Here is a 56031-nt window from a genome sequence, read left to right on the forward strand (position 1 = left end):
CGAGACTCTGATCCGAGCCGCGAGCAGTCGCGAATCTCCCTCCGCTGTCGAGGACCAACGCAGAGGACGCAAGCTTACCTAGGACCTCATCCGAACGGAGCAAGCGTCAAAACGGCTCGCATGCTACTGAGCAGATGAAATAGCCATTCACAGTTCAAACAGCTTCGGCCGGGACGAACAGCGGCGCTCGCAAGAGCGACGAGCCAGCGGCGCATTGCTAACCAGTGCGAAGTTCGAAACGTCAAACTCAAGTTAATTCTTGCGAAAGGGAGTGACCTCAATGGCTACTAGAACCATTCGCGTGTGGTGGAAGTCCGTCGCCACCGGCTGGCTGAATTTCAACTGGGATCCGATCACCTCGCAGTCGGTTGTTCACATCTCCGCCTGCGAGTGGAAGCCGAGCACCACGATCGGCGGCAAAAGCAAACACCGCGGCGCTGCACCGATTTTCGTAAAGAATATTCGCCCTCATGGCAGCAACGTTGAAGCGAACGGCGTCGAGTTCTTCGCACAAGTTGAATGGGGAACGCCTCTCGACGTCGTGTTCGACATCACTGTCTTTGATAACCCCGAACAGGAGCATACCATCTAGCCTCGTTTCTGATCTTCGGCGCTGCCGGTCAAGGATGCACCGGCGCGCCTATTATCGGCAGTGTGCGCTCGCGCATTCCGCCGCAGAGTGGATATGCGCCACTGTCGGCCATGATGTCATGCGCTCCAAGGGAGCTTGACGGACTTAGGCAGACAGGCGCTCGCCATGAAAAAGCAGACGGATCTTGATTTAGGTGGAAGCTGGACTTTCGAAGCAATTCGGAAGTTTGCCGGCGCGGCCACGGGGGGAGAGGTCGCTGCTATGCAGGAATCATTCAGGCGCCAAGCCGAGCTCTTTCGGCGTAACGGCGACGCCGGCCGCGCCGCATTTTGGGAGGCGCTGTCCAATAGGATTGCCGACGCGGCTGACCTATCAGACCGGCAAGCGCGTGAAGCGCTTCCCGCGTCTGATGCTGCCTGCAGCGTGCCCCCATAGTCAGCACGAAAGCGCCTAAGGCCACACTAAGCCGAAAAGTCAGTTAAGCGCACGTTCGCACAGGGATGCTCGATTTGCTCGAGCAGCAGCGAGCGTGAAGCTGAAAAGCCAGCGCACGTAAGCCGTTGACGATAATCGCGGCGGAGAAACCAGTCATGAACTTTTATGTTTTCCTGGCCCCAAGCCATCAGTCGGCGACGGTTCACAAAGGATCTTGTCCTCACTGCAATGAAGGCAGGGGCCAGCGAAGGCCGGGACTAAAAGCAAATCTCGCTACGGAATGGCTTGGCCCGCATCTAGATAGCAACAATGCGTTTGCAATCGCTCGCGAATCCGGCGTCAAGAATGTCACGGGATGCGGGCACTGCAAGCCTGAGAATACAGTTTAGAAACTACTCGCGCCGGACTTCTCTCTCCCGAACTCCAATATTTGGAAACAGGGAAACAAGATGGGGGGCTCAAGCCACTTTGGCAGCAGCGAAATGAGTGATGAAGCGGTAGCCGCCATATTCCGGCCTCATCTTGCCAGCTTGGATACCGGTGATACCTGGCGAGGAGATCGATGCCTATCGTCGCGAGCGATGCATCCTTGCGACAAGGATTTGTATGAGCTCGAATATCGCCGCTCCGTCGCGACGCTTTTTTCTCGGCGCCATCACGCCAGTATTGGCGGCGGTCGCTCTAGGACCCGCCGTCGCCAGCATCGCCGTCGTCGGCGATAGTCTCGCGTCCGGCTGCCCATTCCACACGCTGTCGTGTCGCCCCTTCGAGGTGATAAACTTCGCCAAGGGCGGCGCGCGGCTCGCGGATATCGCCGGGCAGTTGGAGCGTGCGCAACGAAAGCAGGCGCAGAGCTTCATCATCGACGGAGGTCTGAACGATCTTTTCGCCGCCGCCGCCTCGATCCGTGACATCGAACGCGATTTCCGCGGCGTCCTGCAAGTCCTCAATCCGGGCGCTTCCGCGATCTTCACCTTGATGCCTTACATCGCCCAGAGAGAGACAGCGCCGCGCATTGATGCAGCGAACGCAATGATGGCGGAGCTTTGCCGAGAGCGAGGCATTGAGGTGTTGGACCTTAATCCGCATGTCTCGCTCAATGGCGTGCGCCGCGCAGAGATGAGCGACGATGGGGTGCATTTCACGCCACGCGCCAATGCGGTGTGGATCGCGGCTCTTCGGGAGAAGTTGAGCGATCAGCTATTCCTCGACAGTGGGAGATTAGCGAAAATCTTGCTCGCGCCGAGCTGACCGCGGTCGAGCACGACGAACATGTCGCCGAGTGGACCAGGCTGGCCAATCTTCAATCGTCTCAAGTTATGCTAAATGAGACGAAGCGCTCTGGCGGCCGTGGCCCTCGCCACGAAGTCGGGGTCCGCGCCGCTGTTCGCGATCTCGGCATAGACCGCGACAACGCCCGACGCGCGACGGAGGTTGCCAACCGCTCCCCGACCCCGCCGGCCTCTATTCCCGGCATTCGTTTCACGAGCCTTTCGACGAGCGCGTTGGCGACGGCGCCACGCGCCCGCGCGCGTTATTGAGCTCTCGGCTTCGCGGTCGAGTCCTTAACGCACTTTTTCGCGAAGCTCGTCTTGGCGGCGCCCGCCAACTTTTTCTCGACGGCGGCGGCTTCGCAGGAAGCAGCGGCGGTGTCCCTTTCGCACTTTTTCATGAAGCTGTTCAGCGCTGCGCCGTGCAGTTTTTCGGTCGGAATTTCGTCACGTTCTACGCGATTGCATAGCCATGGCTGGCGATGTAAGTAGTGGTGTCTGCTATCTTTTTTGGCGCATCGCATGCAAACTAGGCGCGACATTTGCCACATGCTCGGTGCGTTGGCCGCGGCGCGTTGCGGAGACGCGCGAGGGCAGACGGCCTCATTGAGGCTCACCCGGAGCGATATGATGAAAATCGATCTCCCCGTCGTTGTCATTGGCCAAAGTCATACTTACGCTTTGAAAAATGGCATAGAAGCTAATATAAAAAGCGGTGTTTTTGCAGAAAACTCTGCCAAGTTTAGTTTTATCAACACATACGATTTTGCTGATTATTTCAAAGGCGGCGGCGTAGCGGCTGAGTTTATGGAAAAGTTCGACAGAAATTCTCACTTTGTCTCAATGTTTGGCGGCCAGCTGCACAATATCTTCGGGCTTATCGAGCATCCCATAAAATTTGATTTTTTCTGCGACAACTCGACTGTGAACTCGATTGATGTAAGCCGCACAATCATTCCTTACCAACTCATGAAATTGCATTTCAGAAAAACCTTGGACGTCTTTCCTTTCCATGCAATGAAGCAATTAAAAGAATACTTCACAGGAAAAAACATTCATCTTTCTTCTCCCCCGCTCATTGCCTCAGAAGATTGTATAAGAAAAACTACTGTGTACTTTAGAGACAAGCTGGCAAATGGAATTGCGCCGATCTCGCTTAGAAAAAAACTATACGATTTGCATTCCGACGTGGTTTCCTCTGCATGCCGCGAGATTGGCTTCACTTACATATACCCGCCGAACGAAGCGGTCGATGCGTCCGGCATGTTGCTAGAAAAGCACTGGGGCGACTCAACCCACGCAGCACCCTCTTATGGTCAAATTCTTCATAGGCAAGTTCTGGAGGCGCTATCGTCATGAGTTCGCGCACACATCCTTATTTCGGCCGTCCCGACTATCAATTTTGGAAATCTGCGTCTGGCTCCCGATTGTCGTCGGAGCTTGACCCAGTCGTCAGCACGTCGTTTCGGATCAATTCCGACGCGAAGATCGTGACCGCCGGCTCCTGCTTCGCACAGCATGTCGCCAGGCATCTGTCTCAGGCTGGATTCACACACCACGTCACGGAACCAGGGCACCCGATCATTTCAAAGGAAGCGCGCGACGCTTTCAACTACGGCGTCTTCTCGGCGCGTTATGGAAACATATACACAGCGCGGCAACTGCATCAGTTACTTAAGCGAGCCTATGGGTTGTTCACGCCTGTCGAGCAGGCGTGGACGCGCACCGGCGGCGGCGTTGTCGATCCGTTCCGGCCACAAATTCAACCGGAAGGTTTTCTCCACGAAGAGGAATTGTCCGCTGACAGAATGCAGCACTTCGCCTGTGTGCGCCGTGCAATCGAGGAAATGAATGTTTTCGTGTTTACCCTCGGCTTAACTGAATGCTGGATGGATCGTCGAGACGGCGCAGTGTTTCCACTCGCGCCCGGAATTGCCGGCGGCATTTATGATGAGGGGAAATATACGTTTCACAACATGGACGTGGCTGAGACGGTCGAGGACATGAACGCCTCATTCGGCCTAATCCGCGCCCGGAATCCAGACGCGCGATTCATCGTCACGGTTTCGCCCGTTCCTCTTAACGCAACGGCCCTGCCCCGACATGTCGTCGTATCCACGACATACTCAAAGTCAGTGCTACGCGTCGCAGCCGAACAGATCTGTTCGACCTGGCCACAGGCTGATTATTTCCCCTCGTACGAAATTATCACTGCTCCAACCGTCAGAGGCGCATACTTCGCCGATGACAGCCGGACGGTCACGGAAGCTGGGGTTGAACACGTCATGCGTAACTTCCTAAAACACTACGGAAGCGCCGCAACGGCTCCCATGAAAAAACCGGAATTTCCCCAAGAAGACGCTCACAAGACTGAGATGGAGAAGATTGTTCGGGCGTTATGTGACGAGGAGGCGATTTCAAACCGTTAACTCGTTCAACGGCCAACGCTATATCGTCGCGGTCAGGATGCGCGCCGAAACTTCCATTCCCGGTCGAAGCGCCAGCTCGCGATTATCGACCTCGACGACGACGTCGACGGACGCGCCCGATTCTGTTCTGCGCGCCTCGGTCACCTTTCCTGAAAACGTCCGGCCAGGGACCGACTCGCTTGTCACGACCGCCTCTGCGCCCGGCGCGATCGTCAGAGCGCCCTCCCCCTCCGCCCTCACATGAAGGCGAATGGTCTTGGCGTCGCCGATCATGAACAGCGGCGCGCCCGCTTCAACGCGCGCGCCGACTATCGCCGCCCGCTCTAAGACGACGCCTGCGACCGGCGCGACAATCTCTGCGCCGGCTCGACCCGCTTCCGCCTTCGTCACTGCCTCACGGCGCAGAGCTACTTCCGCTTCGGCGCGTTCGACTTGCGCTTGCGCGCGCGCCAGAGCGCGACGCGCCGCGCTCAGCGCCTTGCGGCTGGCGGCGCGACGCCCTGAACGCGCCTCTCGTCTGTCGAGATTCGCCTGCGCTCTCGCCTGCGCGCGCTCGCGCTGCGCCAATTGCGACTCCGCCGCCGCCAGAGCGCTTTTCTCGCGCGCCAGAGCGTCGTCGGAGGAAGACGGCGCGAGCGTCGCGCAAGTTTCGCCCTTCTCCACTTGCGCGCCGACGTCGCAAGAGAGCGTCGCGACGACGCCTGCCGCAGGCGCATTGATCGGCGTCTGCGCGACCGGGGCGACCACGCCGCTGACGACGACCGTTCGACCAGCTGACGCTTCTTCGCGCGTGAGACTGACACGCGTGTGAAGATAGAATGCGCCGCTTACGACAATGATGAGGAGCCCCAATAAACCGGCGACGACAGGTCGGAACCAGTCGCCGGGCGCCACGACAGCGGCTGCGCCGGTCGCCGTCGCCGCCGGAACGCCGCGAGGCGCAGGAGCCCTGGCAGGAGAACGGAAAATGGCCTTCTCCACCTCGACGAGCAAGAACAGCACGACGCTCGCGCCCGCAATATGCCACCAGATCTCCGGGTCGAGCGGCGTGCTGTTGAACAGCGCCTGCATAAAGGGCGCGTAGGTGAACAGCGCCTGCAGCATGACGACGATGGCGACGGAAATCAGCACCGCGCGGCTGCCGAACAGGCCCTTCATGGAGAGTGACGACTCGGAAAGGAAACGCGCGTTGAAGAGATAAGCGACTTCGCAGGCGACGAGCGTGTTGACCGCGACCGTTCGCGCGCTGTCGAGTCCCATGCCCCGCGCCTTTTCCAATTCGTAGAGGCCGAATGTCGCGAGCAGCATCAGGAAAGAGACGAAGACGATGCGCCAGATGAAGTAGCGGGAGAGGATCGGTTCGCCCGACGGGCGTGGCGGGCGCAGCATCACGCCCTTGGTCGGCGGCTCAAACGCGAGCGCAAGGCCGAGCGTGACGGCGGTGATCAGATTGATCCACAGGATCTGTACCGGCGTCACCGGCAGAGTCTCGCCCATGGCGATCGCCGCGATCACCGTGAGGCCCTCGCCGCCATTGGTCGGCAAGATGTAGAGGATCGTCTTTTTCAAATTTTCGTAGACGACGCGGCCCTCATGCACCGCATGTACGATCGATGCGAAATTGTCGTCGGCAAGCACCATCTCCGCGGCCTCTTTCGCCGCCTCGGTGCCTTTGACGCCCATCGCGATGCCGATGTCGGCGCGCTTTAATGCAGGCGCGTCGTTGACGCCGTCGCCGGTCATCGCGACGACTTCGCCGCGCTTCTGCAACGCCTGAACGAGTCGCAGCTTATGTTCGGGACTGGTGCGCGCGAACACCGTCGTGGCGCTTGCCGCCTCGCCGAGCGCCTCGTCGCCGATCGCGTCGAGGTCGCGTCCGGTGAGCACGGAGTCCGGACGGTTGAGTCCGAGTTCGCGGGCGATGGCGATCGCCGTCGCGGCGTGGTCGCCTGTGATCATTTTGACGGACATGCCGGCAGTCGCGCATGCGCGGATCGCCTCGACGGCCTCGGGGCGCGGCGGATCAATCAGGCCGATGAGACCGACAAAGACGAGTCCGCTTTCAACGTCGCCGAATGCGAGTTGCTGCTGACCCTCTTCGGCTTTCTTGGAGGCGACCGCCAAAACCCGCTGCCCGCGCGTGGCCATCTCAATGATGCGGTCGAGCCAGCAGGCGTAGTCGAGCGGACGTTGCTCTCCGCGCACGTCCTGCTCCCAGAAGCACATTTCGAGCAGCCGCTCGGGCGCGCCCTTGACGAAAATGTAGCCAGCGCCGTCATGGTCGTGATGCAGCGTCGCCATGAAGCGGTGCTGCGACTCAAAAGGAATCTCGTCCGTGCGCGGTAGCTCCAGCGCCAGCTTTTCCCGATTGACGCCGCCTTTGACGGCGGCGGCGAGCAAGGCGCCTTCGGTCGGATCGCCCTCGACGCTCCAGACGCCGTCCTTCTCGCGCAGCACGGCATCGTTGCAGAGCGCAAGCGGCCGCAGAGCCGCGGTCAGGTGAATGTCGTCGCGCACCACGACATCCTTGCCATTGCGCAGGAAGCCGCCGTGCGGATCATATCCCGATCCGGTCGTGTCGTAGGTCCCGCCGGAGATGACGATCGAGCGCACGATCAATTCATTGAGCGTCAGCGTGCCGGTCTTGTCCGAGCAGATCGTGCTCACCGCGCCGAGCGTCTCGACCGCCGGCAGTTGGCGGATGATCGCCTTGCGCCGCGCCATACGCTCCACGCCGATCGCCAGCGTAATGGTGATGATCGCCGGCAATCCTTCCGGGATCGCCGAAACCGCGAGCCCGACCGCCGCCATGAACATCTCGCCGGCGTCAAAATTCCAGACCAGCGCGCCAAAAGCGAAAACGGCGGCGCACACGACCAGAATGACGACCGTGAGCCAGCGCGCAAACTCATCCATGCGCTGCAATAAGGGAGTGGTAAGCGTTTCCACCTCGGACAGCATGGCGTTGATGCGCCCGATCTCGGTCGCGGCCCCCGTGGCGACAACAACGCCCGTCCCCTGACCGTAGGTCACGACGGTCCCCGAATAGGCCATCGGCGCCCGATCTCCGAGCGGCACATCCGCCATGACCGGCGCCGGGTCCTTGTCGACCGGCAGCGACTCGCCGGTGAGCGCCGATTCCTGCACTTTCAGAGATTTGACCCGGATGAGACGGATGTCCGCCGGAACCTTGTCGCCCGATTGGACATAGACGATGTCGCCAGGCGCGACGTCGGTCGCGTCGATGACGACGCGCTGCCCGTCTCGAATGACCGTCGCATGGAGCGACAGCATGTTGCGGACGGCCTCCATGGCCTCTTCGGCCTTGCCCTCCTGAATGAACCCGATGACGGCGTTGATGACGACGACCGCGACGATGACAGCGGTGTCGATCCAGTGCTGCATGAGCGCCGTGACGAGGCCGGCGGCGAGCAGCACATAGATGAGCACATTATGGAACTGCAGCGCGAAGCGCATGAGCGCGCTGCGTCGCCTGCCGGCCGGGAGGCGATTGGGGCCATGGACGGCGAGTCGCCGTTCTGCCTCAGCCTTGCTCAAGCCCGAACGCGTCACGCCCAGGCGCTCAAGCGCCGCATCGGCTCCGATTGCCCAATATTCCTGACCTTCGACCGAAGGCTGCATGCTTAGTGTTCCTCCTCCGCGGCTTCCCCGCGGTCACCGCCGGCCGCGCCGAATTGTTGGCCGGACGGCCGAACCGGCGCCGTATCACATATTTATGGATATCTGGAGAGGTTTGGCAGCGCCAGGTTTGTGGCGAAGAGTGCGCTGCCGAGGAGGCTAGAAAGTGTCGTTTGCGATGGAGCGCACGCACACGTCGCTGACGGTTTCATCGGTCCGCTTCAATCCGATCCACGCGTCGACCGCTGCCGAGTCGAAACCGGCCTCGCAATGATCGCCAATGCGCATCAGAGGGCGACGGATGAGCACCGGATCGAGCATCATCATCACCAATGCTTCCTGCGGCGTGACTTTCTCGAGGTCGATTTCGCCGGATTTGATGCGCGGCGAGGCGGCGTTAAACCATTCCGGCAACGGCTTGGAGCCGAAATAGGGACGCAGGCTCGACGGGCTCCAGGATTCGCTCAGAAGGTCCCGAACCTCGACCTCATGTCCCGAGGCGCGCAGCAACGCCTTTTGCCGCGCATTGCCGGCGCAGCCCGGCTTTTCGTAAAAGATGACATGAGCCATCCGCGACCCCTCACATTGCGGCCCACCAGTCGCTGACCAGAGCTTAGCGTGAAATGGTGCAGCGCGATACGGCTTCAAGCGAACAAATTGCGAGCAGCGCCGGGGGCTTTCGCCGCTTCAGCAGGCAAAGGCGAACTAGCGCGAGAGCCCCCAGACCATATTCACGCGCGCCGAGAGACGCTGCAGGCCCGGACGCACAGGAATCTCGGCTCCTCCCGGCGGTGCGGCCGCCTGCGCCGCATAGGCGCGCGGACGCGCGTCGATCTCCTCGAGCGGACGAATTTCGATGACGCGGGACAGCCGCAGTCCGGCCGCCTCCGCATAAATCTTCGCCTGCCGCTCCGCATCCTTGACCGCTTCGCGCCGCAGTGCGTCAAGCCGCTGCTTGGGATGCGCGATTTCGAAATCAATGCCTTCGAAGCTGTTAACGCCCTTGTCGATCAGACCGCCGGCGATCTCGCCGGCCTGTTCGACCCGCGTCACCCGCACGTGCAAATCGTTTCGTGCGCGGAAAAACTTTTGTGATGGCTTGGGTTTGCCTGTCTTGGGGTCTCGCTCTTCGGCGGTGACGGGCGTGAGCGTTACGCCCTGCGTCTGCACTTCAGCGTCGGGAACGCCTAACTTTTTGAGTTCGGCGAGAACCGCTTCGACCGCGCGCGCATTGTCCGCCGCGGCGTCGGCGGCCAGCGGCCGTTCGGTGACGACGCCGAACCGCAAGATCGCCAAGTCAGGCGCGACGTCCTCGTAAGCCTCGCCAATGACTGAGAGATTTGGAACGCCGTCCTTCAGCGTGTCGGCGTTCCCAGCAGCCGTGAACAGCATCAGGCCGAGCGAAAGTGCGAAGAGCAAACGAATCATGGCATATCCTAACAAAAGCTGCGCATCAAAAAGCTCATCAAAGCCGTAAAACCGCCGGCTAGCGTCGCTAACCCGAACCAGCATACAGAAGCGGCGCTCCATCGCAGCTTCGCGTCCGCTCGAAAAGGCCTCATGCCCACGCTTTATCATCACCCGCTCTGCCCCCATTCGCGATTTGTCCGGCTCGTCCTGTCCGAATATGGAATAGACGCAACGCTCATCGAGGAGCGCGTGAGCGACCGCCGCCCAGAATTTCTCGCGCTTGATGCTGCCGGCCGCACGCCGGTTTTCGTTGACGATAACGGACTTGTCGCGCCCGGCGCCAATCTCATCGCCGAATATATAGACGAGACCTATGGCGCCGAACGTGGCGCGCAACGACTCCTGCCGCAGGAAATGGCGGCGCGCATCGAAACGCGTCGACTCGTCGATTGGTTCAACGTCAAGTTTTTCGACGAGGTCACGAACTGGCTGATCACGGAGAAGGTTTACAAGCGCTTTGCGCCTCCGGGCGGCGCGCCCGATATGGACGTGGTGCGTGTGGCGCGGGCTAACGTCCGGCACCATATGCGCTACATCGGCTATCTCACCAATGCGCGCAACTGGCTCGCGGGCGATCGTTTGACCTATGCCGACTTTGCAGCGGCCGCGCATATTTCCTGCGCCGATTATCTTGGCGATGCGCCGTGGGACGAGGACGAGGCTGCGAAACACTGGTATCAGCGCATCAAGTCGCGTCCCGCGTTTCGTCCGCTGCTCTCTTATCGGGCTCCAGGACTTACGCCCGGCCGCTACTATGCGGAACTGGATTTCTAGGCGTCGCGGAGTGGTCGGCGGCGCCAGATTCGAAGGCTCGAGGGCCACTGTCGCGAGGTTGCGGCCGCGCTTGACAACCGTGGGGTGGAGTGAGGCAAGTAGCCTCAATACGGGACCATCGAATGAGCGCACCCAACGAGCGCGAGAGCGAAAAGGTTGAGCCGAAGCTCGCCGAAGGCGGCGAACCATCGCCCGCACTGCAGCGTCGGATCCGGCAGCAGGAAATATTGGCGGAGCTCGGCGTCTCGGCCCTCCAAGGCGCTTCGCTCGATCAGCTGCTGACGGATACAGTACAACTTACGGCGCAAGGACTGGATGCGGACTTCTGCAAAGTGCTGGAGCTGCTTCCGTCCGAGAACCAGTTTCTGGTGCGCGCCGGCGTCGGCTGGTCTCGCGGCGTGGTGGGCGTCGCGAAAGTCGGCGCGGATCTCGACTCGCCCGCTGGATACGCATTGCGCAGCGGCCAACCGGTCATCTCTAATCACCTCGAAAAGGAAACGCGGTTCAGGACTCCTGAGTTGCTGCGTCAACATGGCGTCCGCCGGGCGATGAATGTGATCCTGCAGGGTGACGGAAAACCTTATGGCGTCCTTGAAGTCGACAGCCGGTCGCCGGCCGATTTCAGGGAGCAGGACATCGCTTTTCTGCAGGGCGCCGCAAATCTTCTTGGCATGGCGATCGAACGCGAGCGAGAAGAGCGCAAGCTAAGAGCGGCGCTCGCGCGCAACGAAGCGTTGCTCAAAGAAATGAATCATCGCGTGAAGAACAGCCTTTCCATCGTCGGCAGCATGCTCCGCCTGCAAGCCAACGACGCAGGCGATGAGCAGGTGTCCGAACTTCTCAACGAAGCCTCTCACCGCGTGGAAGCGATCGCAAAGGCGCATGACCAGCTGTCTCGCGGCTCGGACGTCGATTGCATGGACGTTGGCAAATACATTGAAGCGCTGTGTCACGATTTGGATGAAAGCGTCGCGCAATGCGACGTGCGCACCGAGATCGAAGAAGGGATCGTCATCGCAACCGACCGGGCCGTTTCGACCGCGCTGATCGTCAACGAACTCATCGCCAATGCGGCGAAATATGCTTACGAAAGCCAGTCGGGAATTATTTCGGTGAAGGTCGCGCGCCAGGGCGCTGAGAATTTCACTGTTTCCGTGCGCGACGAAGGCGCTGGAATGCCCGATGACCTCGACCCTCGCAATCGCAAAGGGCTCGGCATGCGGATCATTGCGTCGTTCACGCGTCAACTCAGCGCGACGATCGAAATAAAAAAGCACGAACCTGGCGCCGAGTTCATCGTCTCGATCCCTCTACGAGCGCCCTGCTGACATGCAGGCGCCTTTCCCGAACGCATCCATGATGGCGCCGACAGGTGGCCGACGGCGCACAGCCGAGACGCCCGAGGAGGAAATTCGCGCCCGTGCGCTCGAGACTGGCTTCGACGTCTGCCGCTTCGCGCGGGCCGATGTTGCGCCGGAGCAGGGCGAGCGGCTGCACGCATGGCTGCGGGACGGCGCGCACGGCGACATGGACTGGATGCGCGAGACGGCGGAGCGACGGGCCGCGCCGCGCGCGCTCTGGCCCGAGGCGGCAAGTCTCGTCATGCTCGGCCTGAACTACGGACCGGACGGAGATCCGCTCGCGTCGCTGACGAAACCGGCTGGCGCGACGATCTCCGTCTATGCGCGCAACCGCGACTATCACGACGTCATCAAGGGCCGGCTGAAACAGCTCGCCGGATTCATCCTCAGCCGCGCCGGCGCCGGCGACGCCAAGGTCTTCGTCGACACCGCGCCCGTCATGGAGAAGCCGCTCGCGCAGACGGCCGGCGTCGGCTGGCAAGGCAAACACACGAATCTCGTGTCACGCGAATTCGGATCGTGGCTCTTTCTGGGCGCGATTTTCACGACTCTTCGCCTCGAACCGGACCCGCCCGAGCACGATCATTGCGGCTCGTGCTCCAAATGTCTCGACGCCTGTCCGACGGCGGCCTTCCCAGCGCCCTACCGACTCGATGCGCGGCGCTGCATTTCGTATCTGACGATCGAGCACAGGGGTCCGATTCCCCTCGAATTGCGCGCCAAGATCGGCAATCGCATCTATGGCTGTGACGACTGTCTCGCGGTCTGCCCCTGGAACAAATATGCGCACGCCGGACGCGAGGCGAAGCTCGCCGCGCGGCCCGAATTCGGCTCCCCGCCGCTTGCGGAATTGGCGCGCCTCGACGATGCGGCGTTCCGGGCGCTTTTTGCGGGCTCCCCAATCAAACGCGTCGGACGCGATCGCTTTTTGCGCAATGTTCTGATCGCGATCGGCAATTCGGCCCGACCCGAGCTTGCCGCAGAGGCCGAGCGGTTGATCGATGACGCCGCCCTTGTTCGCGGCGCCGCCGTCTGGGCCCTCGGCAGACTGGCGCCGGCGCGAGCGGCGGAGCTTGGCGCACAGAGACTGGCGGCCGAACCCGACGCGGCGGTCCGCCAGGAGTGGCGCCAAACGGCTTGAAACAGGCAAAAGCGCCACAGTCGCCCCAAAATTGGGATCTTTCCCAGCTTTACTGCGTTGCGGCAGGCTACTCGCCGGCGATTTCGTTCTAATCTCTATCGCAGATCCCGACCTCGAACGCTCCTTCGCCATGTCTGTCCTTTCGCGCCGCAATGCTGACGAACCCGCAGAGGAGGCTTCCCGCCTTCTGCTGCGGATTGGCGTGTTTTTGCTGTTCGTGATCTCGCTCATCGCGCCCATTCTGGCGCGTCAGACCGTTTATGTGCTGCTGCCGATCGGCGCGGCGTTGCTGCTCGCCGCCGCGACGCTGACGCCGGAGGAAGGGTCGGGGCGCTCCATGCGCTCGATCTTACTCTCGCCGCCCTTTCTCGCCGCTCTGTTGCTCGCCGCCTGGACTGCGCTCTCGCTGCTCTGGACCCCGTTCGAGGGACCAGCGGAACGCTTCGCGAAAATTACGGCGACGCTCGCCCTGGTTGCGCTCGCCACCGGATTTCTGCCGCTGCGCACCAAAACCTCGAATCTCAACCTGTTGCCGATCGGCGTCGCCGCGGCGACGATTGCGCTGGCCGCCGTCACTTTGCTGTTGAAACCGCAATATACGCTCGATGACATTCTCGATGTCGGACCGCTCGGCCGCGCCGGACTCGGACTGGCCCTGCTTGTCTGGCCGGCCATGGGCGCCCTCGCCGTCCGCGGCCGGTGGTTTTCGGCCGCCGCCCTCGCTGTCGCAACGGTTATCGCCTGCTATCTTTCCGGCGCCCCGAACGGCGTCCCGGCGCTGGCCGTCGGCGCGGCTGTGTTCGCCGCCGCCTTCGGCCGCGCCCGGCTGATGTCCATTTTCCTTGCGGCGCTCATGACGGCGATCGTGCTGCTCGCGCCGCTGACCGCCTATGCGGCGCATCTGATCTGGCCCGAACGTCCGCCCGGCTTCTTCAGACATCTCGCCTTTTGGGGTCAGATGATCGACGCGGACGGCTGGCGCACATTGATCGGACACGGCTTTGGCGCGGCCACCTGGGGCGTGCTCGGCGGCTATCTGACGCCGGCGACGCCGCGCAGCCTGATCTTCAAAATCTGGTTCGATCTCGGCGTGCTCGGCGCGGCCGCGGCGGCGCTCGTCGCCGCCCGCACCAGCCTGTTCGTCGGCCAGTCGCGTCCGGCGCTTGCGCCCTTTCTTCTCGGCGGCCTCGGCGCGGGATTCGCCATTTGCCTGTTCGGTCCCGCGGCCGAGCAGCTGTGGTGGCTGACCCTCGCGGGACTCGACGCCATCGCCTTTGCGCTCGTGATGCGCGGGCAATTCCGGAAACGTCGCCCGCGCCTGCCCATCGGCTGGAGCGCGCCTGCCGAGGACCATGCATCGCCGTGACGCTGTCTTCCACGCTCGCCGACAAAGTCGAAACCCTCGGGCTTCGTGAGCCTGTCGCAGCCGCGGCGTTCCTCGGCGGCGCGCCGGTCTTCGCGCTCGCCGACGGGACGCTGCATTTCGGCGATGGCGCGGAGGGACGGCGCATTCCGGCCCATCAAGACGCGGCCATCCTCGTCGTCGCGCAGGACGGCGACCGGCTCGTCACCGGCGGAGACGACGGGCGCGTCGTGGCGACCGACGCGAAAGGCGGCGTCGAAGTCATCGGCGACGAAAAGGGTAAATGGATCGACGCCGTCGCCGCGCGGGGCGGCGCGGTGGCGTGGACAGCGGGAAAGGTGGCGCGAGCACGCTCGGCGAAGGGCGACGCGAAGACGCTGGATCTGCCGTCGACCTCGCGCGGCCTCGCCTTCTTTCCCAAAGGCTACCGGCTGGCGATCGCCCATTACGGCGGCGCGACGTTGTGGTTCCCGAACGCCGGCAAGCCGGAAGCGCTCGACTGGGCGGGCTCGCATCTTGACGCGACGATCTCTCCCGACGGGCGCTTCCTCGTCACCTCGATGCAGGAGAATATGCTGCACGGCTGGCGCCTCGCCGACGGCAAGCACATGCGGATGGCGGGATATCCGGGAAAAACGCGCAGCTTCTCCTGGTCGCATGACGGGAAATGGTTGGCCACCTCAGGCGCCGACGCCTGCATCGTCTGGCCGTTTTCGGGCAAGGACGGTCCCATGGGCCAGGCGCCGCGCGAATGCGGCGTGCATTCGGCGATTGTGACGCGCGTCGCCTTCCATCCCGCCGCTCTGGTCATAGCGATGGGCTATGACGACGGCCTTGTCATGCTGGCGCGCCTTACCGATGGATCTGAGATTCTGGTGCGCCGTCCGGCGCAGGAGGACGATCGCGCGCGGATCAGCGCGCTCGCCTGGGACGAGAAGGGGGCGCGTCTCGCGTTTGGCGCGGAGAACGGCGACGCCGGCGTGCTGAGCCTGCCGAAACCCTGAGCCTCTGGAGGCGCATGCCCGCGGAACTCCAGTCCTCATAAGAGGTTGAAGACCTGACCCTCTTAGAACGGGACGGCCAGGAGACAGCAATGACCCTGCATAGCGACAGCAATCCGCACCAGCACGTTCAGAGAATTCAAAATCGCCTCCAGGAGACGATCAACCACCTGCGCGAGGATATCGAAAAGGTCGAGGAGCCGCAGCTCAAGGCCATGTTCGAGACCTCCGCCGAGGTTCTGACAGGACTGAAGAAGGCCTACAGCGACTACGAAGAAAAGAAGGAGCCGGCTTGGCCCGGCGGACGCGAATTGCACAGCTGATCAGCGCCGTTTGCGTTGGGCGCGGGAAGCGCGGACATTCCTGTCATGACCGCGCCCGTTCCCAAGCTTCTGTCGATCGCCGGCTCCGACCCTTCCGGCGGGGCCGGCGTTCAGGCTGATCTGAAAACCTTCTCGGCCTTTGGCTGCTACGGTATGGCGGCGATCACGGCCTTAACCGCGCAGAACACGCAGGGCGTGACCGCTTCCTATCCCATCGCTGCGGACATCGTGGTCGCGCAGATCGAGGCGGTTCTGTCCGACATTTCTCCCGATGCGATCAAGATCGGCATGCTCGCGGCGCCTGAGATCGCCCGGGCGGTCGCCGAGACGCTGGCGCGCCACGGCGCGCGCAACGTCGTGCTCGATCCAGTGCTGGTTCCGACGCAAGGCGTCAGCCTCGCCTCGGCCGGCTTGGAGGCTGCTCTGGTTGCGGCCCTCCTTCCCCTAGCGCGTCTCGTGACGCCCAATCTTTATGAGGCGAGCGCGCTCACGCAAACGCCCCTCGCCACCAGCGCCGAGGAGATGGCGGCGCAGGGGCGGCTCCTCTGCGACGCGGGCGCGCGCGCCGTGCTGGTCAAGGGCGGCGATCTCAAGGGCGAACCTGTCGACGTTCTTTTCGAGGCTGGAGAGAAACGGGTTTTTCGCGGGCGGCGCATTCCAACGCGCAACACGCATGGGACCGGTTGCGCCCTGTCCTCGGCCATCGCCTGCGAATTCGCCAAGGGCGCGCCGCTCATCGACGCCATCGCCGCCGCCAAAGCCTGGCTCGAAGGCGCGCTGGAGGCAGCGGGCCAGCTGCGGTTGAGCGAGGGCCGCGGGCCCCCGCACCATTTCTATGCGCTCTGGCGCTGAGCGCCCCCTCCCCTCCCCTGCTTCGCGGGAGAGGGAGCAGGTTGCGCCGTCCCCAACACGCGTGAATATGTTCGGTTCATCCGACAGGGTTGGCGATAGGCGAAATGGCGCCGCTCACCTTCTCCCGCTTTAGCGGGGGAAGGTGGCGCGAAGCGCCGGAAGGGGGCACATGCGGCAATCCCGCATCATGACGGAACGCGCCCGCCATTTGCGACGCGAGCCGACCAATGCAGAACGCAAACTCTGGCACGTGCTGCGTGCGCATCGGCTGGCGGGCCTGTCGTTCCGGCGTCAGGCTCCCTGCGGGCCGTTCATCGCTGATTTCCTCTGCGCCGAGGCGCGCCTCATCGTCGAAGTCGACGGCGCCACGCATTCAAGCGATGAGGAAGTTGCTTACGACAAGCAAAGGGACGCCTGGTTCGCCGCCAACGGCTATCGCGTCCTGCGGGTGACGAATGAGGACGTGTATCGCAATCTCGACGGCGTCTGCGAGACAATGCTCGCTTGGCTCGAGGGGAGAGGTTAGGGAATCGCCCCCTCCCCAGCCCTCCCCCGCTACGCGGGAGAGGGCGCAGGTTGCGCCGTCATTAACGCTGGAGAATTCTTGCAGCCTCGCGAATTCTTGTTGCAAGGCATGAATCGCGCCGCTCCCTTCTCCCGCTTTAGCGGGGGAAGGTGGCGCGAAGCGCCGGAAGGGGGCCGCAATTAGCCCGACAGCGCCGCCTTCACCGCGGCGCTGGCTTTGCCGAAGTCCATGCGGCCCGTATATTTCGCCTTGAGCGCGGCGACGACCTTGCCCATGTCCTTGATCGAGGCCGCGCCGGTCTCGTCGATCGCCGCCTTCACGGCCTCGGCTGCTTCCGCCTCGGAGAGCTGCTGCGGCAAATAGGCGGAAATCACCGCAATCTCGCCGCGCTCCTTGCCCGCAAGATCCTCGCGCCCGGCCTTTTCATAGATTTCCAGCGACTCCTGCCGGCTCTTGATCATTTTCTGGAGCAGCGCGAGCTCGTCGTCGCCGCTGAGCGTCTTGCCGGCGCCGCGCGCCTCGATGTCCTTATCCTTCAGCGCCGCGTTGATGAGCCGCAGCGCGTCGACCTTGGCGCGCTCGCCCGCCTTCATCGCCGTCTTGAGGTCCGCCGCAATCTTCTCGCGCATGTTATGTCCTTGGGGTTCCCATTTCGAGCCGAAATCGTCTAAGTATCTGCATCACTCGACGAAGCTCGCTTCCACCCTCCCCTTGAGGGGGAGGGTCGAGCCGCGCAAGCGGCTCGGGGTGGGGTGAGCCCAGTCGATAATGACACCCCCACCCGATCGCCTTTGGCGATCGACCTCCCCCCTCAAGGGGGAGGTGAGCGCGCCGCCACGACGCATCCGACCGGGCATAGAACGGACATGACCTTCGATCAAGATAACGGCTGGAAGAAACCCCTCCACACCGGCGTGCTGGTTCTCGCCGGCGGCGAAGTGATCGAGGGCTACGGCCTCGGCGCCGTTGGCGAAGCGGTCGGCGAAGTCTGCTTCAACACCGCCATGACCGGCTATCAGGAAATCCTCACGGACCCATCCTACGCCGCGCAGATCGTCACCTTCACCTTCCCGCACATCGGCAATGTCGGGACGAACGAAGAAGACGTCGAAACCGTCGATCTCGACAAAAGCGCCGGCGCGGTCGGAGCCATCTTCGGCGCGCCCTGCACCGACCCCTCGAATTTCCGCGCCCAGAAGCCGCTCGCCGACTGGCTCGCCGGGCGCGGCGTCGTCGGGATGTGCGGCATCGACACGCGCGCGCTGACGACGCTCATCCGCGAGCGCGGCATGCAGAACGCCGTCATCGCCTATGCGCCGGACGGCCGCTTCGACATCGCCGCCCTCAAAGCCAAGGCCGCCGCCTGGCCGGGGATCGACGGCATGGACCTCGTGCCGAGCGTCGGCTCAAAGGAGCGCTACGACTGGCGCGAGACGATTTGGCGGCTTGGCGGCGGCTATGGCGCGCGCAGCGGCGCGCCCAAATATCGCGTGGTCGCGATCGACTATGGCGTGAAGCGGAACATCCTGCGTCTCTTGGCGGAACAGGACTGCGAGGTTGTCGTCGCGCCCGCCAGCGCGACGTGCCAGGAGATCTTGGCGCTCAACCCCGACGGCGTTTTTCTGTCGAACGGCCCCGGCGATCCGGCCGAAACCGGCAAATACGCCGCGCCGGTGATCCGCGAACTGCTCGAAGCGAAAATTCCGACCTTCGGCATTTGCCTTGGGCACCAGATGATGGCGCTCGCTGTCGGCGCGAGAACGAAGAAAATGCCGCAGGGCCATCACGGCGCCAATCATCCGGTCAAGGATTTCACCACCGGCAAGGTCGAGATCGTCTCGATGAATCACGGCTTCGCGGTCGATCGCGACAGCCTGCCGGCAAACGCCGTCGAGACGCATCGCTCGCTCTTTGACGGCTCGAACTGCGGCATCGCGCTCACTGACCGCCCGGCCTTTTCGGTGCAGCATCACCCCGAGGCGTCGCCCGGCCCGCAGGACAGCCATTATCTTTTCCGCCGCTTCGTCGAGATGATGGCGAAGGCGAAGGCGGCGTAGTCGGGGTTGCGGCTTCCCGCGAGACTGGACACGTCGCTCGCGCCAGCCGATCTTCTCAGTTGGACCAAGCGCCAGCAGGGACGGTTAGGAGCGACATGAGCGCGCGACGCGCGTTGAAATTCGCGGGAATTTGGAGCGCGGCGCTCGCTGTCGCCGTCGCGATCGCCTTCACGATCCGCCCGCCGCTGCGCCATGCGGTCGCCGCCCTGTTGAACGACCCGACAAATCTGCCCGCGCTCGCAGGCGCAGCCAACGTGCATTACGAGCCTCGGGCGCTTGCCTGCGCGCAAGCCGTCGCGGATCTGGCTCCCCGCGCCATCGCACAAATCGAGTCCGTGCACGGGCGTCCCTTCGCGCAGCCGCCAACGGTCGGGGTCTACGCATCCCATGAGAATTACGGAAGCGCCAACGGCATGGGCGATCCCGGTATCGCCGCGGTGACGCGCGCCGGCGCGGCGCTATTATCGCCGACTCTGTGCGGCCAAGAGCGCGATCGCCTCGAAGGCGTTCTTGCGCATGAATTGTCGCATGTGCATCTTTCGGGCTGGCGGCCGCTTGGCGCGCCGCGCCCGCCGCAATGGTTCACGGAAGGACTCGCGGTGATGGCCTCAAACGGCGGCGGCGCCGAGGGCGTCAGCATTGAAGACGCGGCGCAGGCGATCCGCGACGGCTATCGCGTCGTGCTCGACGAGCGTCCATGGATCGATTTCGCCGGGCTCGGTTTTGAGCGCGAACCGCCGCGCGATCCAACGAAGGACGCGCTCACCCAGCGCCAGCGGCTCGCCTATCTGCAGGCCGGCATGTTCGTCGGCTGGCTGCGCATGCGCGATCAGAACGCGTTCACGCAGCTTCTTCGCGCGCTCGAAGCGGGCAGGCCTTTCGGGCCGTCATTCGAGTCGGCTTTCGGCGAAAATGCGCCGCAGCTTTGGCTCCGCTTCGTTTCGACGTTTCGGCGAAACGACGCTGACGGCTAGTCTTCAAAGACCTCACGAAGGCCAGCGAGAATCGCCGCGAGCGTAGATTCGGACGCTTTGCCCAAGCGCTTGACGAGCCGCTGCTTGTCGATTGTGCGAATTTGATCAAGCAGCATGAGCCCGCGCTTGCCCTTGAACGTCAGCGCGACGCGAAAGCCGGCGGGGCGGCTTCCCGTCGTCAGCGGCGCGACGATCGCGGTGCGCAAATGGTCATGCATTTCCGGCGGCGAAACAATCAGGCATGGCCGCGTCTTCTGTATCTCGCTCCCGACCGTCGAATCGAGCGCAGCGAGCCAGATTTCGCCGCGCTTCACCACGTCAGTTTTTCGTCGCCTTCATTGCCAAACTCCGGCCATAGAAGCGCGTCGTCGCCATGCTCGGCGATACGGCGGGCGTCATCGCTCCAACCCTCCCGAACGCGCTTCTTGAGCGGCGTGACGACAAGACGGCCTTTCTCGACGGTCAGTTCGACGTCGTCTCCGACATCCGCCCCAATTTCAGCAAGGAACGGCTTGGGGATGATCAAACCGGAAGAGTTTCCCATTTTTCGGAGCGCGCTACGCATGGCATATCCATCAATGTTATAACTAAGTTATAACATTGATAAGTAGATTCGCAACCGCTCACTTCAAAAACACATAGATATCGACGTCGACGCTCGCGTCGTCGCCCTTAAAGTCGGTGAGATATTCCTCAAGAATAAGATCCTTCGTATCGAGCCCCTTCTCGTCAAGATAGGCGGCGATCGCCTCATAAGTGGCCTCGATCTCGTCATAGGCGCCGCGATGCTGGAATTTGAGCGCCTTTCCGGCCGGCGACGCGCCGATGCTGACGCCCTCGGGCAGCTTGGGCTTGCCTTCCGGCGCCGCCGCAAGCGGAACCATCGCCTCGAAGGCGAAGCCCGTGTCGTCGGTTTTGGTGAAGACGGCGAAAGGCCGGCCGTTGGCCGCAAGCCCCGCTTTTCCGACCGTCTCACTGAGCCTGGCGAGAGCCTCGCCGACGGTCTTGCTGGCATCCTCCCACTTGCCCTGCCCCTTGATCACAGCGGCGGGCCGCGCGTCGACGGTCACGGTCTGGCTCATCACCGCCTGCGCCGCATCGTCTGCCACGCCCGGAGGCGGGCTGGCGTCGCCCGGCTTGACGTCAGTCGAACCAGCCTCCGGCGGACGGGCCTCGGTCGGCTTCGACTCGCTCGGCTTGGACTCGCCCGTCTCGCTGGGTTTCGTATCTGGCGCCGCACTTGGCGGGGCGGGCTTTTGCGGCGTGGCGGATCTGTCCGCTTCCTCAACGCCGCCGACCGGAACCAGCGCGCGTTCGGAATAGATCGCGGCGCCCGCGACTAGAATGATGAGGATCGCCAGCACACGCCAGTGGCGTCGCAGGCTATCCAGCAAGCCCGGTTCTTCTTCCATCGTCGAGCTTCCCTAAACGGCCATCATGGCCTTTTCGCGCGCACATGCGACACGCGTCCGGCGGGAGCCCGCAGTGGCGCTTCGGCGCAGCCTTCTCTATATACGAGCGCGTCTTCCGGAGAATAGGCGAAAAGCTGCCCCATGGCGCATCCGCTCGACCATCTTCCGATCCTGCGCATGAACGGCGCCGGAAATGAGATTCTCGTTCTCGATTTGCGCGGGAGCGACCACGCGCTTGCGCCGCAGGAAGCGCGCGCCATCGCCAATGCGCCGGGCCTGCGCTTCGATCAGCTGATGGCGCTCCATAGGCCGCGTAGGCCCGGCGACGACGCCTATATGCGCATTTACAATGTCGACGGTTCTCTCTCCGCCGCCTGCGGCAATGGCACGCGCTGCGTCGCCTATGCGCTGGCGCGCGAAGGCAAGGACGCGCTGCGTCTGGAGACGGAAGCCGGCCTCATCGAGACGCGACGGCAGGCCGATGCGGTCTTCACGGTCGACATGGGTCGTCCTCGCTTCGACTGGCAGGAAATTCCGCTCGCCCGCGCCGTCGAGGATACCCGCGAGGTCGCGCTCGATCCGCCCGTCGCTGGCGCGCCATCGCGCTTCTCCGCGGTCAGCATGGGCAATCCTCATGCCGTGTTCTTTATCGACGACGCGACGCAGATTGATCTCGAGACGCTCGGCCCGCGCATCGAACGCCATCCGCTCTTTCCCAAACGCGTCAATGTCTCTTTCGCGCAGATGCTTTCGCGCGACGATATTCTGCTGCGCGTCTGGGAGCGTGGAACCGGCGCCACCAAGGCTTGCGGCTCGGCCGCCTGCGCGACGCTCGTCGCCGCCGCGCGCGCAGGGCTCGGCGAGCGCGCGGCGCGTCTGCGCCTGCCGGGCGGCGATCTTCATATCGAATGGCGCGCCGACGATCACGTGCTGATGACGGGGCCGGTCGAGTTCGAATTCGAAACCACGCTCGATCCGCGCATTTTTCAGGGCGTCTTGGCGTGAACGCGCCGCTACGCAACGCCGAGGTCGTGACCTTCGGCTGCCGGCTTAACGCCGTCGAGTCGCAGGAGCTCGCCAAAGCCCACGCCAGCCCGCGCGAGACGGTGATCGTCAACACCTGCGCCGTCACGAGCGAGGCCACGCGACAAGCGCGTCAGGCGATTCGCCGCTTGCATCGCGAGCGGCCCGACGCCGAGATCATCATCGCCGGCTGCGCGGCTCGGCTCGACCCTCCCGGTTTCGCCAAGATCGAGGGGGTGACGCGGGTCCTCGCCGAACATGCGCCAAATCGCGCGCTTTCAAGCGATGAGGGCACGCGCGGGCTGCTTGCCGTGCAGAACGGTTGCGATCATCGCTGCACCTTCTGCATCATTCCTTTTGGCCGCGGCGCGGCGCGCTCGGCGCCGCCGAGCGAGGTCGTCGCGCAGGCCGGCGCGCTTGTCGCGAGCGGCAAAAAGGAGATCGTGCTGACGGGCGTCGATCTCACGAGCTACGGCGTCGACCTTGGCGAAGGTTGGACGCTCGGGCTCCTCGTGCGTCTGCTGCTGCGCCGCCTTCCAGAGCTTGTACGGCTGCGTCTCTCGTCGGTCGATTGCATTGAGGTCGACGAAGATCTCGTCGAGGCGTTTGCGGAAGATCCGCGGCTTTGCCCGCATCTTCATCTGTCGCTGCAGTCCGGCGACGATCTGATCTTGAAGCGCATGAAGCGCCGCCATTCGCGCCAGGACGCGATCAGCCTCTGCCACACGCTGCGCGAGGCGCGGCCCGACATCATCTTTGGCGCTGACTTCATCGTCGGCTTTCCGACCGAGACGGAAGACATGTTCGACGCCACGCTCGACATCGTCGACGCCTGCGGTCTCACGCATCTTCATGTCTTTCCGTTCTCCGCGCGTCCGGGAACGCCGGCGGCGCGCATGCCGCAACTCGCGCCGCAAATCGCCAAAGAGCGCGCGGCGCGATTGCGGGAAAAGGGCGACGCCGCGCTACGCCGACATTTCGACGCGCAAAGCGGCCGAACCTTGCGGCTGCTGACCGAGCGCGGCGGCACGGCGCGCGCCGCCGATTTCACCCTTGCGCACACGCCTGGCGTCGAAGCGGGTCTGATGATCGAGGCGCTCTGCACGGGCCACGACGGGCGCGCGCTCACGACGCGGCCTACGGCGCTTGGTAGGTGATCCGATAAATCGCGCCGTTCTGGTCGTCGGTGACGAGAAGCGATCCGTCGGCAAGTTCTGCGACGTCGACGGGCCGGCCCAGATAAGAACCGGAACCGTCGTTCCAGCCCTCTGCAAATGGCGTGCTCGCGGTTGTTCCAGCGAGAGTGACCATCACCCGCGCGCCGATTGGAATGCTCCGGTCCCACGATCCGTGCTGCGCGTAAAATATCGCGCCCCGATATTCCTTCGGAAACATGACGCCGCGGTAGAACATTATGCCGAGATCGGCGGCGTGCGGCGCGGTCTCCACGACAGGGAAGACGACGCCCTTCGGCGGCTCAGCCCGCGCATATTCGTTGGTGCGCACATGGCCGCCGCCATACCAGGGGAAGCCAAAATTCAGTCCTGTCCTGTCCGCGCGATTGATTTCGCCAGGGGGCCGATCGTCGCCCATCGAGTCGACCTGATTGTCGGTGAACCAGAGCGACCCGTCCGCGTCGAACGCCATGCCGACGGAATTGCGAATGCCGGTCGCGAAGACTTCACGCTGCGATCCATCAAGATTCATCCGAATGACGCCGCCGATTCCCGTCTTCTCGTAAAGCGCGAGCTTGTCTCGCGGCGCGACATTGTTCGGCTGGCCAAGCGAGATGTAGAGCTTGTCGTCAGGCCCGACGCGGCACACGCGCGAGGAGTGGCCGCGACTCTCCTCGCTGCGCGGAATGAGATCGCCGGCCTTTACCACGACCCTGGCGTTCGCCGCCGCGTCGCGCCACGTTTTCTCAGCGTCGTCGAAACGGGTGACCCGATTGCGCTCGACGAGAAAGAGCGCGCCGTCCTTTGAAAAACACAGGCCGTGAGGCATCTTGAATTTCATCGATGGCGCGAATGGCTCGACGGATGCGGCCTTGGTCCCGCCGGGTGTGATCACAAAGGCGCGCTTCTCCGCCGTGCCGACAAAGATCGCGCGTCCTTCTCTCCCGACGGCGAGCGTGCGCGCCTCGGGGACCATCGCATAGAGCGCAATCGAGAAGCCCGGGGGAAGCTTGATGCGCTTGAGGATGGATTCGATCTCCGCGCCGCGACGGTCTTGAGCAGCCGACTGAGGCGCGGCGACGCCGCCGCCCAGAGTCCAGAAAAGCAAAATTACTGCGGCTCCGACGCGCATTTCAAAGGCCTTTCGGATAATCCTTTCGACGCATATAGGCGGCAAAAAGGGCGGAGCCAGTTACGGTTCCGCCCTACCGCGGGTTCCCACTTCGGTCAAAGTCACCTCAACGTCGACTGGTCTCTCGACGTCGACGTCGTGGTGTCTTCCCAATAGGGGGAGGACCCGTAGTTCCTGTGCAGCCGGCTTTCCCAATCGCGATCGCTCCAGCTTTCTTCGCCTGCGAATTCAGGAGCGTTCTGCAGCTGCTCTTCCGTCACATCCGCGATATATCCGCCGAGATTGGTGTCGTAGCGGAACGCTTTCCAAGGCAAAGGATGCTCGCCTTCGCCGATGCCGAGAAAGCCGCCGAAGGTCATAATCGCGTATCGAACCGAACCAGAGACGCGATCGATCATCAGGTGATCAATTTCGCCAATCTTGTTGCCGGCCGCGTCATACACATCCGTGCCTTCGACCTTATCGCTCGAGATAAGGTTGGCGTTTGGCTGTGCCATGCCCATAGTAACCTCCTGCCGCGCGCACTTAACCGACGCCATTGTCGAACTTGCCGCGCCTTTCCCAGATGAACACAGGGTGAAGCCCCTTGTTCCTCGTGAAAACGAAAAATCGGCGTCTGCATAAGCTTAGCGACCGTCTTCCTTCTTCCGTAAATTGCCGCTAATGCAAGTGCGTGATGCGCGGCGCCTGCAGATGAAAAGCTTCAGTGGTCAGATGCACGGTCGCCCATCGCCAATGCATCAGGAAGATTGCGGCGAGGCGGAATCGTCCTAGCGACTCCGTTTCGTCGGCAACCGCAGCAATGGGCTTCGCCCGGTAAGAAGCGCGCATGTCTCCCGAATTCAGCCTTGGCTGGGAAGTCTTCGAGATCATCTGGATCAACCTGCTGCTCTCGGGCGACAATGCAATTTTGATTGCGCTTGCCTGTCGGCAACTGCCGGTGCGTCAGCGTCGCTGGGGCGTATTTCTGGGCGCGCTGGGCGGCGTCGTTCTGCGCATCGCTTTCACGCTCGTCGTCGTCGAGCTTATGGCGGTTCCCTATCTGAAAATCGTCGGCTCGCTATTGCTGCTCATTATCGCCGTCAAACTGCTGATCGACGAAACTGAGCATTCCGACGTCACGGCCAAACCCAATCTCTGGAGCGCGGTCGGGGCGATCATCATGGCGGACGCAGTGATGTCGCTCGACAATGTGATCGCCATCGCCGCGGCGGCGCGCGGCTCGACCAATCTCATCGTCTTCGGCCTTCTGATCTCGGTGCCGATTGTGATGTTCGGCGCCGGCGCGCTGCTGAAAGTGCTGGAGCGATTTCCGGCGCTGGTCTGGGCAGGCGCAGCCCTTCTCGGCTGGGTCGCGGGCGACATGGCCGCGGCCGACCCTGCCCTACCGAAATTCGTTCATGTCGCGAATCATGGCGCGCTCGAACTTGGGCTTTCGATCGGGGGCTGCGTCCTGGTGCTTGGCGTCGCTTTCGCGATCGCCGTTTACCGGCAGTGGCGCGAGGACCAACGCGTCTCGCGAGACTAGAGCGCTTATCGATCACATGGAATCATGTGATCGATAAGGAATCGCTCAAAATCGAAATGGTTGAGCAGTTTCTCATCGAAAAAGTCTGTCAACTTTTTCGGAACCTGCTCTAACCGCGTCCCATGCCCTGTTTGGCGAGGGGCTGCTGCGGATCAAGCGTGAGCGCGCGCTGATAGGATTCCTGCGCCTTGGAGCGGTTGCCGCTCTTGTCGTAAGCGACGCCGAGCCAGGCCCACGCGAGAGCGCTCTTGCTGTCGACGTTGAGCGCGGCGTTGAAATCCTCGACCGCCTTGTCGAATTTGCCGAGTTTAACCAGGCTTTCGCCGCGCGCCAGATAGGGCGCCGCCGCGAAGGGATCGCGATCGATCGCGTTGTCGAAATCAGTCACGGCGCGCGCATCATCGCCACGCTTCTGGTGGATAAGCCCGCGCGCATGAAACGCCTGCGCGCTTTCGGGATTGAGGCGGATGGCCTGGTCGAGATCGGCAAGCGCCTGATCAAGATTGCCCTGGGCGCGCAGCAGATTGGCGCGACCGACATAAGCCGGCGCATGTTTGGGATTGACTTCAATCGCTCTGTCGAAGTCGGCGCGGGCGGCGTCGCTCTGGCCCGTCTGGCGGAGCGCGAGCGCGCGATTCGTGTAGGCCGCCGAATTATTCGGCTCGAGCTTGATGGCCTGCGTGAAGTCGGCGACCGCCTCCTGGAACCGCCCGACCCGAGCGTAAGCGACGCCCCGGGTGTTGTAAGCCTCAGCGCTCGACGGATTGCGCCGAATCACTTCGCTGAGCGAATCAATATTGACGGAAGCGGAATTGGCGTCGGTGTCGGCGATCTCGGCGATGCCGCGTCCCGGCGGACGGATGCCGCTCGCGGTTTCGCAGCCCGCCAGAGCGATGATGGCGAGCGCCGCCGCGCCGCGCGTGAGGGCCTGACGAGATAGGGACGAAGCTTGGCGACGCGACGTCGCCGCACGGCAAAAGCCCATGCCTTCAGATCCTCCCCAGCCGCAATGCGTCTTCCCCGTCTATCTTCTATGCGCAATTTTTAAAAAGCGCTTGCAATCGGGCGAGAATTCGACGGCTCGAGCCGGATCAGCGGGCGCCGACCGGCTTCGCCTTGACCGGCAGCAGGCCTTCGCGCTGGAGCTTCTTGCGGGCCAGCTTGCGGGCGCGACGGACTGCTTCGGCCTTCTCGCGCGCGCGCTTCTCGGAAGGCTTTTCATAGTGACCGCGCAGTTTCATTTCGCGGAAGATGCCCTCACGTTGCATCTTCTTTTTCAGAGCCTTGAGCGCCTGATCGACATTGTTGTCGCGAACGAGAACTTGCACGTATCCATCCTGTGTTTGGGACCCGCCGCGACGGCTCCGTCGTTGAGCGGCCATAATAGGGAATAGGTATCCGGGCGCTGACGGAGCGCCTGACCCGTGCGGCACGGGATAACAGAATCGCCCTCCCCTGTCCACGGCCGATTGGCGTGAACGCGCCTCAACCTATACTTAATGCGGCGCTCCACGGCGTCTATCCGCGCGGCGGATGACTGCTTGTTCGATCTCGGCGTTATAATATAACATTGGCTATGTTCGACATGACGACCCAACATCGGGCCCTGGCCCAGCCGTTGCCCGCCAGCGCAGCCACTGGCGCTCGAGAGGCGCGGCTCTCAGCTCTCGGAGCCTCCGCCGGCGCCCGTCTCATCGTCGCCGCGCTGCTTCTCGCGGCATTGTGGGCCGGCGCCTACTGGGCGCTGCATTGAGCGCGGCGGCCAATGCGCCGGCGATCCGGCTCGTCAATCTCACCCTCGGCTATGATCGGCGCCCCGCGGTTCATCACCTTGAGGGCGAAATCGCGCCCGGAGAAGGACTGGCCGTCTGCGGCCCGAACGGCGCCGGCAAGTCGACGCTGCTCAAGGCGCTCGCCGGGCTGCTGGCGCCGCTTGGCGGCGAAATCCATTTCGGCGGCCTGTCGCCCCGCGCCGTCGCCTATCTGCCGCAGGTCGTCGACATTGATCGCGCTTTCCCGATCAATGTGCGTGATTTCGTGGCCATGGGCGCTTTGGCGCGCGTCGGTCTTTTCGGGGCGCTGAACGCGGCCGAACAGGTTCGGGTGGGCGCGGCGATCGAAACGGTCGGACTCGTCGGCTTCGAATCGCGGACGCTCGAAACTCTGTCCGGCGGACAGATGCAGCGGGCGCTGTTCGCGCGGCTGATCGTCCAGGATCAGCCGGTCATTCTTCTCGACGAGCCTTTCGGCGCGATCGACGCAGCGACGATCGACGATCTTTTGGCCTTGATCGCGCGATGGCGCGCCGAAGGGCGCACCGTCGTCGCCGTTCTCCACGAATTGGACATTGTCCGCCGCGCCTTCCCGCGCACTCTGCTGCTTGCCCGCGAGTGCATCTTCTGGGGCGACACGCGCGACGCCCTTTGCGAAAAAAATCTCGTCCGCGCGCGCGCCATGTCGGAAGCCTTCGACGAGCGCGCACGCGAATGTCTTCGCGATGAGTTTGACGCCGAAGATCGCCTGCATGTTCACTGACGTCTTCGTCACGCCGTTCGCCGATTATGAATTCATGCGACGGGCGCTTGTCGGCTCCCTGGCGCTCGCCCTTTCGGGCGCGCCGCTCGGCGTCTTTTTGATCCTTCGGCGCATGTCGCTTGCCGGCGACGCGCTGTCCCATGCGATCCTGCCTGGAGCCGCCGTCGGCTATCTCGTCGCCGGCCTGTCTTTGCCGGCGATGACCTTCGGCGGCCTCTTCGCCGGCCTCGTCGTCGCGCTCGCCGCCGGCGCGGCCTCCCGATTTACGACGCTGCGTGAGGACGCGTCGCTCGCGGCCTTCTATCTCGTCTCGCTGGCGCTGGGCGTGACGCTCGTATCCCTGCGCGGCTCAAACGTCGACCTGCTCCACGTGCTCTTCGGCTCAGTCGTCGGACTTGATGACGCGGCGCTCCTGCTGCTTGTCGGCGTCTCGACCCTCACGCTCGTTCTGCTGGCGGTTTTCTACCGGGCGCTGGTGCTAGATACGCTCGATCCTCTGTTCTTGCGGCAAACGAGCGCATTTGGCGAATTCACGCCCTTCCTCTTCCTCGCCCTGGTGGTGCTCAATCTTGTCGCGGGCTTTCATGCGCTCGGCACGCTGATGGCCGTCGGCGTGATGATGCTTCCCGCCGCCGCGGCGCGGTTGTGGACGCGCGATCTCGCCATCGCCCTCCCCCTCGCCGCGGCGATCGGCGCCCTCTGCTGTTACGGCGGTCTCGTCTTCTCCAACGAGACCAGCGCGCCGACGGGACCCGCCATCATTCTCGCCGCGGGCGTCGTCTATTTTTTCTCGATGATTTTTGGCCGCGCCGGCGGCGTGCTGCGGTTAAAACGGCCGCGCCGGCATCTCGAAGGATAGAACGATGCTTACACGCCGCAGCGCGCTCGCGCTTTCATTCGCCGCATGCGTCGCGCCAGCGATGGCGGAGGCGCAGAAAATACCCGTCGTCGCCAGCTTTTCGATTATCGGCGATCTTGTGCGGCAGGTCGGCGGCGACCGGGTCGCTGTCACCACTATCGTCGGTCCCGACGGCGACGCCCATGTCTACCAGCCCAGTCCGGCCGATGGCCGCAACATTGCGCAAGCCCGGCTGATTTTCGTCAACGGGCTCGGATTTGAAGGCTGGCTCGACCGTCTCGTCACTGCCGCCAAGAGCAAAGGCGAAGTGTTCACTTTGGGCAAAGGCGTCACTGCGCGAAAGGACGAAGAGGGACAGGATCCTCACGCTTGGCAGGACGTCGCCAACGCCAGAATTTATGTCGAGGCGATCCGGGAAGCGCTGACGGCAGTCGATCCTGAGGGTGCCCAGACCTATAAGGCCAACGCCGACGCCTATCTCGCCAAGCTCGACGCGCTCGACTCGGAAATCCAGCAAGCCATCGCCGCCATTCCCCAGGACCGTCGCCGCGTCGTTTCAACCCATGACGCCTTCGGCTATTTCGCTGCGCGCTACGGCGTCGAATTCATCGCCCCGCAGGGCGTGTCGACAGAGGCTGACGTCAGCGCGCGCGATGTCGCGAAGATCATCGACGCGGTCAGGGCGCATAAGGTTCGGGCGGTCTTTGTCGAGAACGTCGCCGATCCGCGCCTCGCCAAGCGCATCGCCAGCGAGACCGGCGCCCAGGTCGGCGGGGTCCTTTATTCCGACGCGCTGTCGGACGCCAAAGGCGATGGCGCAACCTATATCGACATGATGCGCCACAATGTAAGAGAATTGACGAAAGCCCTGGCGCCCTAACCCCCTCCCCACCCCTCCCCCACGTCGTGGGAGAGGGAGCTGGCCCGGCCCTCTTAGAGATTTCGCGCAAGGCCGATCATTAGGGTCCGCTCTCCCGCTTGCGGGGGAGGGACAGGGTGGGGGCGAACGAAACTGGAGTAAGCGGCATTGACCGAGAAAATCCCCGTCACCGTCATCACCGGCTATCTCGGCGCCGGCAAAACGACGCTTCTCAATCGCATTCTCACCGAGCAGCATGGCCGGCGCTACGCCGTCATCGTCAATGAGTTCGGCGAGATCGGCATCGACAACGATCTCGTGGTCGGCGCCGACGAAGAAGTCTTCGAGATGAACAACGGCTGCATCTGCTGCACCGTGCGCGGCGATCTCATTCGCATCATCGAGGGCCTGATGCGCCGACGCGGCAAGTTCGACGCGATCATCGTCGAGACGACGGGGCTCGCCAATCCGGCTCCCGTTGCGCAGACCTTCTTCATGGACGCTGACGTCAAGGAGGCGGCGCGGCTCGATGCGGTGGTGACGGTCGCCGACGCCAAATGGCTTGGCGAGCGGCTGAAGGACGCGCCGGAAGCGAAGAGTCAGATCGCCTTCGCTGATGTGATCGTCCTGAACAAAACCGATCTCGTTTCAGCCGATGAGCTCGCGGAAGTCGAAGGCCGCATCCGCGCGATCAATCCTTACGCCGCTTTGCATCGCGCGGTGCGGTCGGACGTTCCCCTGCAGGCGGTTTTGGAGCGCAACGCCTTCGATCTCGACCGGATTCTGGAGATCGAGCCGGCGTTCCTCGAAGCCGAGGAGTCGAGTCACGATCATAACGATGGCCATGATCACGAATGCGCTCCAGATTGCGGCCATGATCACCACGACCATGATCATCACGATCACGCTCATCAGCACGGTCATGGCCATGAGCATGAGCATGAGCATGAAAATCATCACGCGCCTCACGCCGGGCTGAAGCATTTCCATGACGACGAGATGCATTCCGTCTCGATCCGCCACGAGGGCCCCGTCGATCCTGAACGCTTCGTTCCCTGGCTGAACGACCTCATCCAGCGCGAAGGACCGGACATTCTGCGCAGCAAGGGAATCATCGCCTTCAAGGACGAGCCGCGGCGGTTCGTGTTCCAAGGCGTCCATCAGATCCTGGACGGCGATTTGCAGCGAGAATGGAAAGAAGGCGAGAAGCGCGAGTCGCGCCTCGTCTTCATCGGCAGGAAGCTGAAGGAGCAGGAAATCCGCGAAGGCTTCGAGAAGATCGTCCTAGGCGCGTCGGCCTCGCAGGAGACGCTTCATTCATAAGAAATGATCTCGCGCTCTTCGCCATGCACGACCTTCGTGCGGCGGGAGTCGCCGGCCTTGCGGCGAATGAGAAATCGCGGACGACGCTTGCCCAGACTGGTCTCGCAGCGGCGGCGAGGCGAGGCGGCGGCGATCGCTTCGCCGGCGCCCTCAAGCGAACGCAATGCGCCATCCTCCTCGGTGACGCGCGGCAGCCCCAGCCAGGCCGCCCAGTGACGCCAGTCCGACGCAGCGGCGCCGCAGTCTTGAGTGTCGCCGAGGAGAATGTCGAGGTCCGGGTCGCGGTGCGCCAGCGACAGAACGTAGCGCGGCGATCCGTCGTCCGCGGACTGCACCTCGAGGGCGACGCCGCGATAGGCGACGACGGGCACAGTGATGACCATGGAGACGCCGCTGTATCGGCGGGAGATCAAAACGTCGTCCCGGGTCACGCGGATGCGCCGCGCCCCGCCGTCGGCGCGGCGGTCACGCTGAACAAAGACCTTTTCCTCGATCCTGCGCGCAGTATTGGCCTCAACCATCGATCGCTCCTTGCGGCTTGAATTCCTGTCGGCGCTTATATTGCCGCAGCCTGCCCTCGAAGGCCCTAAAAAGCCTGGTGAACAGCACGTAAATCATTGCTTCTACGCATGATTTAGGCGATGAGAGTGAAGTCCATGAAAACGAATTCGTTCAAATTGCTCCTATTCTGCGCAACGCGCCCGCTTGCGGCCCGCCGGCGCCTCGCCTACTCCTCCTCATGATGGGCTCCAGCCAAGCAGAACTCGCCGCTTTTCTCCCAAAACTCGAGAGCGTCACGCGCAGGGCCGGCGACATCGCCATGGCCTATTTCCGCCTGGGCGAAACTACGACCGCCGCAGTGTCCTATAAGGGCGGCGGCTCGCCGGTCACGGAGGCGGATTTCGCCGTCGATCGGTTCCTGTTTCAGGAAATGGCGCGGATCGCGCCCGAGGCGGCGTGGCTTTCTGAAGAGAGCATCGACACGACCGAGCGGCTGGCGCGCAACGCCGTGATGGTCGTCGATCCGATCGATGGAACGCACGCGTTTTCGCGGGGCGACGCGCGCTGGTCGGTTTCCATCGCTCTGGTGATTGACGGCCGGCCGGTTGCCGGAATCATCCACGCGCCGGCGCTGGGCGAGACTTATATCGGCGCGCTCGGGCTCGGCGCCTTCCTTAACGGCTCCCCCCTCGTCGCGCCGCAGCGCGCCGAAATCGCCGGTGCGGCGCTCGTCGCGCCTCGTGCGGTGCAGGACCGGCTGGCCGCGTCGCCGCGGGGATTCGTGATGGCGCCGCGAACGCCCTCGCTCGCGCTGCGGCTTGCCGACATCGCCTCCGGCCGGCATGATATCGTGGTCGCCGGGCCTAATGCGCGCGACTGGGACATCGCCGCCGCGGATGTTCTCCTCGCAGAAGCGGGCGCGATGTTGAGCGAGCCGGATGGCGTCGCGCTCACCTATAATCGTGTTTCGCTCGCCCGCGACATGCTCATCGCGGCTCCGAAATCGCTGTTCGACGATAGCCTCGCGCTGGCGCGGGATGTCTTGGAAGGGAAATTATGAACAAGACGACGCAAGTACCCTCGGCGAAGAAAGAAAAACAGCTGTTGCATCTTGTATTTGGCGGTGAGCTGGAAACGCTCGACGGCGTCGCGTTCCGCGATCCGGGCAAGCTCGACATCGTCGGCATCTATCCGGACAATGATAGCGCGCTCGCCGCATGGAAAGCGAAAGCGCAATCCACGGTGGACAATGCGCATATGCGTTATTTCGTGGTGCATCTTTATCGGCTGCTCGATCCGGATGTGGAGGCGCTATAGTCGGCCTTCCTAAATTCGCCGGGTTTGTCAGGCATAAAGGCGCAATTCCGGTTTGCCCGACGCGCGCGGACCAGACGCCGTCAGATGGCGCATGTGGACCGGATTCTAAATAGAATGGAAACATGTCGCTCCTGACAGTGTACCGGCTGGCGACGATCGCGGCGACGCCCTTCGCCAGCGCCGCGCTCAATTGGCGTGCGAATCACGGCAAGGAAGATCCCGCGCGATTGGCCGAACGCATGGGCGAGTCGAACCGTCCCCGACCACGCGGACGACTCGTCTGGCTGCACGGCGCGAGTCTTGGCGAAAGCCTGTCGCTGCTGCCGCTCATCGAGCGTTTCATTCAGCGCGGACTCGACGTGCTCGTGACAAGCGGCACCGTCTCGTCGGCGCGCGTTCTCAGCGCGCGCTTGCCAGCGGGCGCCTTCCATCAATATGCGCCGATCGACGCCCCGAAATTCGTCGAACGCTTCCTCGATCATTGGCGTCCCGACATTGCGGTCTTCGCCGAGTCTGAGCTTTGGCCCAATATCGTCGCGGCAGTGCGCGCGCGCGGCGCGCCGCTCGTTCTCGCCAACGCGCGCATCTCCCGCAAATCCGCCGAACGCTGGCGCGCTGTTCCCGGCGCGGCGAAATCCGTCTTCGGCGCCGTCGATCTTTGCCTCGCGCAGGACTCGGATAATGCGGCCCGCTTTCTGGCGCTCGGCGCGCGTTGCGTGCGCATCGCCGGCAATCTCAAATTCGACGTGCCGCCGCCGCCGGCCGACTCTGCAATGCTTGCCGAGTTCAATGGCGCGATCGGCGCGCGGCCGGCATGGGCGGCGGTCTCCACCCATCCCGGCGAAGAAGACCTCGTGCTCGACGCGCATATCGACATGGCCGCACAAACGCCGTCGCTGCTGACGATCATCGCGCCGCGGCGCCGGGAGCGCGGCGCCGAGATCGTCGAAGCCGCGCGCGCCAGAGGATTGACTGCGGCCCTGCGTTCGCAAGAAGCAGAGCCGCGGCGCGACGTCGACGTCTACGTCGTCGACAGCGTCGGCGAGCTTGGCCTCGTTTTCCGAAGCGTCGGGGTCGTCCTGATGGGCAAATCGCTGTTGCCCGGCGGGGGACAAAATCCAATCGAGCCGGCGAAGCTCGGCTGCGCGATTCTCCACGGGCCCTATGTCGAAAACTTCACGGAAGTCTACGGCGAGCTCGCAGCCGCAAAGGCGGCCGCGCGCGTCACAGACGCCGCATCGCTCGCGCGGGCCGCGCATTATCTCCTCTCCGAACCATCGCGCATGCGCAAGATGGGACGCGCGGCCGGCGAAACTGTCGAGAGACTGGGCGGCGCCTCGCGCGGCATCATGACCGCCGTCGAACCCTATCTCGCGCAGATGGCGGTGGCCCAGCAATGACCGTAACGCGCGGCGCCGCTGTTTGAGATGCGCGCGCCCGCCTTCTGGCGTGAAGACGGCGCGACGGCGCGGCTGCTGTCTCCGCTCGGCGCGCTCTACGGCGACATCGCGCGCAAGCGGCTCGCGCGCGAGGCGCCGCGCGCCAATTTACCGACGATTGTCATTGGGGGACTGACCGCCGGCGGCGACGGCAAGACGCCGCTCGCGATCGCCGTCGCGCAGCGTCTCAAGGCGGCGGGCGAGCGCCCCGCCCTTCTCACCCGGGGCTATCGCCGCAGGCGCCGCGAAACGTCCTCCTTCGTCGTAGACGTGACGCGTCACGGCGCGGACGACGTCGGTGACGAAGCGCTGCTCCTCGCGCGCGTCGCGCCGACGATCGTCGGCTCTGACCGACTTGCGAGCGCAGGCCTGGCGCGGCGCCAAGGCGCCACCGTCGTCATTCTCGACGACGGATTCCACAGCCGTCGCGTGACGCCCGACCTGACGCTCATCGTCATCGACTCGGACTATGGCGCGGGCAATGGCCGCTGCCTGCCGGCCGGTCCTTTGCGCGCGCCGCTCGATGCGCAGCTTGCGGCGGCGGATATGCTCGTCGTCGTCGGCGACGGCCTGCCCGGGCGCGACATCGCCGCGTGCGCGAATAAACCCGTCATCGCCGCCCATTTGGCGCCCGACAGCGGAGCCACGGAGGCAATGAACGGCGCGCGCCTCGTCGCCTTCGCCGGCATCGCAAGGCCGGAGAAATTCTTCAGCTTGTTGGAGGCGTCCGGCGCCGAAGTCGCGGCGCGGGTCTCCTTCGGCGATCACCGCCGATTCACGCAAAGAGATTACGCGACGCTATCGAAGTTACGGCAGGAACAGGGCGCACGGCTCGTCACAACGGAAAAGGATGCGGCGCGGATGGGCGACCAGCTTGCGGCGCTCGGCGCCGACGCCTGGCCCGTCACCCTGGTCTTCCACGACGCGGCTTTTTTGGACGAGGCGCTTCGCCAGCTGCGTAAGGCGCGACGCTCCGAGCCCTAATCAGGCTTCTGCGCGCGGAGACGCATCAGCTTGGCGTGCGGCCCGCTGTAGGGCTCCTGCAGATCGACGTTCCAATAGCGCAGCTCCTCGAGCGGAATTGGTTCGCCCGTCACGGCGCAGCGCACATAGGCGCCGGGCTTGCGCACGCGATATTCGCCGTCGAGATATTCGACGACAGCCTCTTCAGCGGGCTGAGGCTGGCGGTCATAGCGGTTCATGCGCGTTCTCAACCCGTAGCGCCGGGGAAATGGACGCCCCACGAGGCGCCTGAGCGTCGTCACAAGCGACCTCATCGGCGAAGCCGAACGCTCCCTATCGGCGGATTAGTTCTACGAGATATAGCATCCGAAGGCATACAAGGAAACGCCCGCCAGCGGGCCGTGTTTGCCGGAGCGTCGTCCGCTTACCAATAGACTTTGGCGCGAAGCTCAAACAGATTGGGATGCGCGCCGGTGTAATTGGCGCCGAGCAAGGTGGGGAGTGGACCACCGTTGTAAAGGTTCAATGGCGCGACGAGGTTCATCACGCGCGTCCAATTAAACTGAAACGCCAAGCCCACGTCCGGATACCAGTTTACGCCGAGCGTAAGATTCTGCTGACGGCCGCCGTTGATCCCGGCGTTCGCGATATATGTCCGCGCGAATGGGTTCGGAGCGACCAATGTCGTCAAAGCGAGCAGGTTGTAGAGAGTGTTCCCGTTGTAGGGCCCGTTGTTGAGGTCAACGGAGCTGAAGCGCGCAGCCAAGCCCCAGGCGCCATAACCGCCTGCGCTGAAGGGGTTTTTGATCCTGAGCTGATTGAAGGTTGCGCCGTTTTTGTCCTTTATGTCATAGGCCTGCGCGCGCTCCTCGCCGGTGATCCAATAAGTGCCCTGGATGTAATACCCATCAAAATAAGCCGACCGTCCTCCCGGATTGAAGGGAACCAGAGAGCCGTTAACGGGAATGACGCCGGTCGCCGCCGAAGCCGCCGTTAGATAGGTCGCACGGTTGATCGCGTTTTGATCGCGGTTGTAAAGGGCGCCGAAATATTCCGCCTGGATGCCGAACGGCCCATGCGACGCCGCGAATTCGACGCCGAAGGATTCGACGCTCTTGGTGCATTTGCCGGCGAAGGCGGAACTGTTGAAGATGTTTTGAGGTATGGGTCCGACGATCGTTCCGCAGGAAAGATCCGGCGTTCCAATGAGGCCCTGGCCGAGGATATTGGCTTCCGATCTGACGCGGTTGCCCAGCGCAAGCACCCGGTCGTTGTTCGCCGCCGTGGAATCGTTTGGCTGGTGATAGCGGCCGGAAACGCCGACATGGATAAGATCATGCTCGTTGTGGATCGGCGCGTAGGTCAGGCGTCCTGTCAGATCGAAATACTGCCCGCCTCCCGTGGCTTGGAACCAGGTCGTGTTGGACGGGAATGGCGCGCCGCCGCCCGCGTTGGGTATGTAAAGTCGCGGAATGCCCCAGGTGGCCGGATAACCACGCGCGGGGTTCAGGCTCGCATCGCCGAAGCTGGTGCTGAATATGCCGCCCTTGAAGGTCCAGTCGTCGCCGTAGGCGCCCACTGCAAGGCCGATATGACGATCCGGCTGGAAGGTGTCGACCGCAAGCGAGCGTTCGATGAAGTCGCGGTATTTTGAGGAATTGATCGCCTCGACGCTGAAGGGCTCGAACATGCTGCCGACCATGACGTAGGCCGGCTCCTTGGCGAACGGCAGCGTGAACAGCGGACTTTGAATGCCAAAGTAGGCGTCGCGAATGCCGCCGTAGACGTGATTGACGCCGGTTATCTGGCTCGTTCCGGCGAAGTCGTATTGCAGCTTGTAGAAGTAGATCTGCGCGGCCTTGCCTTCGGCTTCGAGGCGAAGCTGTCGGCCGCCAACCTGGTTGTCGAAACCATTGAGCGGCAGAGCAATGCCGCCGCCGTCGATGAGAATGCGGCCGCCGACTTTGAAGCTATACGCCTTGTCTTCGGTCTCGACGAAGAGGCCGTTCTTGAAGCTGACAAACACCGGCGGCCGTGGGGGCGTATCGGACGACCCCTTGGACGCCGCGGCGTTGGCAATATTCGTTTCGTTCTGCTGTGAACGGCCTTTCGAGGACGCGTTGCGCGACTGTGATTTGGACTGGCGCGCCTCCTGACGAAGCTTGGCGACCTCGGCTTCCAGCGGACGAAGCCTGGCGATCTCCGCTTCAAGCATGCGCAATCGCGCCTCGACGGCGCTGTCGGATGCGCCGGCGCCTGTCGAGAGCAACGTCCCCATCGTCGCCAGGACGAGTGCTTGCTTCTCCCGCCGAATCGCCAAGCCCAGCCCCGCACGTCCCTTTGTGTTCGGGGAAAGGGTGCGGCGTTAACCTTAACGAATGGTTAGCGACATGCTTCCCCACCAACATCTGGGGCAAAGGAAGGCCGGCCGGGCCTTTGGCTCGGCTGGCGGAAACAAAGCTTCGGCGGCGTCACTTTTCAGTAAACTTGGAGCAGTTCGGATGCGCTCGCTGAGCAGGTCTTGGAGAACAAACCGGTTCATAGATTCCGCGGCGGCGCATATCTCAACTGTCAAACGCCATACCCCGCGGGGACCTCGTAGCGCTATACTTCCAAGGGAATCAATTAAACATCATCCCATGGCAAGCGCGCCTAGCGTCAACGTCATCGCCGTATTTGTATAGCTGCCGCATATAATCGCACCCCAGATAATGCGCGTTGGCCCAGACTTGGTGCTGCAGCCACGGCGGCGCAGCCGGATAGCAGCAAGGCGCGCGCCCACGTTGGGCAAGAGCGTCGCCGCTTGCGAGTGCGCAAGCAAGGGCGAAAAACGCTACCGTCAATGTTTTCTTCATGACCTTTCTCCGACTTTTGAGCAGGCCTTCACCCAACCGGATCAGTCCAGCGCCATTCCGTGATGCTGGCGCCGATCATGGTGATAGTAGTAGTCAGCGCTGTTTCCGTAGTGGCCAAGATGAGCGCAAGACGGATGATTCCAACCACTGCGCTCACAAGCGGCATGGTTCGGATGCCGGTTGGGCGATACGTGACGCTTATGATCCGCGAGAGCGGACTGGCTCAATGCAACAAATCCCGTGACCGCAGCAGCGAAGAGCACGCGCTGTTTCATTCAAAAAGCTCCTGAGTAAGGCGAAGGTCCGCATGTCACAGTTATGTCACACTAGGTCCACGTCAACAGACGCGCCCGAATTTTTCACAGAGCTTCAGTTTCGATTGGAGGTCGAAAGCGGCATGCCGCGCATGCGCGGCCTTCAGCCGAGATTTGCGTAACTGAGCGTGGGACGTGGCGTTTGCGGCGACGCCCGCGCGTTGCGCGGGGTCGCGCCGCCGTCCTGACCGGGCGACTTGCGGCTTACTCTTTGCGCAGAAAACCTTGTCCGTTGATCTTCAGCGTGTTGGCCTACTCTCACATGCGCGGCGATGCTACGATCAGCCGCTTCGGACGATAACCACAACGCTGTCCGCTCCCAGTTTCCAAGACCGCTCGTTGAGAGTAGCGAGGGGACGTCTGCGTACAATTCAAGGCGAGAAACGTGCTGCTCATCGACGATTTTCTGGACGAAGACCAGTGCGCGCGCTTCCGTCAGCGCATCATCAACGCGCCGTTTGTTTCGGGGGCGTCCACGGCCGGCGGAATGGCGGCGAACGTCAAGAAAAATCTTCAGCTTGACGAGCGGAAGGCAGGCAAAGTCGTCGACGAGATCAAGTCACTGATTTTTGCGCACCCGGACGTCGATCTTTTCGCAATGCCGGAGAAGCTCGTCGGCGTAATCATCAATCGCTACGACGAGGGAATGGAATACGGAAACCATTCCGACTCCCCGATCATGGAAGGCGTCCGTTGCGATCTGTCCTTCACTTTGTTTCTGGAGGATCACAGTAACTATGATGGCGGCGAACTTGTGCTCGAGCAGGAGCACGGGCTCATCAAAGTCAAACCGAAAATCGGCAGCATTTTCGTCTATTCGACCGGCCTGACGCATCGCGTCGCCAAAGTGACGCGCGGCAGCCGTCTCGCCTGCGTGGGCTGGATCAAGAGCCGCATCCGCGATGAAGGCCGCCGCAAAGTTCTACGCGACCTCAATGCCGTTCTTGGCGCCTATATGGAAAAGAACGGACATGACGCGATCGCCGATCTGCAGCTGAAAGTCATCGGCGATCTGATCCGGATGTGGCACGAGTGAAATATCTAAAAACAAGTCGTGGATACAAATGAAAATCCCGCCGGGAGAACCCGGCGGGAGCGCTTGCGAGTCAGACGGAAGAGACTGTCACCACCAGACTTCCGCGCGGGTGAGGAAGGAGTTGGTGTCGTTCGAATTGAGCCAGGGCTGGTTGAATGGCGCGACATTGGCAAGAACGCGGCCGTAGTTGAACAGGAAGCGGTAGCCCTTTTCCGGATACCAGTTCAGGCCCAGCGTGATCTTGTTGACGCGACCGCCGGTCAGCCCGACCGAATTCGCCGCGAGAACAGCCGAGGCCAGACCCCCAGGAGTGGCGACGCCGGGAACGAGGCCGAGCGCGCCATAGGCCGGAAGATAGCTCCAGGAGCCTTGCGCGCCGTTGTTGAGGTCGATCGAGCTCCAGCGCCCCGCGACTTCCCAAGCTCCGTAGCCGCCCTTGCTGATCGGATTGAGGATCTTGGGCTGCGTCGAGAAAGTGTAGGGCGTGTTGACGTTGTGCTCGATGTCCGTATAGCCCGAGATGCGCGTTTCGCCGGTCAGGAACCACTGCGCCTGCACATAAAAGCCGTCAAATGCCGAGGAGCTTTGGAGACCCTGACCCGCAGCGAGCCGCGCCGCCTGAAACGCGGGCACGCCCGTCAGCGCGCTGGGGGTAATCAGCAGAGCAGCCGAGTTGTAGGAGTTGCGGTTGTAGTATTGCTGAGAGTATTCGGCCTGAATGCTGAAGGGCCCGTGAACGGCCACGAATTCGACGTTGAACTGAGTGGAGTTTTTCAGACAGTTGTTCTGAGCGAGCGAGCCGCCCAACCCCTGGTTAGCCGCCCATACTGAGCCAAAGAGATTGAACGGACCGCCCGGATTGCACGACATATCCGGCGTGCCGAGCAGACGTGTGTTGAGCGCGTTGGCTTCGTTGCGCACGCCGCGTCCGACGAGCAATTCATCGTTCGAAGCGCCGGTCGCGCCATTGTTTTGGTAATAGCGGCCCGTGGCGCCGATATGGATCAGATCCTCTTCGGTGCGAATCGGCAGGAAGACCGCGCGGCCGTCAACCTCCCAATACTGGCCAAGGCGATTGTTGAATGGACGGATGGCCGTGTCTTGCGGGCTGGTGCTGTAGATGCCGGTCTTGACGCCCCAATTGTGATCGCCCGTGGAGATCGACGCGCCGAGATGTCGCCTTGGCGTGTTGAACGCGTCCGACATCATCGAACGCTCGATGAAGGTGATGCCTGAGTTCGAGGTGCTCATCGCCTCGAGTCCCAGGGGCCTCAACTGATTGGCGAGCTGAATGAAGATGTTCTTTTCATAGGGGAGGCCGAGCTTGGCCAGGATCGGATAGTTGAAGCCCAGCCAGGCGTCGCGTACGTTGGCCGAGCTCGCGGCGCCGCTGCTTCCGCCGAATTCGAACTGCGTCCGATAATACCAATGTTTGAACGCCTTGCCGGCGATATCGATACGGGCGCGGCGCAGCAGCACATTGCTCGCGTCGCCGTTGGCGGGGTCGCTCTGCCAGCCGCCGTCGGCATGAACGCGGCCGCCGACATAGAATGAGAAAGCCTTATCTTCGGTTTCGACGAACAGGCCGTTCTTGAAGCTGACGAAGACCGGCGGCGGCGGCGGATGGCCATGACCGTCCTTACTGACATGCGCGTGAGCGGCGTTCGCGACATTGGTCGCGCGCTTGACCTCGGCGCGCTGCTTGGCGACCTGCGCTTCAAGCTGCTGCAGCCGCGCCTTCAACTCGCGAAGTTCGGACGCGGTGTCCGCCGCGGCCGGAGTGGCCGAACCCGTTGCAAATAAGCCGAACGCAGCGATGGCGAGCGCGCGTTGTCCAACTCCAAGTTTCATTGGTCTGATCCCCCGGTTAACTTTCGGGCGACAGTGAAGCCGACGCTGGATGACGGGCCCATGACAAACTTTGGCCTAGCCGTAATGTGACGTTGCAAGGCACAAGAGGTGTGGCGCCAGCGCCACACTCACTGGCGCTGATCATTGTTTTTTGTGGCTTTACCGCCACATCACAGGTTTTTTTCCGGAAGCGTCGCCGCGAATTTGCGGCTTTTTCGACGCAACTCATCCTGCCGGCAGAATCGATCGGCGGCTTCTTTCAGGGTCGGCCAGTGGCATCACGCGTCACGCGAAGCCAGGCGCACGCAGTCGGACCACGCTAATTCCGCCGCCCCGGCGCTCGACGCAGATCTTCGTCGCGATCCGCTGCTGGAGCGAATCGACATGGCTGATCACCCCCACCCGCCTGCCCTGTCCCTGCAGCGCCTCCAACGCATCGATGGCGACGTCGAGCGTCGCCGAATCGAGCGCGCCGAATCCTTCGTCGATGAACAGCGTATCGACGAATGAGCTGCGGCCTTCGAGCCCGGCAAGCGCTAACGCCAGCGCGAGCGACGCAAGGAAGCGCTCGCCGCCGGACAGCGAACGCGTCGAACGGCGCTCGTCGCCGAGATCGCGGTCGACGATCTGGAGGCCCAGCGAGCCGGGCTCGCCCGAGCGCTCCAGGGCGTAGCGGGGCGCAAGCAGCGCCAGGCGCTGATTGGCGAGCGCCACGAGATGCTGCAGCGTCGCGGCCTGCGCGAAACGGCGGAACTTGTCGCCGCTCGCCGAGCCGATGGCTTCATTGATCTCGCCCCAGAGTTTGGCGTTTATGCGCGCCTGTTCGAGCTCCTCGCCGAGCGCGGCCGCGCGTTCCCGCGCCTCATCGTCCTTTGCGCCACGCTCGCGCAGCGCGCCGAGCCGCGCCGCCAATTCGTCGAGGCGTCCAGCGATGTCGCTCTCCTCCGCGGCAAGCTGCTCACGCGAAACTTCCGCCGGGGCGACGGCCTGGGCTTCATCGTAATCAACCTGCCGCGCCCTGACGGCGGCCTCGGCGGCGGCGCGCCCGGCTTCCGCCGCTTCAACGGCGCGACGCAGCTCCGCCTGCTCCTCGCGCGACATCGCAAGAAGCGGCGTCGCAGTCGCCTCGTCGAAGCCAGCAGTCTCGAGCGCCGTAGAAAAGGCCGTGCGCGTCTGTTCGGCGCCCGCCGCCGCGCTTTCCGCGGCGCTTGCACAATGGGCGTGACGCGTCTCGCAGGCGGTTTTCGACTGCTGGGCTTCAGCGAGCCGCTGGCGCGCCTCGTCGCGCGCCACAATCGCCGCCCTGTGGCGCGCCTCGAAGCGGGATCGATGCGCGGCCGTCGCTTCTCCCTCCAGAAGCAGCGCGCGCGCGTCGCGCGCCTCAGTAAGGCTCTTCGCGCGCGCCTCATGATCGCCTTTGGCCTCGGCCTCGCGGGCGCATGCGCTGTCTGTCTCCGCCGCAACGCGCTCCGCCTTCAGTCCGATCGCGGCGAGGTTTGCTGCGAGTTCATCCAACCGCGCCAGCGCCTCCCGGTAACGCGCGCCCGCCGTCTCGAGCCGGCGTCGCGCAGAAGCGGCGTCGCGCTCGAGATCAGCGGCCGAGAGGTCGCAAGCCTGCAGATGAGGCGCGAGCGACCGATCGAGCGACTCGAGGCGCTCAACCAGTCCCGCGCCTTCCGCCATGGACCGCGCGCGCGCTTCCCGTAAAGCGTCCAGCGATACGGCGAGCGCCGCACGCTCCTCCTGACGCGCGTCGAGCGCCTGACGAATTGCGTCGCGCTCTCCGCCCAGGCGGTCCCGCTCGTCCCGCAGCCGACGCGCGGCGCGAAGCTTTTGCGCGACGCCATCGCGCGCTGTCGCAACCTCCTTCGCCAATACTTGCAGCCGCGCCGAGGCTGATGGAATTGACGTTGGCGGCGCCAGCTCCGGGGCCATATCTCGCGCGCAATCGGCGCTCAGCAACAACGCATATTCGGCCTCGGCGCGCGCGCGAACCGCTTGCGCTTGTGCCGCGCGATGCAACGCGTCTTCGTGAAGCGCTTGCGCCTGCGCCGCCCGCGCGCTCAAGGAGACTGTCTCCTGGTCCAATCTGCTGAGCGTTCGCCGCGACTCGTCGCGCCGCGCGCGCAGCGCGTCGATCAACGCGCTCGCCGCGTCATGCGTCTCGGCGAAAGGATGTTCGCGCGCGCCGCACACGGGGCACGGCGCATCGTCGTTCAGCGCCGCGCGCAATCGCAGCGCGTGGGGATCCGCCGCGGCATCAGCCAACTCGCCGAAGCGTTCGGCCTCGGCGCTTTGCGCCGCCTGTCGCGTGCGCTCCGAACGTACTCCCTCAAGCTTCTGCCGAACCGCCGCTTCGTCCTGCGCGTAGCGGGCGATGTCCCGATGCGCGGAAGCCGCCGCGACGTCCGCCTCGTCATAGACGCGCGCCCATCTGCGCAACGCTTCGATGTGCTCGACGGCGCGCGCGAGGTCGTCAGCGCGGGCGAGCGCGGCCGGTTCGTCGAGGGCGAGGAGCGCGCAGTCGCGGTCCGCAATTTGCGCGGCTAGCTTTTCACAGGCCGCTCTGTCTTGCGCGTCGCGCGCGTTAAAGTCCGCAAGCGTGGCGTCGCCGCGATCGATGTCGGCGAAGGCCGCTGCGAGCGCGCCATCACAGGCGCGCTTGGCTTGCGAGATTTCGGCACGCTTGGTCAGCCAATCGTCGATGTCTCGCCAGCGTTCGCTGAGCGCCCGCGCCGGCTCGAGGCGCGCAAGATCGGCGAGCGCCGTCTCCTTCTCGCGTTCAATATCGGCGCGCCGTTCCATTGTTTCGGCGCGTTCGACCCGCTTCGCCTGCGCGCGCGAGGCGGCGTCCTGAGCGACGCTTCGCGCTTTTGCTTCCTCCTGAGCCAAATTGGCGATGCGCGCGTCGAGCGCCGCGGCTTGGCTCCATATCGGCGCGAACCGGGCGATCTGCGCTTCCGAGGCGGCGACCGACTCTGCAGCCGAGAGCGCTTGCGCCTCCTGCGCGGCGAAAGCTTGTTGAGCGGCGCCCGCTTTCACTTTGGCGTCGGCGGCCTCATCGAGCGCCGCCTTTTGTATTTCCTCGGCGCGCCGCATGTCGTCCCGCGGCGCGCGCAACGGCTCGACCTGCGCCAGCGCCGAGAGCGTTTCGCGCCGCGGCGCCATTTCGTCGAACGCCCGCAAGGCGCCCGCGTGCGCCGACATCGCCTGCGCAAGCTTTGCTTGGGCCTGAGCCAAGGCGTCGAATCGGCGCAGCGCATCAGCCATCGCGCTGCGCCTTTCGGCGACTTGCGCGCGTTCGGCTTCGGTCGCTGCGACGACTGCGTCGATTGCGGCGCGCTCATCTTCCGACATCACGCCGATCTCGGCGCGACGGCGTTCGACAAGCGTCGTCGCCTGGTGCGCTTCGCGAGCGCGCTCAAAGGCGCGCTGCGACAGAACGCCATAAATTTCGGCGCCGGTGATCTTTTCGAGAAGTTCGGCGCGCTCCTTTGCGTCGGCGCGCAAAAAGGCGTCGAATTCGCCCTGCGCCAGAAGCGCCGTGCGACGAAACTGGTCGAAGGTGAGATCGGTCAATTCGACGACGCGGGCGTTGACCGGCTCTATGCCGCTCTCGACCGCCGCGACGATTTCCCCGGCCTCGTCGATTCGCCACAGCGACCTGACGCGCTTTTGCAACGCGCCCGACGCTCTGCCGCGCGCGCGCTGCAGGTCGCAGCGCGTCCGATAGCGCAGCCCATCCTTGCCGATAAAATCGACTTCCGCGAAACCGCGTCCGGCGCCGCGGCGAAGAATTGCGCGCGGGTCGCCGGCGCCGAGCGTCTCTCCGGATGGATCTGGCGCGCCTTCGCTCGCGCCAGCCGCGACGACGCGGGGGAATTTATCATAAAGCGCGAGACAGATCGCATCGAGAATCGTCGACTTGCCCGCCCCGGTTTCGCCGGTGATGGCGAAGAGTCCTGCCGAGCGCAGCGGCTCGCTGTCGAAGTCGATGGCGAAGCCTTCTGCGAGACTGGCGAGATTTGCGCCTCTGATCGCCAGAATGCGCAATGTCACGCCTCCTGCAGAAGACGCTCGAAACAGTCGAAATGATTGTCCGTGGGGGTAACGCCGTGCGCCTGCTCGAAGGCTTCGCGAAACAAATCCATCGGTTTGCGCTCGGCGAGGCGCAGCGGCGTCGGCGCCGCCGCAGGCGCTTGTGGCCGTTCGACGCTGGTCGAAACGACGCGCAGCGGAAATTTCTCGCAGATGGCGTCGAGCTCGGCCTTCAATCCAACAGCTGGGCCGTCGACCCTGATCGCAAGATGCGCGAAGGGCCAGGCGTCGATCGGCGCCGAAGCGTCCAATTCCAGCGCCTTGAGCGCAGACTCGAGTTCGGCCACGTACAGAGCGCCCGCCGCCGGCGCCCGCAAATGCCGGATGGGGCGGATGATCGGCGCATGTTCAACGACAACGGCGCCGCTGTCGTCGACATCGATGATACTGACGCCATGCGCATAGCCGATCTCGGTCTTCGACATCGGAATGAGCGAACCGGAGTAGCGGATCGTCTCGCGGTCGATGAATTGCGGGCGATGCAGATGGCCAAGCGCAACGTAAGCGATATCTGGCGAAAACATATCCGACGGAAGGGCATGTTCGCCGCCGACGAGAATCCGTCGTTCGGACCCTTCGGATTCGAGCGCGCCTGCGACATGAAGATGGCCGGTGACGATGAGCGGCGCCGTGCCGATTTCACGACGCGCGCTCTCGACCGCCTCGCGATAGGCCTCGCGCACGGCGCTGGCGCCGGTCGTCGCGGGCAGATCCACCGCGCGCGGATAAGGCAGCGCGAGCAAATGTGCGCCAATTCTGCCGCTCGCGTTGCGGATGGGCGAAAGATGCGCGCGCGCGTCGAAGGCGCCGTCGCGACGCGCAAAGGCGCCGATCGAAACGACGTCCGCCATCTCGAACAATGCGCGCGGCGCTTCGAGTCGCGCCGCCGGATCATGATTGCCGGCGACCAGCGCGATCAGCGCATGCGGACAGGCGACGCGCAAATCGCGCAATGTGTCGTAGAGCAGCCGCTGGGCGTCGGCGGACGGATTGAGGCTGTCAAAAACGTCGCCCGCAACGATGACGGCGTCGACCGCGCGCTCCCTGGCGATGGCGACAAGCTGCGCCAGCGCGTTGCGGTGCTCGGCGTCGCGCGACCAGCCTTGCAGCGTCGCGCCCAGATGCCAGTCGGCCGTATGAAGAAGGCGAATCACTCCAGCAGTAGGCGCCAGGCCGTCGGCGGTGGGCAAGGGCCACGCTTGGACGCGCTGGACTTCGGACGAATAATTCGCGGTTTTTTTCGATCCGACAGCAAAGGACGAGCTGCTGATAAGCGAGCGGCAAAAGTACTGCATAGAAGTGTTGAGACACATACATGACGATTACTTCCAGGGACAGGCTCTTTCTTGCAGCGCGCCGTATTGGCCGGCGTTTATCCCGTTCTAGAGGCGAAGCGCTCCCCAGCGTCGGAAGTCATGTCGCAGGGGTTCACAAGCCTGTCGTCGTGCCTGTAAAATATGCGGCATCGCAAAGGGCTGGACCTTGGCGCGGTCCGTCAGGCCCCTAATCCGAGAGGAAGCAGGGTGACTGCACACTTTCGTCAACAGACCGTGTCGCCGCAGGCGTGCCCCGCGCTTGTGCTCAACGCCGACTACCGGCCGCTGAGCTACTATCCGCTCTCCCTGTGGGGTTGGCAGGACGCCATCAAGGCAGTGTTTCTTGACCGCGTGAACATCGTCTCGGAATACGACAAGACCGTCAAAAGCCCGAGCTTCGAGATGCGTCTGCCCTCGGTCGTGTCGCTCAAGGAGTATGTGCGGCCGACCCGACACCCGGCGTTCACGCGATTCAACGTCTTTCTGCGCGATCGCTTCACCTGCCAATATTGCGGCGAACATGAGGAATTGACGTTCGACCACGTCATTCCTCGATCGAAGGGAGGCGCGACGACGTGGGAAAACGTCGTCGCGGCGTGTTCGCCGTGCAATCTGCGCAAGGGCGACCGCCTGCCGAAGGAGGCGCACATGTCGCCGGCGCAGGCGCCCTTTCAGCCGAGCGTCGCCGACCTGCATCGCAACGGCCGGCTGTTTCCGCCCAATTACCTGCACGAAAGCTGGATGGACTATCTCTATTGGGATTCGGTGCTCGAACCATAGCTTGGCGCGCCAGGAAAGAAGGCTCCAATGATGCGCCGAGTCGTGGTCATGGCTTTCGGCTTCGTCCTCGCTGTGGGCGTCGCCGCCATTTTTCTTATCGTCTCGGCGCTCCTTGATCCGGCGACGCGGGAGGCTGGATTTGCCGCCGCAACGTCCGGCCTGTTCGCCTTCGTCGAAGAAGATGCGCGCGCCGGCGGATGGGGCGAACCTCTGGCGACATTCGGATTCTTCATCTGGGCGATCGTCATCGCCACCTGCGTCGCGCCGCTCGCGGTCGCGGCGTTGATCGGCGAGATCGCCGGCGCACGCTCGCTCCTCTGGTATTCGGGCGCGAGCGCGACGCTTGCCGGCGCGTCGCCGTGGATCGCCCGCGCTGCGATGGGACTTGATCGCGCCCGCGAAGCCAGCCCCCTCGAATTACGAATCGCGCTGTTGTTTTTTCTGACCGGCGCGCTGGCGGGGGCGATTTACTGGGTGATCGCCGCGCCGCCGCCCGCGCGTCAGATGGCGCGCCCCAAAGCGCCGCTTGGCGAAGTTTAACGCGCAGCCTTCACGGGGAAGCGGCGCCAATAGACGCAAGCGCGTCGCAATGAATTTCGCGCGAGACATCCGGCAAAACAGCCGGCCATCTGAACGAGCGCCGAGTCGCAAGAATCCTTCATGCTCGAGGTCTTATCCATACTCAGACGTGCGCAGGCAGGCGAATGAAGCAAGAATGCGCGCTGAAGCGATCATTGACGTCAGGAATGCTTGATCTCCATTTTGGCGACACATCGAGTGAACTGAGGCGCCTATGAGATCATGAGGCGCCGACGTCGCGAAATCCCCGGGTTTTCTTAGACTCTGACGGCGTCAGGATTGACGCCAAAAGCCGGAAGTGCTCTTAACCGAACATGGCAGACTACCATTCTCTGATCGCGAGAGCGGTCGCCGCTCTGCCGCAGTCCACGCCGGACACGCGCCAAGCGGTCTATGAACGCGCCCGCAAGGCGCTGTTCAATCAGTTGCGCGGCATCCAGCCGCCGGTCGCAGAAGCCGATATTGCCGCCGAAGGCCGCGCGCTCGAAGACGCGATCCAGCAAGTCGAAACGGAGCGCGCCGCAAACGAGGCGCAAGCGACGCAAGCTCGCGATGGGACGTCTGCGCCGCAACGCAAGCCGCATCCGATCAGCTCGGCCAAATCTGCCGAACGCGCGCCGAATGACGACGCGGATTCGTCTTGGGGCGACGCGCGTCACTCGTCCATCGGCGGCGAGGACGATGTCCCGCTGCGCGAACCACAGAGGCCGCCAGCGCCGCTGCCGCCCGCGCCGAGGCCGCAGCGCTCGAAGCGTCTCATGCTTTCCGTCGCCGGCGTTGTCGTCGCGCTCGTGGCGGTCGTCGGAACCCTCGCCTGGCAGCTTCGCGAGCAGCCGGAGGATCTGGCCAAACTGAAACCGGAGCAGTCCGCCTCCAATGGGCCCGAAGGCGGCAAGATCAACGATCGCGTCGCGGGCGACGGGCAAGCGGCCAAAAAGCCGACGCCGCGCAGCCCCGCAGTGCCGGTGGCGCAAAAGGCGGAGATGTGGGTCGGCTCCCTCGCCGAGCCCACGAAGGTCGACAAGATTTACAACGGCTCCGCCGTCTGGCGTCTTGAGAACGTCGGCGGGCCTGGCGAACCCGTCGGATCGGCCATCCGCGGCGACATCGAGGTCCCCGACGCGAAGCTGAAAATGACTCTCCTGTTTCGCAAGAACACCGACGCGACTCTTTCGGCCTCGCACACCATCAATGTGTCGTTCACAGTCGCGCCCGGCAGTCCCATCGGCGGCGTCAAGGCCATCGGCCCCATTCAGATGCGACGCTCCGATGCACAGTCGGGAGAAAAAGTCGCCGGCATTCCCGTGCCGATCACCGAGAACAATTTCCTCATCGGGCTGATGCGGGGCGACCATGAGGCGCGCAATATTCTCCTGTTGCGGTCGCTCGCGGCGTTAGACTTGCCGATGCAGCTCGCCGACGGCCGCGCGGCGACGATCAACATGGAAAAAGGCCCATCTGGCGAGCGCGTCTTCGCGGACGCCATTGACGCCTGGGGAAAATAAATCCCAACTTCGCTGCAACAGCCGACGTCAGCAGGCCCATTCTAAACGTTACATGACGAGCGTCAGCCTTTTCGCCGCGCGCGTCACGCCGGTGTAGAGCCATCGCGCCCGATGTTCGCGGAAGGCGAAGGACTCATCGAAAAGTGTCACGTCGTCCCATTGCGACCCCTGGGCCTTGTGGACGGTGAGCGCATAACCGAAATCGAACTCGTCCGAGTCCTTGCGAAGCGCATAAGGAATGTCGGTTTCCGCGCCGAACAGTTGCGGTACGACGGCCACGCGCTGAAATTTAGCGGCTTCGCCATCTTCCGGCATTACCAGCATTCTCACCTTGCCGCGGCGCAGGGCTCCGGCGCTCTTTACCGTGAACAGCGCGCCGTTCAGAAGTCCCTTCTTGCGATTGTTGCGCAAGCAGACGAGCTTCTCGCCTGATTGCGGCAAGTCCCCCGTAAATCCGCGCAGCTGGCGAAGGCGCCCATTGTAGGCGCGCCGCGTCTTGTTCAGGCCGACGAGCACCTGATCGGCGCCGGTCACGAGCGCCGGATCAAGCGAGTCACGGCTGATGACGCGCGTATCGCCGAAGACGCCGCGCTCGACGCTCTCGCCTGCGCGGATCGCCATTGACAGGCGGATGATCGGATTGTCCGCCGCCTGCCGATGCACCTCTTTCAGCATCACGTCGGGCTCGGCGTCGGTGAAGAAACCGCCGCCTTTCACCGGCGGCAATTGCGCCGGATCGCCGAGCACCAGCACCTTCTTGCCGAAGGAGAGAAGATCGCGGCCGAGCTCCTCGTCGACCATCGAGCATTCATCGACCACGATGAGTTTCGCACGCGCCGCGGCGCTGTCGTCGTTGAGAACGAAGGACGGCTCTTCGGTCTCGGTGTCGGTCGCGCGATAGATGAGGCTGTGAATTGTGCGCGCGTCCTTGCAGCCCTTGGAGCGCATGACGAGCGCCGCCTTGCCGGTGAAGGCGGCGAAGGCGACGTCGCCCTCGACATGTTCGGCAAGATGCCGCGCGAGGGTCGATTTGCCCGTTCCGGCGTATCCAAACAGCCGAAACACCTGCCGCGCGCCGGGCGTTTCAAGCCAGCGCGCGACGGCGGTCAGCGCTTGATCCTGTTCGGGCGTCCAGATGGGCATGGCTAGGGTGTCGAGTCCAGGCGTCACGATGGCGGAGCCGACGCCGGCGAACAAGCGCCATTATCAATCTTGTCAGGCGCTGAAGCCCGCGATCAGCAGCCCGCCGCCGAGCACGAAGGAGATGAGCGCAAACACGGGATAGCGCTTTTCATATGCCATTCGGGCGAAAATGTCGCGCACCGTCTGCGGCGGCAGAAACAGCGTCAGGAAACCGCTGATCAGCGTGATCCAGCCGACAAGCGAGACGAGCGCCGCGGCCGTGTCGCTCCAAATGTCGTGGCCGATCACAATGGCGAGACCGATCGCGAGGCGTATCATGCCGACGAAGGCGATGGCGACGGGCTCGCGCGAAATGCTCTCGATCATCTGGAGCGCCACGTCCCTGCGCACCAGCATCCAGGCGGACATGATCAGCGCGTAAGCGCCGATCAGCTTTGCGAGAAAAAGAGTAAGCGGCGTCATGAACGCCTCCTTGCCGAATCGCGCTCACACCGCCGAGGAATGGCGGGCCGGCGCAGACTGCAGGTAGGCGTCAAAGGCGGCTGCGACAAGGCGAACGAAGGGCTTTCCGCGTTCGGTCATGGCGAGTCGCCTGCCCTGCAGGTCGATGACGCCGTCGTCCGCGAGTGCGTCGAGCGACGCCTGCGCCGCGTCGAAGGCGTCTTCCGCATAGCCGTGGCGCGCAGCCACCGCGCCGTAGTCAACATCGAAATCGCACATGAGGCGTTCGATCAGATCGGCGCGGGCGATATCCTCGCGCGTGAACGCGACGCCGCGCGTGGTTGCAAAACGTCCCGACTCGATCGCGCGTCGCCATCCGGCGAGATCGGTGGCGTTCCCGACATAGCCCTCCGGAAGACGCCCGATGGACGAAACGCCAAACGGCAGCAGCGCGTCGGCGGCGTCGGTCGTGTAGCCTTGGAAATTGCGGCGCATGCGCCTTTCGCGCGCGGCGATCGCCAGCGGGTCCTCGGGACGCGCAAAATGGTCGAGTCCGATCGCCTCAAATCCAGCGTCTTCGAGCGTCGCGCGCACCGCCGCCGCCTGCGCCAGACGCTCGGCGGCGCCCGGCAGCGCCGCGGAGTCGATCAGCTTCTGGTGCGACTTGAACCAGGGCACATGCGCATAGCCGAAAACCGCGAGCCTCTGCGGCGCGAGGGACGCCGCGAGCGAGGCGGTGCGCGCGGCGTCTTCGACGGTCTGCTTTGGCAGGCCATACATCAGATCCATGTTGATCGCCGTGATCCCAGCCTCGCGCAGCAATTCCACGGCCTGCGCCACCGTCTCATAGGGCTGCACGCGGCCGGACGCCTCCTGCACATGCGCGTTCAAATCCTGCACGCCGAGCGACGCCCGCGTAACTCCGGCGGCGGCAAGCGCCTCGACGAGATCGGCGTCGAGAATGCGCGGATCAAGTTCGATCGCGTGTTCAGTTTCGGCGGAAAGGTCGAAATGATCGCGCAGAACGGCAATGATCGCACTGAACCGCGAAGGGCCTAGAATGCCCGGGGTGCCGCCGCCCCAATGGATGCTCGCGACGCGGCGCGCAGGCGTCGCTTCTGAGATGAGCGCGATTTCGGTCTTTAGCGTCTGCGCATAGGACTGAAGCGGCGCATCCTGGCGCACCGCTTTCGTGTGACAGCCGCAGTAGGCGCAGATGGCGGTGCAAAACGGAACGTGGAAGTAGAGCGAGAGCGACGCGGAAGGATCGAGGTTCGCGAGCCAGGCGCGCGCGTCGGCGTCGCCGATCGACTCGGAGAAATGAGGCGCCGTGGGATAGCTCGTGTAGCGCGGCGCAGATCTTTCGGCCAAGGCCAGGGACGCTGGGTCCATCCTACTGACTCCCTCGCCGCCGCGCGGCGCCGCTCAAATTGATAGCGCGCCTCGGCCTGGCGCGCAAAAGCCATGACTGCCGCACTTTGACGCGGGCGCGTTTGCGAATCGGCTTGGATGCGGGCAGGGAAAAAGGCAAAGTGAGGCAATTTCACGGGGGCGGGAGCATGGCGCAAATGGCGAGATTTTTCGGACGACCGCAACGGCTGGGGTTCTGTTTTTTCGCCGCCGCAAGCGTTTCGGCGTCGCTCGCCTATTCCGCCGGTTCCACGGAGGCCTCTGGCCGCTACTCGATCCTCCGCGAGGGAGACAAGGACACGGGCTGCATGCTGACGCTCGACGCGCGCACGCGCGGCCGCGCCGGCCTGAAGGCGCAGCTTGCGCCGGCCTGCCGGGACAATGGCGTTGTGATTTTTGATCCGGTCGGCTGGGGGCTCGACCGGGGGCGTCTCGTGCTCACCGCCCGCAAGGGCCACAAGGCGCATTTTGAGAAGGGCGCCGACGGCGTTTGGCGGCGCGACGCCAGCGAAGGCAAGGCGCTCGGCCTGCGCCCCCTCTAGCGAGCCTTAGCTCTTCGTCAGCGAAAGACTTCTGCGAAAGAAGCCTCCCGGATTTCTCCGGGAGGCTCTCCGCCGTCGCCGCGCGAGAGGGGCGGGGTGCCGGCGACGGATCGTGTGGCGCGGCCGCCGGCTAATCGCAAACTCGTACCCGGCGATAGTCGACGATCTCGCCCCACGGTCCAAGAACCGGCTTCCGGAGAAAATGGCACTCTCCATAGCCGTAATAGGCGTCGGCGTGGTCTGCCCAGGAGCCGCGATAGGGCTCCGGCGCAAACCACGCTTCTCGCCCGTCATCATAGGGATCGTAGCCATGACCAAAGCTCTCGCTTTGGTTGCGGCCATCACCAAAGCTCTCGCTTTGACCCGGGCCATGACCAAAGCCTCCGCCTTGATAGGGAGCATGGCGTTCAGAGGAGTCGTCGCCCAGATCTTGCGCGACGACCGGGGTAGCTGCGAGCGCCAGGAGGACAGCGAGGACGAAAGGCTGGCGCGGCATCTTGGCTCCGATCAAAGAAGAGCAGGCGCGGGGAGAACTTTCGTCAAAATCGCCTGCCCATACCTGCACTCTGGCGCACGCCAGCTGAACCGGAGATGGCCGCGCCGTTCATTCGGCAGTCAGCTTTGCGGCGGGGCTGCCGAAACTCTGTAGGCGTCTGGGGCGCGACGCCAAAGCGTATCAATTTCGTCCAGGCTGATCTTTTTCGCGACTGCGCCGTTTCAAAAAGGCACACTTTTCGGCGTCTCATCCCCGCCGCCCACATCCAGTTGTCCATGAAATCGCTGTGCGTCCAGCGTCCAGCGAAGGAACGGCTCAAGCGCCGCCCGTTAGCACGCAATCTGCAGAATAACGAGATATTGCGCCAAGTTGCGTCAAATTGGAACGTGCGGCGGCTACTTGTCGATGCCATTAGATGCGGCATTGAAAAGACAGTCATTCGGCAATGTGACCTGCCGCACTGCTGAGCAATCAGGTTCCGACGCAAGTTGAGCGCAATCGGTCGGCCAAGCGGAAAGGCAACCCCCGCTTCAGGCCCAAAACTGGGGATTAGAGCGCTGATGTCGATCGCGAATCCAAAAGAGATGCTGAAGCCCTTCGTCGTGCGCGCCAATGGCGAGGAAGTCGAACATGATTTGGCGTCGCATGAAGACGGCGCGCGCGGCACGCTCACGCGCGAGGACATTGCGCTGGCGATCCATCGCCGGCTTGAAGGCATGTCCCGCCGCGAAGCCAAGCGCCTGACCGATCTGGTGATCGAGGAAATGGCGGCGACTCTGGCGTCCGGCGAGTCGCTCAAGCTGCACGACTTCGGCTCATTCATCGTGCGCACGAAACGCGAGCGCGCGGGCCGCAATCCGCGCACCGGCGCGCCCGTGCCGATCGAAGCGCGTCGAGTCATCACGTTCAAGGCGTCGCCCAATATGAAGGCGGCCATCAACGGCGAGATTCCTTTGGTGAAGGTCAAGAAGCGCGCGCGTGGCCGCCTCGCGCGGCAGAACGGCGGGGCCGAAGTCGTGAGAATCTGCGCCCCATGAAATCTCGGTAGTCCGCGCTCCTCCCTGTGAGCGGATCAGGGGCCCGATCGTTCGCCGCACGCCCCGGCGAACCTTCGGGCCCTCTCTATTTAAGGCAGGGCCGCGCGATTGAGTTTGCCGTTGGCGTTGCGTGGCAGCGCGTCAAGAAACATGACCGCGCGCGGACATTTGTAGGCGGCGAGATGCGCGCGGCAGTAGTCTAGGATGGCGGTCTCGTCCCGCGCCGCGCCGTCTCGCGTCACGACATAGGCCTTGATGATCGTCGCGGTTGCGTCGCGCCCCGCCCGTTCCGCCGCCGCCGCGTCGACGACGCCGTTGATCTCAAGCAGCCTTTTCTCGACTTCCGCCGGCGAG

Annotated in this window: 54 protein-coding genes and 1 pseudogene (1 of these 55 only partly in view); 32 read left to right on the forward strand and 23 right to left on the reverse strand. The window is 63.6% G+C overall.

The window, feature by feature from the left end:
- Positions 1–280: 280 nt before the first annotated feature.
- The 4 genes from IYX23_RS03260 (at position 281) to IYX23_RS03275 (ending at position 4727) form a co-directional block, all read left to right on the forward strand.
- Positions 281–592, forward strand: coding sequence for a hypothetical protein (locus IYX23_RS03260; protein ID WP_196393755.1), 312 nt, complete (start codon positions 281–283; stop codon positions 590–592).
- A 1041-nt stretch (positions 593–1633) separates the two neighbouring features.
- Positions 1634–2278 (forward strand): GDSL-type esterase/lipase family protein, encoded by a 645-nt coding sequence (locus IYX23_RS03265; protein ID WP_196393756.1) that lies wholly within the window; start codon positions 1634–1636, stop codon positions 2276–2278.
- A gap of 650 nt (positions 2279–2928) precedes the next feature.
- Positions 2929–3657 carry a hypothetical protein gene (locus IYX23_RS03270; RefSeq protein WP_196393757.1) on the forward strand — a complete coding sequence of 243 codons (729 nt, stop codon included), beginning with the start codon at positions 2929–2931 and terminating at the stop codon, positions 3655–3657.
- Positions 3654–4727 carry a GSCFA domain-containing protein gene (locus IYX23_RS03275; protein ID WP_196393758.1) on the forward strand — a complete coding sequence of 358 codons (1074 nt, stop codon included), beginning with the start codon at positions 3654–3656 and terminating at the stop codon, positions 4725–4727. Before IYX23_RS03270 ends, IYX23_RS03275 begins: the two co-directional genes overlap by 4 nt.
- An 18-nt stretch (positions 4728–4745) precedes the next feature.
- Here the strand turns inward: IYX23_RS03275 and IYX23_RS03280 are convergent, their stop codons facing one another.
- From IYX23_RS03280 to IYX23_RS03290, 3 genes are all read right to left on the reverse strand, one after another.
- Complete coding sequence (locus IYX23_RS03280) at positions 4746–8369, reverse strand: HAD-IC family P-type ATPase (RefSeq protein WP_196393759.1); 3624 nt, start codon at positions 8367–8369, stop codon at positions 4746–4748.
- 156 nt (positions 8370–8525) lie between these two features.
- Positions 8526–8936, reverse strand: coding sequence for an ArsC/Spx/MgsR family protein (locus IYX23_RS03285; RefSeq protein WP_196393760.1), 411 nt, complete (start codon positions 8934–8936; stop codon positions 8526–8528).
- 135 nt (positions 8937–9071) lie between these two features.
- A complete protein-coding gene (locus IYX23_RS03290; RefSeq protein ID WP_196393761.1) occupies positions 9072–9794 on the reverse strand; it encodes an SIMPL domain-containing protein in 723 nt (240 codons plus the stop codon).
- 132 nt (positions 9795–9926) lie between these two features.
- Between IYX23_RS03290 and IYX23_RS03295 the strand changes: the two genes are divergently transcribed.
- From IYX23_RS03295 to IYX23_RS03330, 8 genes are all read left to right on the forward strand, one after another.
- On the forward strand, positions 9927–10610 hold the full coding sequence (locus IYX23_RS03295; RefSeq protein ID WP_196393762.1) for a glutathione S-transferase family protein: 684 nt from the start codon (positions 9927–9929) through the stop codon (positions 10608–10610).
- 122 nt (positions 10611–10732) lie between these two features.
- On the forward strand, positions 10733–11938 hold the full coding sequence (locus tag IYX23_RS03300; RefSeq protein WP_196393763.1) for a histidine kinase dimerization/phosphoacceptor domain -containing protein: 1206 nt from the start codon (positions 10733–10735) through the stop codon (positions 11936–11938).
- A 1-nt stretch (position 11939) separates the two neighbouring features.
- The gene (queG, locus tag IYX23_RS03305; protein ID WP_246716444.1) at positions 11940–13112 is read left to right on the forward strand and encodes a tRNA epoxyqueuosine(34) reductase QueG; all 1173 of its coding nucleotides are present in this window, start codon (positions 11940–11942) and stop codon (positions 13110–13112) included.
- Positions 13113–13242: 130 nt separating this feature from the next.
- Positions 13243–14478: a hypothetical protein gene (locus tag IYX23_RS03310; RefSeq protein ID WP_196393764.1), complete on the forward strand. Its 1236-nt coding sequence runs from the start codon at positions 13243–13245 to the stop codon at positions 14476–14478.
- Positions 14475–15479 (forward strand): WD40 repeat domain-containing protein, encoded by a 1005-nt coding sequence (locus IYX23_RS03315; RefSeq protein WP_196393765.1) that lies wholly within the window; start codon positions 14475–14477, stop codon positions 15477–15479. Before IYX23_RS03310 ends, IYX23_RS03315 begins: the two co-directional genes overlap by 4 nt.
- An 89-nt stretch (positions 15480–15568) precedes the next feature.
- Positions 15569–15799, forward strand: a complete 231-nt coding sequence (locus tag IYX23_RS03320) for a hypothetical protein (protein WP_196393766.1) — start codon at positions 15569–15571, stop codon at positions 15797–15799.
- Between the two features lie 45 nt (positions 15800–15844).
- On the forward strand, positions 15845–16651 hold the full coding sequence (gene thiD / locus IYX23_RS03325; protein WP_196393767.1) for a bifunctional hydroxymethylpyrimidine kinase/phosphomethylpyrimidine kinase: 807 nt from the start codon (positions 15845–15847) through the stop codon (positions 16649–16651).
- A gap of 169 nt (positions 16652–16820) precedes the next feature.
- Positions 16821–17177 (forward strand): endonuclease domain-containing protein, encoded by a 357-nt coding sequence (locus tag IYX23_RS03330; RefSeq protein WP_196393768.1) that lies wholly within the window; start codon positions 16821–16823, stop codon positions 17175–17177.
- A 179-nt stretch (positions 17178–17356) separates the two neighbouring features.
- Here the strand turns inward: IYX23_RS03330 and IYX23_RS03335 are convergent, their stop codons facing one another.
- Positions 17357–17806 (reverse strand): GatB/YqeY domain-containing protein, encoded by a 450-nt coding sequence (locus tag IYX23_RS03335; protein ID WP_196393769.1) that lies wholly within the window; start codon positions 17804–17806, stop codon positions 17357–17359.
- Between the two features lie 237 nt (positions 17807–18043).
- Here IYX23_RS03335 and carA point away from each other — a divergent pair, with 237 nt between their 5' ends.
- Complete coding sequence (gene carA / locus IYX23_RS03340; RefSeq protein WP_196393770.1) at positions 18044–19234, forward strand: glutamine-hydrolyzing carbamoyl-phosphate synthase small subunit; 1191 nt, start codon at positions 18044–18046, stop codon at positions 19232–19234.
- A 95-nt stretch (positions 19235–19329) separates the two neighbouring features.
- On the forward strand, positions 19330–20208 hold the full coding sequence (locus tag IYX23_RS03345) for a hypothetical protein (RefSeq protein ID WP_196393771.1): 879 nt from the start codon (positions 19330–19332) through the stop codon (positions 20206–20208).
- On the opposite strand, the gene IYX23_RS03350 is transcribed toward IYX23_RS03345, so the two are convergent.
- From IYX23_RS03350 to IYX23_RS03360, 3 genes are read right to left on the reverse strand one after another with little or no spacing between them, the layout of a single operon-like run.
- Complete coding sequence (locus IYX23_RS03350) at positions 20205–20525, reverse strand: type II toxin-antitoxin system PemK/MazF family toxin (RefSeq protein ID WP_196393772.1); 321 nt, start codon at positions 20523–20525, stop codon at positions 20205–20207. The genes IYX23_RS03345 and IYX23_RS03350 overlap by 4 nt on opposite strands.
- Positions 20519–20773 carry an AbrB/MazE/SpoVT family DNA-binding domain-containing protein gene (locus IYX23_RS03355; RefSeq protein ID WP_210330677.1) on the reverse strand — a complete coding sequence of 85 codons (255 nt, stop codon included), beginning with the start codon at positions 20771–20773 and terminating at the stop codon, positions 20519–20521. The genes IYX23_RS03350 and IYX23_RS03355 overlap by 7 nt, the downstream gene beginning before the upstream one ends.
- A 58-nt stretch (positions 20774–20831) precedes the next feature.
- Positions 20832–21620 (reverse strand): GyrI-like domain-containing protein, encoded by a 789-nt coding sequence (locus IYX23_RS03360; protein ID WP_196393773.1) that lies wholly within the window; start codon positions 21618–21620, stop codon positions 20832–20834.
- Positions 21621–21761: 141 nt separating this feature from the next.
- On the opposite strand from IYX23_RS03360, the gene dapF reads away from it, so the two are divergent.
- On the forward strand, positions 21762–22625 hold the full coding sequence (gene dapF / locus IYX23_RS03365; protein WP_196393774.1) for a diaminopimelate epimerase: 864 nt from the start codon (positions 21762–21764) through the stop codon (positions 22623–22625).
- A complete protein-coding gene (locus IYX23_RS03370) occupies positions 22622–23800 on the forward strand; it encodes a radical SAM protein (protein ID WP_196393775.1) in 1179 nt (392 codons plus the stop codon). Before dapF ends, IYX23_RS03370 begins: the two co-directional genes overlap by 4 nt.
- Here the strand turns inward: IYX23_RS03370 and IYX23_RS03375 are convergent.
- Together IYX23_RS03375 and IYX23_RS03380 are read right to left on the reverse strand one after the other, a co-directional pair.
- A complete protein-coding gene (locus IYX23_RS03375; protein ID WP_196393776.1) occupies positions 23781–24950 on the reverse strand; it encodes a PQQ-dependent sugar dehydrogenase in 1170 nt (389 codons plus the stop codon). The two genes, IYX23_RS03370 and IYX23_RS03375, sit on opposite strands and share 20 nt — an antisense overlap.
- A gap of 101 nt (positions 24951–25051) precedes the next feature.
- The gene (locus IYX23_RS03380) at positions 25052–25453 is read right to left on the reverse strand and encodes a PRC-barrel domain-containing protein (RefSeq protein ID WP_196393777.1); all 402 of its coding nucleotides are present in this window, start codon (positions 25451–25453) and stop codon (positions 25052–25054) included.
- Positions 25454–25779: 326 nt separating this feature from the next.
- On the opposite strand from IYX23_RS03380, the gene IYX23_RS03385 reads away from it, so the two are divergent.
- A complete protein-coding gene (locus IYX23_RS03385) occupies positions 25780–26478 on the forward strand; it encodes a TerC family protein (protein ID WP_196393778.1) in 699 nt (232 codons plus the stop codon).
- A 109-nt stretch (positions 26479–26587) separates the two neighbouring features.
- Here the strand turns inward: IYX23_RS03385 and IYX23_RS03390 are convergent, their stop codons facing one another.
- Both IYX23_RS03390 and rpsU read right to left on the reverse strand, forming a co-directional pair.
- Positions 26588–27463, reverse strand: coding sequence for a tetratricopeptide repeat protein (locus tag IYX23_RS03390; RefSeq protein WP_196393779.1), 876 nt, complete (start codon positions 27461–27463; stop codon positions 26588–26590).
- A gap of 118 nt (positions 27464–27581) precedes the next feature.
- Positions 27582–27806, reverse strand: a pseudogene (gene rpsU, locus IYX23_RS03395) (30S ribosomal protein S21); the annotation flags it as partial.
- Between the two features lie 257 nt (positions 27807–28063).
- On the opposite strand from rpsU, the gene IYX23_RS03400 reads away from it, so the two are divergent.
- From IYX23_RS03400 to IYX23_RS03420, 5 genes are all read left to right on the forward strand, one after another.
- Positions 28064–28231, forward strand: coding sequence for a hypothetical protein (locus IYX23_RS03400; RefSeq protein WP_196393780.1), 168 nt, complete (start codon positions 28064–28066; stop codon positions 28229–28231).
- Positions 28228–29013, forward strand: coding sequence for an ATP-binding cassette domain-containing protein (locus IYX23_RS03405; RefSeq protein WP_196393781.1), 786 nt, complete (start codon positions 28228–28230; stop codon positions 29011–29013). The genes IYX23_RS03400 and IYX23_RS03405 overlap by 4 nt, the downstream gene beginning before the upstream one ends.
- Positions 29003–29872 carry a metal ABC transporter permease gene (locus IYX23_RS03410; protein ID WP_196394002.1) on the forward strand — a complete coding sequence of 290 codons (870 nt, stop codon included), beginning with the start codon at positions 29003–29005 and terminating at the stop codon, positions 29870–29872. The genes IYX23_RS03405 and IYX23_RS03410 overlap by 11 nt, the downstream gene beginning before the upstream one ends.
- Positions 29873–29876: 4 nt before the next feature.
- Complete coding sequence (locus IYX23_RS03415; protein WP_196393782.1) at positions 29877–30752, forward strand: metal ABC transporter substrate-binding protein; 876 nt, start codon at positions 29877–29879, stop codon at positions 30750–30752.
- Positions 30753–30899: 147 nt separating this feature from the next.
- Positions 30900–32054, forward strand: coding sequence for a GTP-binding protein (locus tag IYX23_RS03420; RefSeq protein ID WP_196393783.1), 1155 nt, complete (start codon positions 30900–30902; stop codon positions 32052–32054).
- On the opposite strand, the gene IYX23_RS03425 is transcribed toward IYX23_RS03420, so the two are convergent.
- Positions 32045–32575, reverse strand: coding sequence for a DUF6101 family protein (locus IYX23_RS03425; RefSeq protein ID WP_196393784.1), 531 nt, complete (start codon positions 32573–32575; stop codon positions 32045–32047). The two genes, IYX23_RS03420 and IYX23_RS03425, sit on opposite strands and share 10 nt — an antisense overlap.
- Before the next feature lie 218 nt (positions 32576–32793).
- On the opposite strand from IYX23_RS03425, the gene IYX23_RS03430 reads away from it, so the two are divergent.
- From IYX23_RS03430 to lpxK, 4 genes are all read left to right on the forward strand, one after another.
- The gene (locus tag IYX23_RS03430; protein ID WP_246716445.1) at positions 32794–33615 is read left to right on the forward strand and encodes a 3'(2'),5'-bisphosphate nucleotidase CysQ; all 822 of its coding nucleotides are present in this window, start codon (positions 32794–32796) and stop codon (positions 33613–33615) included.
- Positions 33612–33872, forward strand: a complete 261-nt coding sequence (locus IYX23_RS03435; protein WP_196393785.1) for a DUF4170 domain-containing protein — start codon at positions 33612–33614, stop codon at positions 33870–33872. The genes IYX23_RS03430 and IYX23_RS03435 overlap by 4 nt, the downstream gene beginning before the upstream one ends.
- A 122-nt stretch (positions 33873–33994) precedes the next feature.
- Complete coding sequence (locus IYX23_RS03440; protein WP_196393786.1) at positions 33995–35272, forward strand: 3-deoxy-D-manno-octulosonic acid transferase; 1278 nt, start codon at positions 33995–33997, stop codon at positions 35270–35272.
- 27 nt (positions 35273–35299) lie between these two features.
- Positions 35300–36295, forward strand: a complete 996-nt coding sequence (lpxK, locus tag IYX23_RS03445) for a tetraacyldisaccharide 4'-kinase (protein ID WP_196393787.1) — start codon at positions 35300–35302, stop codon at positions 36293–36295.
- Here lpxK and IYX23_RS03450 read toward each other — a convergent pair.
- The 3 genes from IYX23_RS03450 to IYX23_RS03460 form a co-directional block, all read right to left on the reverse strand.
- Complete coding sequence (locus IYX23_RS03450) at positions 36292–36513, reverse strand: DUF2093 domain-containing protein (protein WP_196393788.1); 222 nt, start codon at positions 36511–36513, stop codon at positions 36292–36294. The two genes, lpxK and IYX23_RS03450, sit on opposite strands and share 4 nt — an antisense overlap.
- A 185-nt stretch (positions 36514–36698) precedes the next feature.
- Positions 36699–38552, reverse strand: a complete 1854-nt coding sequence (locus IYX23_RS03455; protein WP_196393789.1) for a porin — start codon at positions 38550–38552, stop codon at positions 36699–36701.
- Between the two features lie 618 nt (positions 38553–39170).
- Complete coding sequence (locus IYX23_RS03460; RefSeq protein ID WP_196393790.1) at positions 39171–39404, reverse strand: hypothetical protein; 234 nt, start codon at positions 39402–39404, stop codon at positions 39171–39173.
- Between the two features lie 424 nt (positions 39405–39828).
- Here IYX23_RS03460 and IYX23_RS03465 point away from each other — a divergent pair, with 424 nt between their 5' ends.
- Entirely contained in the window at positions 39829–40479 is a 651-nt protein-coding gene (locus IYX23_RS03465) for a Fe2+-dependent dioxygenase (protein ID WP_196393791.1), read from the forward strand.
- 87 nt (positions 40480–40566) lie between these two features.
- Here IYX23_RS03465 and IYX23_RS03470 read toward each other — a convergent pair whose 3' ends face one another.
- The 3 genes from IYX23_RS03470 to IYX23_RS03480 all read right to left on the reverse strand — a co-directional run bounded on the left by IYX23_RS03470 (position 40567) and on the right by IYX23_RS03480 (position 47582).
- Positions 40567–42330 carry a porin gene (locus tag IYX23_RS03470; RefSeq protein ID WP_196393792.1) on the reverse strand — a complete coding sequence of 588 codons (1764 nt, stop codon included), beginning with the start codon at positions 42328–42330 and terminating at the stop codon, positions 40567–40569.
- Positions 42331–42615: 285 nt separating this feature from the next.
- The gene (locus IYX23_RS03475; RefSeq protein WP_196393793.1) at positions 42616–46389 is read right to left on the reverse strand and encodes an AAA family ATPase; all 3774 of its coding nucleotides are present in this window, start codon (positions 46387–46389) and stop codon (positions 42616–42618) included.
- Positions 46386–47582 carry an exonuclease SbcCD subunit D gene (locus tag IYX23_RS03480; protein ID WP_196393794.1) on the reverse strand — a complete coding sequence of 399 codons (1197 nt, stop codon included), beginning with the start codon at positions 47580–47582 and terminating at the stop codon, positions 46386–46388. Before IYX23_RS03480 ends, IYX23_RS03475 begins: the two co-directional genes overlap by 4 nt.
- A 423-nt stretch (positions 47583–48005) precedes the next feature.
- On the opposite strand from IYX23_RS03480, the gene IYX23_RS03485 reads away from it, so the two are divergent.
- The 3 genes from IYX23_RS03485 (at position 48006) to IYX23_RS03495 (ending at position 50608) form a co-directional block, all read left to right on the forward strand.
- On the forward strand, positions 48006–48524 hold the full coding sequence (locus tag IYX23_RS03485; protein WP_029648069.1) for an HNH endonuclease: 519 nt from the start codon (positions 48006–48008) through the stop codon (positions 48522–48524).
- 27 nt (positions 48525–48551) lie between these two features.
- Positions 48552–49064, forward strand: a complete 513-nt coding sequence (locus tag IYX23_RS03490) for a hypothetical protein (RefSeq protein WP_196393795.1) — start codon at positions 48552–48554, stop codon at positions 49062–49064.
- A 353-nt stretch (positions 49065–49417) separates the two neighbouring features.
- On the forward strand, positions 49418–50608 hold the full coding sequence (locus IYX23_RS03495) for a hypothetical protein (RefSeq protein WP_196393796.1): 1191 nt from the start codon (positions 49418–49420) through the stop codon (positions 50606–50608).
- A gap of 48 nt (positions 50609–50656) precedes the next feature.
- Here the strand turns inward: IYX23_RS03495 and IYX23_RS03500 are convergent, their stop codons facing one another.
- The 3 genes from IYX23_RS03500 to hemN all read right to left on the reverse strand — a co-directional run bounded on the left by IYX23_RS03500 (position 50657) and on the right by hemN (position 53584).
- Positions 50657–51751 (reverse strand): AAA family ATPase, encoded by a 1095-nt coding sequence (locus tag IYX23_RS03500; protein WP_196394004.1) that lies wholly within the window; start codon positions 51749–51751, stop codon positions 50657–50659.
- A gap of 72 nt (positions 51752–51823) precedes the next feature.
- On the reverse strand, positions 51824–52213 hold the full coding sequence (locus IYX23_RS03505; protein WP_196393797.1) for a hypothetical protein: 390 nt from the start codon (positions 52211–52213) through the stop codon (positions 51824–51826).
- A 24-nt stretch (positions 52214–52237) separates the two neighbouring features.
- Positions 52238–53584, reverse strand: a complete 1347-nt coding sequence (gene hemN, locus IYX23_RS03510) for an oxygen-independent coproporphyrinogen III oxidase (protein WP_196393798.1) — start codon at positions 53582–53584, stop codon at positions 52238–52240.
- A 176-nt stretch (positions 53585–53760) separates the two neighbouring features.
- On the opposite strand from hemN, the gene IYX23_RS03515 reads away from it, so the two are divergent.
- Positions 53761–54144 carry an AprI/Inh family metalloprotease inhibitor gene (locus tag IYX23_RS03515; RefSeq protein ID WP_246716446.1) on the forward strand — a complete coding sequence of 128 codons (384 nt, stop codon included), beginning with the start codon at positions 53761–53763 and terminating at the stop codon, positions 54142–54144.
- A 130-nt stretch (positions 54145–54274) separates the two neighbouring features.
- On the opposite strand, the gene IYX23_RS03520 is transcribed toward IYX23_RS03515, so the two are convergent.
- Positions 54275–54640 carry a hypothetical protein gene (locus tag IYX23_RS03520; RefSeq protein ID WP_196393800.1) on the reverse strand — a complete coding sequence of 122 codons (366 nt, stop codon included), beginning with the start codon at positions 54638–54640 and terminating at the stop codon, positions 54275–54277.
- 560 nt (positions 54641–55200) lie between these two features.
- Here IYX23_RS03520 and IYX23_RS03525 point away from each other — a divergent pair.
- The gene (locus IYX23_RS03525; protein WP_196393801.1) at positions 55201–55677 is read left to right on the forward strand and encodes an integration host factor subunit alpha; all 477 of its coding nucleotides are present in this window, start codon (positions 55201–55203) and stop codon (positions 55675–55677) included.
- 89 nt (positions 55678–55766) lie between these two features.
- On the opposite strand, the gene IYX23_RS03530 is transcribed toward IYX23_RS03525, so the two are convergent.
- Positions 55767–56031: the 3' end of an acyl-CoA synthetase gene (locus tag IYX23_RS03530; protein ID WP_196393802.1), read on the reverse strand. It continues 1244 nt past the right edge of the window; only the last 265 of its 1509 coding nucleotides appear in the window; its start codon lies beyond the right edge, outside the window; the stop codon is at positions 55767–55769.

The sequence above is a fragment of the Methylocystis sp. L43 genome, from assembly GCF_015709525.1.
Lineage (GTDB): Bacteria > Pseudomonadota > Alphaproteobacteria > Rhizobiales > Beijerinckiaceae > Methylocystis.

Bases quoted from the DNA above. Each gene is read 5' to 3' on its own strand.
- IYX23_RS03265 (WP_196393756.1), top strand. From the start codon at position 1,634: ATGAGCTCGAATATCGCCGCTCCGTCGCGACGCTTTTTTCTCGGCGCC.
- carA (WP_196393770.1), top strand. From the start codon at position 18,044: ATGACCTTCGATCAAGATAACGGCTGGAAGAAACCCCTCCACACCGGC.
- IYX23_RS03290 (WP_196393761.1), bottom strand. From the start codon at position 9,794: ATGATTCGTTTGCTCTTCGCACTTTCGCTCGGCCTGATGCTGTTCACG.
- IYX23_RS03505 (WP_196393797.1), bottom strand. From the start codon at position 52,213: ATGACGCCGCTTACTCTTTTTCTCGCAAAGCTGATCGGCGCTTACGCG.
- IYX23_RS03295 (WP_196393762.1), top strand. From the start codon at position 9,927: ATGCCCACGCTTTATCATCACCCGCTCTGCCCCCATTCGCGATTTGTC.
- IYX23_RS03450 (WP_196393788.1), bottom strand. From the start codon at position 36,513: ATGAACCGCTATGACCGCCAGCCTCAGCCCGCTGAAGAGGCTGTCGTC.
- IYX23_RS03270 (WP_196393757.1), top strand. From the start codon at position 2,929: ATGAAAATCGATCTCCCCGTCGTTGTCATTGGCCAAAGTCATACTTAC.
- IYX23_RS03280 (WP_196393759.1), bottom strand. From the start codon at position 8,369: ATGCAGCCTTCGGTCGAAGGTCAGGAATATTGGGCAATCGGAGCCGAT.
- IYX23_RS03310 (WP_196393764.1), top strand. From the start codon at position 13,243: ATGTCTGTCCTTTCGCGCCGCAATGCTGACGAACCCGCAGAGGAGGCT.
- IYX23_RS03515 (WP_246716446.1), top strand. From the start codon at position 53,761: ATGGCGAGATTTTTCGGACGACCGCAACGGCTGGGGTTCTGTTTTTTC.
- IYX23_RS03355 (WP_210330677.1), bottom strand. From the start codon at position 20,773: ATGCGTAGCGCGCTCCGAAAAATGGGAAACTCTTCCGGTTTGATCATC.
- lpxK (WP_196393787.1), top strand. From the start codon at position 35,300: ATGCGCGCGCCCGCCTTCTGGCGTGAAGACGGCGCGACGGCGCGGCTG.
- IYX23_RS03440 (WP_196393786.1), top strand. From the start codon at position 33,995: ATGTCGCTCCTGACAGTGTACCGGCTGGCGACGATCGCGGCGACGCCC.
- IYX23_RS03385 (WP_196393778.1), top strand. From the start codon at position 25,780: ATGTCTCCCGAATTCAGCCTTGGCTGGGAAGTCTTCGAGATCATCTGG.
- IYX23_RS03430 (WP_246716445.1), top strand. From the start codon at position 32,794: ATGATGGGCTCCAGCCAAGCAGAACTCGCCGCTTTTCTCCCAAAACTC.
- IYX23_RS03335 (WP_196393769.1), bottom strand. From the start codon at position 17,806: ATGCGCGAGAAGATTGCGGCGGACCTCAAGACGGCGATGAAGGCGGGC.
- IYX23_RS03380 (WP_196393777.1), bottom strand. From the start codon at position 25,453: ATGGGCATGGCACAGCCAAACGCCAACCTTATCTCGAGCGATAAGGTC.
- IYX23_RS03345 (WP_196393771.1), top strand. From the start codon at position 19,330: ATGAGCGCGCGACGCGCGTTGAAATTCGCGGGAATTTGGAGCGCGGCG.
- queG (WP_246716444.1), top strand. From the start codon at position 11,940: ATGCAGGCGCCTTTCCCGAACGCATCCATGATGGCGCCGACAGGTGGC.
- IYX23_RS03500 (WP_196394004.1), bottom strand. From the start codon at position 51,751: ATGCCCATCTGGACGCCCGAACAGGATCAAGCGCTGACCGCCGTCGCG.
- IYX23_RS03460 (WP_196393790.1), bottom strand. From the start codon at position 39,404: ATGAAACAGCGCGTGCTCTTCGCTGCTGCGGTCACGGGATTTGTTGCA.
- IYX23_RS03470 (WP_196393792.1), bottom strand. From the start codon at position 42,330: ATGAAACTTGGAGTTGGACAACGCGCGCTCGCCATCGCTGCGTTCGGC.
- IYX23_RS03410 (WP_196394002.1), top strand. From the start codon at position 29,003: ATGTTCACTGACGTCTTCGTCACGCCGTTCGCCGATTATGAATTCATG.
- IYX23_RS03520 (WP_196393800.1), bottom strand. From the start codon at position 54,640: ATGCCGCGCCAGCCTTTCGTCCTCGCTGTCCTCCTGGCGCTCGCAGCT.
- IYX23_RS03375 (WP_196393776.1), bottom strand. From the start codon at position 24,950: ATGCGCGTCGGAGCCGCAGTAATTTTGCTTTTCTGGACTCTGGGCGGC.
- IYX23_RS03320 (WP_196393766.1), top strand. From the start codon at position 15,569: ATGACCCTGCATAGCGACAGCAATCCGCACCAGCACGTTCAGAGAATT.
- IYX23_RS03455 (WP_196393789.1), bottom strand. From the start codon at position 38,552: ATGGGGACGTTGCTCTCGACAGGCGCCGGCGCATCCGACAGCGCCGTC.
- thiD (WP_196393767.1), top strand. From the start codon at position 15,845: ATGACCGCGCCCGTTCCCAAGCTTCTGTCGATCGCCGGCTCCGACCCT.
- IYX23_RS03415 (WP_196393782.1), top strand. From the start codon at position 29,877: ATGCTTACACGCCGCAGCGCGCTCGCGCTTTCATTCGCCGCATGCGTC.
- IYX23_RS03300 (WP_196393763.1), top strand. From the start codon at position 10,733: ATGAGCGCACCCAACGAGCGCGAGAGCGAAAAGGTTGAGCCGAAGCTC.
- IYX23_RS03360 (WP_196393773.1), bottom strand. From the start codon at position 21,620: ATGGAAGAAGAACCGGGCTTGCTGGATAGCCTGCGACGCCACTGGCGT.
- IYX23_RS03260 (WP_196393755.1), top strand. From the start codon at position 281: ATGGCTACTAGAACCATTCGCGTGTGGTGGAAGTCCGTCGCCACCGGC.
- IYX23_RS03495 (WP_196393796.1), top strand. From the start codon at position 49,418: ATGGCAGACTACCATTCTCTGATCGCGAGAGCGGTCGCCGCTCTGCCG.
- IYX23_RS03285 (WP_196393760.1), bottom strand. From the start codon at position 8,936: ATGGCTCATGTCATCTTTTACGAAAAGCCGGGCTGCGCCGGCAATGCG.
- IYX23_RS03435 (WP_196393785.1), top strand. From the start codon at position 33,612: ATGAACAAGACGACGCAAGTACCCTCGGCGAAGAAAGAAAAACAGCTG.
- IYX23_RS03425 (WP_196393784.1), bottom strand. From the start codon at position 32,575: ATGGTTGAGGCCAATACTGCGCGCAGGATCGAGGAAAAGGTCTTTGTT.
- dapF (WP_196393774.1), top strand. From the start codon at position 21,762: ATGGCGCATCCGCTCGACCATCTTCCGATCCTGCGCATGAACGGCGCC.
- IYX23_RS03400 (WP_196393780.1), top strand. From the start codon at position 28,064: ATGACGACCCAACATCGGGCCCTGGCCCAGCCGTTGCCCGCCAGCGCA.
- IYX23_RS03330 (WP_196393768.1), top strand. From the start codon at position 16,821: ATGCGGCAATCCCGCATCATGACGGAACGCGCCCGCCATTTGCGACGC.
- IYX23_RS03275 (WP_196393758.1), top strand. From the start codon at position 3,654: ATGAGTTCGCGCACACATCCTTATTTCGGCCGTCCCGACTATCAATTT.
- IYX23_RS03390 (WP_196393779.1), bottom strand. From the start codon at position 27,463: ATGGGCTTTTGCCGTGCGGCGACGTCGCGTCGCCAAGCTTCGTCCCTA.
- IYX23_RS03525 (WP_196393801.1), top strand. From the start codon at position 55,201: ATGTCGATCGCGAATCCAAAAGAGATGCTGAAGCCCTTCGTCGTGCGC.
- IYX23_RS03490 (WP_196393795.1), top strand. From the start codon at position 48,552: ATGATGCGCCGAGTCGTGGTCATGGCTTTCGGCTTCGTCCTCGCTGTG.
- hemN (WP_196393798.1), bottom strand. From the start codon at position 53,584: ATGGACCCAGCGTCCCTGGCCTTGGCCGAAAGATCTGCGCCGCGCTAC.